Annotated in this window: 52 protein-coding genes, 2 tRNA genes and 2 pseudogenes; 53 read left to right on the forward strand and 3 right to left on the reverse strand. The window is 40.4% G+C overall.

Translation table 11 applies throughout. From position 1 onward, the window contains the following. Positions 1–80: 80 nt before the first annotated feature. Both D8801_RS08890 and D8801_RS08895 read left to right on the forward strand, forming a co-directional pair. Positions 81–154, forward strand: a tRNA-Arg gene (locus D8801_RS08890). Positions 155–170: 16 nt separating this feature from the next. Next, positions 171–244 (forward strand) — tRNA-Pro (locus D8801_RS08895). Between the two features lie 121 nt (positions 245–365). Here the strand turns inward: D8801_RS08895 and D8801_RS08900 are convergent. Both D8801_RS08900 and D8801_RS08910 read right to left on the reverse strand, forming a co-directional pair. Further along, positions 366–842: pseudogene (locus tag D8801_RS08900) on the reverse strand (transposase family protein); the annotation flags it as partial. 310 nt (positions 843–1,152) lie between these two features. Further along, complete coding sequence (locus D8801_RS08910; RefSeq protein WP_125849272.1) at positions 1,153–4,869, reverse strand: pullulanase; 3,717 nt, start codon at positions 4,867–4,869, stop codon at positions 1,153–1,155. Between the two features lie 443 nt (positions 4,870–5,312). On the opposite strand from D8801_RS08910, the gene rpoB reads away from it, so the two are divergent. The 8 genes from rpoB to recA all read left to right on the forward strand — a co-directional run bounded on the left by rpoB (position 5,313) and on the right by recA (position 18,095). Further along, on the forward strand, positions 5,313–8,930 hold the full coding sequence (gene rpoB / locus D8801_RS08915) for a DNA-directed RNA polymerase subunit beta (protein WP_125849274.1): 3,618 nt from the start codon (positions 5,313–5,315) through the stop codon (positions 8,928–8,930). Positions 8,931–8,962: 32 nt separating this feature from the next. After that, positions 8,963–12,628, forward strand: a complete 3,666-nt coding sequence (gene rpoC / locus D8801_RS08920) for a DNA-directed RNA polymerase subunit beta' (RefSeq protein WP_185758517.1) — start codon at positions 8,963–8,965, stop codon at positions 12,626–12,628. 204 nt (positions 12,629–12,832) lie between these two features. After that, positions 12,833–13,456, forward strand: coding sequence for a hypothetical protein (locus D8801_RS08925; protein ID WP_125849276.1), 624 nt, complete (start codon positions 12,833–12,835; stop codon positions 13,454–13,456). A gap of 103 nt (positions 13,457–13,559) precedes the next feature. After that, the gene (gene tsaE, locus D8801_RS08930) at positions 13,560–14,003 is read left to right on the forward strand and encodes a tRNA (adenosine(37)-N6)-threonylcarbamoyltransferase complex ATPase subunit type 1 TsaE (protein WP_125415563.1); all 444 of its coding nucleotides are present in this window, start codon (positions 13,560–13,562) and stop codon (positions 14,001–14,003) included. Beyond that, on the forward strand, positions 13,993–14,514 hold the full coding sequence (locus D8801_RS08935; RefSeq protein ID WP_125849278.1) for a GNAT family N-acetyltransferase: 522 nt from the start codon (positions 13,993–13,995) through the stop codon (positions 14,512–14,514). The genes tsaE and D8801_RS08935 overlap by 11 nt, the downstream gene beginning before the upstream one ends. A gap of 4 nt (positions 14,515–14,518) precedes the next feature. Next, the gene (lytR, locus tag D8801_RS08940) at positions 14,519–15,559 is read left to right on the forward strand and encodes a glycopolymer--peptidoglycan transferase LytR (protein WP_125849280.1); all 1,041 of its coding nucleotides are present in this window, start codon (positions 14,519–14,521) and stop codon (positions 15,557–15,559) included. 73 nt (positions 15,560–15,632) lie between these two features. Further along, positions 15,633–16,889: a competence/damage-inducible protein A gene (locus tag D8801_RS08945; RefSeq protein WP_125849282.1), complete on the forward strand. Its 1,257-nt coding sequence runs from the start codon at positions 15,633–15,635 to the stop codon at positions 16,887–16,889. A gap of 54 nt (positions 16,890–16,943) precedes the next feature. Next, on the forward strand, positions 16,944–18,095 hold the full coding sequence (gene recA / locus D8801_RS08950; protein ID WP_125849284.1) for a recombinase RecA: 1,152 nt from the start codon (positions 16,944–16,946) through the stop codon (positions 18,093–18,095). 56 nt (positions 18,096–18,151) lie between these two features. Here recA and D8801_RS08955 read toward each other — a convergent pair whose 3' ends face one another. After that, on the reverse strand, positions 18,152–18,706 hold the full coding sequence (locus D8801_RS08955) for a GNAT family N-acetyltransferase (protein ID WP_125849286.1): 555 nt from the start codon (positions 18,704–18,706) through the stop codon (positions 18,152–18,154). A 109-nt stretch (positions 18,707–18,815) separates the two neighbouring features. Here D8801_RS08955 and D8801_RS08960 point away from each other — a divergent pair, with 109 nt between their 5' ends. The 43 genes and pseudogenes from D8801_RS08960 to D8801_RS09160 all read left to right on the forward strand — a co-directional run. Next, positions 18,816–20,180, forward strand: coding sequence for an MATE family efflux transporter (locus D8801_RS08960; protein ID WP_125849288.1), 1,365 nt, complete (start codon positions 18,816–18,818; stop codon positions 20,178–20,180). Between the two features lie 102 nt (positions 20,181–20,282). Beyond that, positions 20,283–20,999, forward strand: coding sequence for a YebC/PmpR family DNA-binding transcriptional regulator (locus D8801_RS08965; RefSeq protein ID WP_125849290.1), 717 nt, complete (start codon positions 20,283–20,285; stop codon positions 20,997–20,999). A 159-nt stretch (positions 21,000–21,158) separates the two neighbouring features. Beyond that, complete coding sequence (locus D8801_RS08970; protein WP_125849292.1) at positions 21,159–21,620, forward strand: MarR family winged helix-turn-helix transcriptional regulator; 462 nt, start codon at positions 21,159–21,161, stop codon at positions 21,618–21,620. Further along, positions 21,604–23,373, forward strand: a complete 1,770-nt coding sequence (locus tag D8801_RS08975) for an ABC transporter ATP-binding protein (RefSeq protein WP_125849294.1) — start codon at positions 21,604–21,606, stop codon at positions 23,371–23,373. The genes D8801_RS08970 and D8801_RS08975 overlap by 17 nt, the downstream gene beginning before the upstream one ends. Continuing rightward, positions 23,363–25,123 carry an ABC transporter ATP-binding protein gene (locus tag D8801_RS08980; RefSeq protein ID WP_125849296.1) on the forward strand — a complete coding sequence of 587 codons (1,761 nt, stop codon included), beginning with the start codon at positions 23,363–23,365 and terminating at the stop codon, positions 25,121–25,123. Before D8801_RS08975 ends, D8801_RS08980 begins: the two co-directional genes overlap by 11 nt. 96 nt (positions 25,124–25,219) lie before the next feature. Continuing rightward, a complete protein-coding gene (locus D8801_RS08985; RefSeq protein WP_125849298.1) occupies positions 25,220–25,723 on the forward strand; it encodes a phosphatase PAP2 family protein in 504 nt (167 codons plus the stop codon). 113 nt (positions 25,724–25,836) lie between these two features. Beyond that, entirely contained in the window at positions 25,837–26,283 is a 447-nt protein-coding gene (locus D8801_RS08990; RefSeq protein ID WP_084868249.1) for a LytTR family DNA-binding domain-containing protein, read from the forward strand. A 5-nt stretch (positions 26,284–26,288) separates the two neighbouring features. After that, complete coding sequence (locus D8801_RS08995) at positions 26,289–26,963, forward strand: LiaF transmembrane domain-containing protein (RefSeq protein ID WP_125849300.1); 675 nt, start codon at positions 26,289–26,291, stop codon at positions 26,961–26,963. A gap of 106 nt (positions 26,964–27,069) precedes the next feature. Beyond that, entirely contained in the window at positions 27,070–27,258 is a 189-nt protein-coding gene (gene rpmB / locus D8801_RS09000; protein ID WP_001140948.1) for a 50S ribosomal protein L28, read from the forward strand. A 152-nt stretch (positions 27,259–27,410) separates the two neighbouring features. After that, entirely contained in the window at positions 27,411–27,776 is a 366-nt protein-coding gene (locus D8801_RS09005) for an Asp23/Gls24 family envelope stress response protein (RefSeq protein WP_125849302.1), read from the forward strand. A 2-nt stretch (positions 27,777–27,778) separates the two neighbouring features. Beyond that, positions 27,779–29,446 (forward strand): DAK2 domain-containing protein, encoded by a 1,668-nt coding sequence (locus D8801_RS09010; protein ID WP_125849304.1) that lies wholly within the window; start codon positions 27,779–27,781, stop codon positions 29,444–29,446. Positions 29,447–29,453: 7 nt separating this feature from the next. Then, positions 29,454–30,023: an SP0191 family lipoprotein gene (locus D8801_RS09015; protein ID WP_125849306.1), complete on the forward strand. Its 570-nt coding sequence runs from the start codon at positions 29,454–29,456 to the stop codon at positions 30,021–30,023. Between the two features lie 121 nt (positions 30,024–30,144). After that, the gene (locus D8801_RS09020) at positions 30,145–30,351 is read left to right on the forward strand and encodes a hypothetical protein (RefSeq protein WP_000390701.1); all 207 of its coding nucleotides are present in this window, start codon (positions 30,145–30,147) and stop codon (positions 30,349–30,351) included. After that, the gene (locus D8801_RS09025) at positions 30,348–30,542 is read left to right on the forward strand and encodes a hypothetical protein (RefSeq protein WP_125849308.1); all 195 of its coding nucleotides are present in this window, start codon (positions 30,348–30,350) and stop codon (positions 30,540–30,542) included. Before D8801_RS09020 ends, D8801_RS09025 begins: the two co-directional genes overlap by 4 nt. Next, positions 30,529–31,404, forward strand: a complete 876-nt coding sequence (locus D8801_RS09030) for an ABC transporter ATP-binding protein (RefSeq protein ID WP_125849310.1) — start codon at positions 30,529–30,531, stop codon at positions 31,402–31,404. Before D8801_RS09025 ends, D8801_RS09030 begins: the two co-directional genes overlap by 14 nt. A 12-nt stretch (positions 31,405–31,416) precedes the next feature. Further along, a complete protein-coding gene (locus D8801_RS09035; protein WP_000794222.1) occupies positions 31,417–32,151 on the forward strand; it encodes an ABC transporter permease in 735 nt (244 codons plus the stop codon). A 4-nt stretch (positions 32,152–32,155) separates the two neighbouring features. Next, the gene (locus D8801_RS09040; protein WP_125849312.1) at positions 32,156–33,253 is read left to right on the forward strand and encodes a sensor histidine kinase; all 1,098 of its coding nucleotides are present in this window, start codon (positions 32,156–32,158) and stop codon (positions 33,251–33,253) included. A gap of 1 nt (position 33,254) precedes the next feature. After that, the gene (locus D8801_RS09045) at positions 33,255–33,854 is read left to right on the forward strand and encodes a response regulator transcription factor (RefSeq protein WP_125849314.1); all 600 of its coding nucleotides are present in this window, start codon (positions 33,255–33,257) and stop codon (positions 33,852–33,854) included. Positions 33,855–34,265: 411 nt separating this feature from the next. Then, a complete protein-coding gene (locus tag D8801_RS09050; protein ID WP_125849316.1) occupies positions 34,266–34,766 on the forward strand; it encodes a modification methylase Sau96I in 501 nt (166 codons plus the stop codon). Between the two features lie 5 nt (positions 34,767–34,771). Continuing rightward, positions 34,772–34,930 (forward strand): hypothetical protein, encoded by a 159-nt coding sequence (locus D8801_RS09855; protein ID WP_164497031.1) that lies wholly within the window; start codon positions 34,772–34,774, stop codon positions 34,928–34,930. A 7-nt stretch (positions 34,931–34,937) separates the two neighbouring features. Beyond that, the gene (locus D8801_RS09055) at positions 34,938–36,206 is read left to right on the forward strand and encodes a DNA cytosine methyltransferase (protein ID WP_049510626.1); all 1,269 of its coding nucleotides are present in this window, start codon (positions 34,938–34,940) and stop codon (positions 36,204–36,206) included. 54 nt (positions 36,207–36,260) lie between these two features. Continuing rightward, the gene (locus D8801_RS09060) at positions 36,261–36,698 is read left to right on the forward strand and encodes a hypothetical protein (RefSeq protein WP_049510616.1); all 438 of its coding nucleotides are present in this window, start codon (positions 36,261–36,263) and stop codon (positions 36,696–36,698) included. 69 nt (positions 36,699–36,767) lie between these two features. Further along, positions 36,768–37,010: a synthase gene (locus D8801_RS09065; RefSeq protein WP_070696787.1), complete on the forward strand. Its 243-nt coding sequence runs from the start codon at positions 36,768–36,770 to the stop codon at positions 37,008–37,010. A 350-nt stretch (positions 37,011–37,360) separates the two neighbouring features. Beyond that, complete coding sequence (locus D8801_RS09070) at positions 37,361–37,639, forward strand: hypothetical protein (RefSeq protein WP_125849318.1); 279 nt, start codon at positions 37,361–37,363, stop codon at positions 37,637–37,639. Positions 37,640–37,722: 83 nt separating this feature from the next. Beyond that, positions 37,723–39,225, forward strand: a complete 1,503-nt coding sequence (locus D8801_RS09075; protein ID WP_125849320.1) for a primase C-terminal domain-containing protein — start codon at positions 37,723–37,725, stop codon at positions 39,223–39,225. Positions 39,226–39,313: 88 nt separating this feature from the next. Next, on the forward strand, positions 39,314–39,475 hold the full coding sequence (locus tag D8801_RS09860) for a hypothetical protein (protein ID WP_185758518.1): 162 nt from the start codon (positions 39,314–39,316) through the stop codon (positions 39,473–39,475). 8 nt (positions 39,476–39,483) lie between these two features. Beyond that, positions 39,484–39,687 carry a hypothetical protein gene (locus D8801_RS09880; protein ID WP_000878299.1) on the forward strand — a complete coding sequence of 68 codons (204 nt, stop codon included), beginning with the start codon at positions 39,484–39,486 and terminating at the stop codon, positions 39,685–39,687. A gap of 15 nt (positions 39,688–39,702) precedes the next feature. Beyond that, positions 39,703–40,125 carry a hypothetical protein gene (locus D8801_RS09085; RefSeq protein ID WP_049510612.1) on the forward strand — a complete coding sequence of 141 codons (423 nt, stop codon included), beginning with the start codon at positions 39,703–39,705 and terminating at the stop codon, positions 40,123–40,125. Continuing rightward, positions 40,122–40,568 (forward strand): thioredoxin domain-containing protein, encoded by a 447-nt coding sequence (locus D8801_RS09090; protein WP_125457439.1) that lies wholly within the window; start codon positions 40,122–40,124, stop codon positions 40,566–40,568. Before D8801_RS09085 ends, D8801_RS09090 begins: the two co-directional genes overlap by 4 nt. Before the next feature lie 67 nt (positions 40,569–40,635). Continuing rightward, positions 40,636–40,857 (forward strand): multidrug transporter MATE, encoded by a 222-nt coding sequence (locus D8801_RS09095; RefSeq protein WP_125849322.1) that lies wholly within the window; start codon positions 40,636–40,638, stop codon positions 40,855–40,857. After that, on the forward strand, positions 40,844–41,329 hold the full coding sequence (locus tag D8801_RS09100) for a hypothetical protein (protein WP_125849324.1): 486 nt from the start codon (positions 40,844–40,846) through the stop codon (positions 41,327–41,329). The genes D8801_RS09095 and D8801_RS09100 overlap by 14 nt, the downstream gene beginning before the upstream one ends. A 1-nt stretch (position 41,330) precedes the next feature. After that, positions 41,331–42,341, forward strand: coding sequence for a hypothetical protein (locus D8801_RS09105; protein ID WP_125849326.1), 1,011 nt, complete (start codon positions 41,331–41,333; stop codon positions 42,339–42,341). A 123-nt stretch (positions 42,342–42,464) separates the two neighbouring features. After that, a complete protein-coding gene (locus D8801_RS09110) occupies positions 42,465–42,665 on the forward strand; it encodes a hypothetical protein (protein ID WP_042903112.1) in 201 nt (66 codons plus the stop codon). 169 nt (positions 42,666–42,834) lie between these two features. Then, positions 42,835–43,191 (forward strand): hypothetical protein, encoded by a 357-nt coding sequence (locus D8801_RS09115; protein ID WP_042902910.1) that lies wholly within the window; start codon positions 42,835–42,837, stop codon positions 43,189–43,191. Between the two features lie 32 nt (positions 43,192–43,223). Beyond that, positions 43,224–43,511 (forward strand): hypothetical protein, encoded by a 288-nt coding sequence (locus tag D8801_RS09120; RefSeq protein ID WP_042902909.1) that lies wholly within the window; start codon positions 43,224–43,226, stop codon positions 43,509–43,511. Between the two features lie 404 nt (positions 43,512–43,915). Next, the gene (locus tag D8801_RS09125; protein ID WP_125849328.1) at positions 43,916–44,251 is read left to right on the forward strand and encodes a hypothetical protein; all 336 of its coding nucleotides are present in this window, start codon (positions 43,916–43,918) and stop codon (positions 44,249–44,251) included. Next, the gene (locus D8801_RS09130; protein WP_050223661.1) at positions 44,244–44,591 is read left to right on the forward strand and encodes a hypothetical protein; all 348 of its coding nucleotides are present in this window, start codon (positions 44,244–44,246) and stop codon (positions 44,589–44,591) included. Before D8801_RS09125 ends, D8801_RS09130 begins: the two co-directional genes overlap by 8 nt. A gap of 2 nt (positions 44,592–44,593) precedes the next feature. After that, positions 44,594–45,382: a DNA/RNA non-specific endonuclease gene (locus D8801_RS09135; protein ID WP_125849330.1), complete on the forward strand. Its 789-nt coding sequence runs from the start codon at positions 44,594–44,596 to the stop codon at positions 45,380–45,382. A gap of 10 nt (positions 45,383–45,392) precedes the next feature. Further along, on the forward strand, positions 45,393–45,842 hold the full coding sequence (locus tag D8801_RS09140) for a hypothetical protein (RefSeq protein WP_044021397.1): 450 nt from the start codon (positions 45,393–45,395) through the stop codon (positions 45,840–45,842). A 10-nt stretch (positions 45,843–45,852) separates the two neighbouring features. After that, on the forward strand, positions 45,853–46,413 hold the full coding sequence (locus D8801_RS09145; RefSeq protein WP_125849332.1) for a hypothetical protein: 561 nt from the start codon (positions 45,853–45,855) through the stop codon (positions 46,411–46,413). Between the two features lie 18 nt (positions 46,414–46,431). After that, positions 46,432–48,801, forward strand: coding sequence for a MobP2 family relaxase (gene mobP2, locus D8801_RS09150; RefSeq protein WP_125849334.1), 2,370 nt, complete (start codon positions 46,432–46,434; stop codon positions 48,799–48,801). A gap of 117 nt (positions 48,802–48,918) precedes the next feature. Continuing rightward, the gene (locus tag D8801_RS09155) at positions 48,919–49,179 is read left to right on the forward strand and encodes a hypothetical protein (RefSeq protein ID WP_125849336.1); all 261 of its coding nucleotides are present in this window, start codon (positions 48,919–48,921) and stop codon (positions 49,177–49,179) included. A gap of 11 nt (positions 49,180–49,190) precedes the next feature. After that, positions 49,191–51,395, forward strand: a pseudogene (locus tag D8801_RS09160) (toprim domain-containing protein); the annotation flags it as partial.

A 51,395-nucleotide genomic window follows, 5' to 3' on the forward strand; every position in this document is an offset into this window, starting at 1 on the left:
GGCAGACGCACAGGACTTAAAATCCTGCGATTGGAAACGATCGTACCGGTTCGATCCCGGTCCTCGGCATATAATAATGAGCACCCTTAGCTCAACTGGATAGAGTACCTGACTACGAATCAGGCGGTTAGAGGTTCGAATCCTCTAGGGTGCATTTTTTCTATTTAACTCGGGAAGTAGCTCAGCTTGGTAGAGTACTTGGTTTGGGACCAAGGTGTCGCAGGTTCGAATCCTGTCTTCCCGATTGATTTATTGACCAAGATACTTAAGTGAGTATCTTTTTTTGGCTCTTTGTCAACTGTAGTGAATTACCAAAAAGTCATACTCTGTAGAGGACTAAATCAGTCCTCTCCTTTTTGATATTCAAAGCGATTTTGAATAATCGCTTGCGTTCTGCATTCAAGGACAGTGATGATATTGAGATTCTTAAAGCCTTGTACGGATAAAACTCATTTTAAAGGCGTACTCGTCTCAGGACATCGTCTTATGAAGTCGACTAAAGTCATTGATCTTCCGAATGACGGTTGAAGTTGAAATGGAAAGCTGGTGAGCGATATCGGTCATAGAAGTTTTTTCAACTAGTTTTTGAGTAATGATGGCACTTTAAACGGCGTTTTTAGGAGAATTCTAGTAGGTATGCCAGTCGTTTCAGGGGAAGGAATCTTAGACGGTTTTTGAAAGTCATATTTCTTCATTTGGGTTCCGCAATCAGGACAAGATGGGGCGTCGTAGTCCAGTTTAGCAATAATTTCCTTGTATGTATCTCTATTAACGACATCTAGAATTTGGATATTGGGGTCTTTAATATCGAGTAGTTTTGTGATAAAATGTAATTGTCCCATATGATTCTTTCTAATGATGGTTTGGTCGCTTTTCATTATAGATCTTATGGGACTTTTTTTCTACAACAAAATAGGCTCCATAATATCTATAGGGGATTTACCCACTACAAATATTATAGAGTCTGCAAACAACACCCCATGACTAGAAGATTCTTCTAATCATGGGGTGTTTTCTCTATAGGAGGGCTAGGTTATACTCTTTGAAAATCTCTTCAAACCAGGTCAGCTTCGCCTTATCTACAACCTCAAAGCTGTGCTTTGAGCAGTCTGCGACTAGCTTTCTAGTTTATTCTTTGATTTTCATTGAGTGTTAGTTCTTTTTCTTGTTTTTTATCAACCATCCAAGTCCGAGAAGGGCAAGGATGCTGAATCCAGCAAGGGCAAGAAGAGATTTTCTCTCAGTACCTGTGTTTGGAAGGAGGTTCTGAGAGTGAACCTCTGCAGCAGTTTCTTGAGTTTCAGGATTGGCGGCTAGGTTTTGAGCTTGGCCTTGTTCTGGTTCAACTTCCAAGCTAGAAAGATCAAATTCTGGCTTTTCTTCCACAGCTGGGGCGACAATGGCGCCACCTTGAGACAAGCGGAGAACGACAGCAGTGAGAGCGTTCAATTTCAAGCCTTTTTCGGTCCATTCGAGACCTTGAGGGTTGGCAATTCCGACTGGCCCTGCTTGGTTTTCATCTGCTAAAACTTCAGCATTTCTTAGATGTGCAAAGGCAGTTCCCAAATTAAATTCGCGGGCTTTTTCGTCAGCATTGACAAAGACTGCATAGATGTCTCCATTTGGAGCAGTGATTTGGTAGCCAATCACTACATCCTCTTTTTCTACACCATTTTGACCTGGGACAGTGATGAGTTGGACGCGTTCTTTGATATCTTGTAGACTCTTGAGTCGGAAGGCGTCTGTAGATTGGCGAAGGGCAATCAATCCTTTCATGTAGTCACGGCTCTTGACATTTTCAGGATATGCTTTGCTATCTGTAGCCTTGGTCCAATCAAACTTGTTGACAGCATCACTAGAGTCGTAAGAATCATGGATAAAGTAAGGATAGACAAACGGCTTGCCGTCCTTATCACGCAACAAGTGAGATTTGTTTGGTTGTTTGTCCTCTGCTACTGGAGTCTTGTAGGCTGGATCACGGAATTGTTTGGTACGTCCGTATTCCTGACCAGAGTGGATAAATGGAGTTCCTTGAGCTGTCAAGACCATGAGGTTTCCAAGTCGTAAACGACGATGGATTTCAGCATAGTTCTCAGCTTTGCTTGGGTCTTTTTTGATAGACTGGGCAATGATATCAAAGAGGGTCAAGTTATCATGGGCTGCGATGTATTGGATGACATCTCCAGGGCTGTCTGCTTCAAAGTTGGTTGGTTGAGCAATGAGATTTTTGAAGATAGTGTTGATATCACGCTTGCCACCTGTAATAAAGGCAGGTTGACCTTCGTTTGGATAACCAGACTTGAGGTTGTTACGGATGTCATCTGAGAAGACTGCGACAGTATCGGTATGTTTCATCCAATCTTGGTCAGCAGCTCTAGTAGGCATATTTTCATCACCAGCATAGGTTCTCCAACCTTCACCCAGCATGATGAGGTTTGGATTGAGGGCGCGTGCAGCCTTGTATGCTTCTTCGATTGAAGCCGCATCGTGGTCCCCCATCATATCGAAACGGAAACCATCTACTTTGTAGGTTTCAACCAGATACTTGATAGAGTCTACCAAGACGCGCTTAGACATGTAGTGGGTTGTTCCCAAACGGCCGCCTCCAAAGCTAGTACGAGGAGTTCCGTCTGCGTCCATAAAGTGGTAGTAGTTTGGCTCTAAGTCTTCAAAGATGTCGAGATTGGCAGTATGGTTGTAGACCACATCCAAGATAGCCCCCATGCCACGTTTATGGATCTCGTTGATGAGTTTTTTGAATTCGGCAATACGTTTTTCTGGATCCTTAGGGTCGCTTGAGTACATACCAGTCAAGGAGAAGTAGTTTTGAGGGTCATATCCCCAGTTGTAATTGCTGTTGCTTGAAGCATAGGCAGACAAACGTTCATGGTTCTTCAATTCGTTGACAAAGTAGTAGGACAAGACTGGAAGGAGTTGGATATGAGTCACACCCAAGTCTTTGAGATAGTCTAGTTTTTCGATAAAGGCTTCGAAGGTACCAAATGGCTTGGTCAAGTCTTTTGCGATGGCAGGATCCGAAGTGAAGTCACGCACATGAGCTTCATAGATAACGGCATCTTCACGCGATTTGAAGTTGCGAATCTTCCCATAGGTCAAGTCTTGCGGACCTAACTTCGCTGGATCGACAAAGGCAGCCTTAGCGACCTTATGAGTGGCATCTGTTTTTGCTAGGTCACTGTTCCAAGCCGCTAATGATTTGGCATAAGGGTCAAGAACGAGGACAGTTTTACCTTGGCGCTCAATTTGGTAGTGGTAGTAGTAGCCAGTGTAGTTGCTGATACCGAGACCTGAGTTTGCATCCAGAGTTTGTTTCCAGGTTCCTTTTTCTCCTTTTTCAAGGGCGACAGTTCCAACTACTTTTTCAGGGTCTTTCTTGTCATAGACAACAACGGAAACCTTATCAGCACTTGGAGACCAGAGGGTGAGGTCAACACGCTTGCCATCTTCTTTCAGAGTTGCGCCGAGTGGACCATCGTAACTGTAGGACTCATCCTTGAGGCGCCAGCTTGAACGTGTGGTAAATCGGTCTGAATTGTAGCTGACAGTGTAAGGGTGTTGAGTGTCAGAGAAGTCGCCGATGTAAGTCACTTTTTTACCTGCCTCATCCACTTCTACGTCTGTGATAGCTACTTTATTCCCTTGGTAATCAGTGATGCTGGAGTGTTTGAGGATATCGTCTTTCTTAGCCCCAACGAGGGTAGAAAAACTGCTTTCGATACGAGATTTAGCCACGTGTTGGGCACCAGTCATGCGGATATCGTGCACATAGTAGGGGTTAGTGTAGATGGTTTCGTCATCATCCTTGAGGAAAATCTGACTGTGATTTTTTAGATCAGTGAATTTATAATCTTCTTTTCTGATTTTCACATCATCGCCTTTCTTGCTTTCGTCTAGTAATAAAAATCCAAATTCTCTTGCAGCTTCATTGAGTGGAATGTCAATGTAACGACCATATTTTCCAGTTGCGGTAAAGTCAGTACCGTCAGGCCATTCTCCACTGCTTGGTTTTTTAACATCGCCCCAATACCAAAGAGATTTTTTGTCATAGTTGCCATCGGTGCGATAGTAGTTGACACGAATAGTTCCTGCTGGTTGAGGGCGATAGTTGTATACCTTGTAGTTTTCATCTAGCCAGGCCTCATTCATTTTTGGAGAGAGGCGCTCTACCGAACGGTCCCCTGTCAGGTTATCTCCCTTGGCATTGTTGATAAGGAAGCTGACTTTCTTGGCTTGCTCATTTTTGAGTTTGACATCTAGATAATAGCCGTAGTCATCTTTCTTGGCATCCTTGAAGGACTTGGCTCCATTGGGCCAGTTTTCAGACGGCTTTTCAACATCGTCCCAAGTCCAAAGACCTTGAGAATCTTTGTTTTCTTCAGGGAGTTTTTTTACATGGATGCGGAAGTAGTTGTCTGCGATGGGTTCTTCAGAAGATGTGTCAGCTTGTGTTTTTTGATCTGAAGTTGGCGCCGAAGTGCTGGCATCTACTTTCTCTTCCTTGCTGTTAGGCTGGCTTGTGGTAGTGTCGTCTTGTTTAGGTGTTTCAGCTGCTAGAGGAGCTTCAGTTGCGGGTGCTTCTTTTTTAGCGTCCAGGGAAGCGTTTGCATTCTTTTGTTCAGAAATAGGCGTTTCCGTTTGAGTTTGACTAGTTTCAGTCTCAGTAGGGGCCTTGGTCACAGCGCTGGTATTTTCCTGAGTTTGGGGAAGGTTTTCATTAGCCGAAATAGTTGGCATTGCAGCAGAAAGCAAGACAATGCTGGCACCGATAAGGACAGAGCCTGTTCCATTTTTCAAGGAACGAATACCATAAATCATTTTTTTCTCAGTTTGAGATGGGTTCTTTTTCATCACAATTCTCCTTGTGTAGTTGATCCCTATCAGTATAGCACGAGGTAAACATTAGTGCAAGCGTTTTCCTAGTTTTTGAGAGAAAATATAATGCTTCATTCTCTTGAAATTTTAAAATAATATATAGGAAAAGATTGTTTAAAAAATAGTAAAGAAACCTTGAAAAATCTGGCTAAATAAGGTATAATATAAGTAATCATTTGTCGTAGGTTTTGTCTGAAATATTGTCCAGACAAGACTCACAGCAGTTAAATCTTCTGAAAAAGTCAGATTTAGCTGCTCTTTTTGTGCTTTTTTTCAGGTTTTCGAGTGCTTGTAACAAAGATTTAAAGATTCTGAAAATTCATCAGAAGGACATGGTGATAAGGTTTTTTAAAACCATATGACGATTAGAAAAGCCTGATTGACAAGGCTTGAAACTTTATTTACAAAGGAGAATCATCTTGGCAGGACATGACGTTCAATACGGGAAACATCGTACCCGTCGTAGTTTTTCAAGAATCAAAGAAGTTCTTGACTTACCAAATTTGATTGAAATTCAAACGGATTCATTCAAAGCTTTCCTAGACCATGGTCTTAAGGAAGTGTTTGAAGATGTATTGCCAATTTCAAACTTCACAGACACAATGGAGTTAGAATTTGTTGGCTATGAAATCAAGGAACCGAAATACACACTCGAAGAAGCACGTATCCACGATGCTAGCTATTCAGCGCCCATTTTTGTAACCTTCCGCTTGATCAATAAAGAAACAGGCGAAATCAAGACTCAAGAAGTCTTCTTTGGTGATTTCCCAATCATGACAGAAATGGGCACTTTCATCATCAATGGTGGTGAACGTATTATCGTATCTCAGTTGGTCCGCTCACCAGGTGTTTACTTTAACGATAAAGTTGATAAAAACGGTAAAGTGGGTTACGGTTCAACTGTTATCCCTAACCGTGGAGCTTGGTTGGAACTTGAAAGCGACTCAAAAGACATCGCTTATACTCGTATCGACCGTACTCGTAAGATTCCTTTTACGACCTTGGTTCGTGCGCTTGGTTTCTCAGGTGACGACGAAATCTTTGATATCTTCGGTGACAGCGAATTGGTTCGCAATACCGTCGAAAAAGATATCCATAAGAATCCAATGGACTCTCGTACAGACGAAGCCTTGAAAGAAATCTACGAACGCCTTCGTCCAGGTGAGCCTAAGACTGCTGAAAGCTCACGTAGCTTGCTTGTGGCACGCTTCTTTGACCCACGCCGCTACGATTTGGCAGCCGTTGGTCGTTACAAGATCAATAAAAAACTCAACATCAAAACACGCTTGCTCAACCAAACCATTGCTGAGCCATTGGTAGACCCTGAAACAGGAGAAATCTTGGTAGAAAAAGGAACGGTCTTGACTCGTAGCGTGATTGAAAGTATCGAGCACCACTTGGATGGTGACTTGAACAAGATCGTTTATATTCCAAACGATGCAGCTGTTCTGACAGAACCGGTTGTCCTTCAAAAATTCAAGGTGGTTGCACCAACGGATCCAGATCGCGTTGTAACCATCATCGGGAATGCCAATCCTGATGACAAGGTTCGTGTTGTAACTCCTGCTGATATCCTTGCTGAGATGAGTTACTTCCTCAACTTGGCTGAAGGTATCGGACGTGTGGATGATATCGACCACCTTGGAAACCGTCGTATCCGTGCAGTCGGTGAATTGCTTGCTAACCAAGTTCGTCTTGGACTTTCTCGTATGGAACGTAATGTCCGTGAGCGTATGTCTGTTCAGGACAATGAAGTTTTGACACCGCAACAAATCATTAACATCCGTCCTGTAACAGCTGCAGTCAAAGAATTCTTTGGTTCATCACAGTTGTCACAGTTCATGGACCAACACAACCCGCTTTCTGAGTTGTCTCACAAACGCCGTTTGTCAGCCTTGGGGCCTGGTGGTTTGACTCGTGACCGTGCTGGATATGAAGTACGTGACGTGCATTACACTCACTATGGTCGTATGTGTCCAATCGAGACGCCTGAAGGACCAAACATCGGTTTGATTAATAACTTGTCATCTTACGGACACTTGAACAAATATGGTTTTGTTCAAACACCATACCGTAAGGTTGATCGTGAAACAGGTGTTGTTACCAACGAAATCGTTTGGTTGACAGCCGATGAAGAAGATGAATTTACTGTAGCACAGGCCAACTCACGTCTGAACGAAGATGGAACTTTTGCTGAAAAAGTTGTCATGGGACGTCACCAAGGGGTCAACCAAGAGTATCCAGCTAATGTTGTTGACTATATGGACGTATCACCAAAACAGGTAGTTGCCGTTGCGACTGCATGTATTCCTTTCTTGGAAAACGATGACTCCAACCGTGCCCTCATGGGTGCCAACATGCAACGTCAGGCTGTGCCATTGATCGATCCAAAAGCGCCTTACGTTGGTACTGGTATGGAATACCAAGCAGCTCATGACTCAGGTGCAGCTGTGATTGCTCAGCATGGCGGTAAAGTTACTTACGCAGATGCTGACAAGGTAGAAGTTCGTCGTGAAGATAACTCACTTGATGTTTACCACATCCAAAAATTCCGTCGTTCTAACTCAGGTACTGCCTACAACCAACGTACGCTCGTAAAAGTCGGCGACGTCGTTGAAAAAGGCGACTTTATCGCTGACGGACCTTCTATGGAAAATGGAGAAATGGCGCTTGGACAAAACCCAATCGTTGCCTACATGACATGGGAAGGTTACAACTTCGAGGATGCCGTTATCATGAGTGAACGCTTGGTGAAAGACGATGTCTACACATCTGTCCACCTCGAGGAATATGAATCAGAAACACGCGATACAAAACTTGGGCCTGAAGAAATTACTCGTGAAATTCCAAATGTTGGTGAAGATGCCCTCAAAGACCTTGACGAGATGGGAATTATCCGTATCGGTGCTGAGGTTAAAGAAGGTGATATTCTTGTAGGTAAAGTAACACCTAAGGGTGAGAAAGACCTTTCAGCCGAAGAACGTCTCTTGCACGCTATCTTCGGAGACAAGTCTCGTGAAGTGCGTGATACTTCTCTTCGTGTACCACACGGTGCTGATGGTGTCGTTCGTGATGTCAAAATCTTTACCCGTGCAAATGGTGATGAGTTGCAATCTGGTGTGAATATGCTGGTTCGCGTCTACATCGCTCAAAAACGTAAGATTAAGGTCGGAGATAAAATGGCCGGACGTCACGGAAACAAAGGGGTTGTCTCTCGTATCGTTCCTGTAGAAGACATGCCTTACCTTCCAGATGGAACTCCAGTCGATATCATGCTGAACCCACTTGGGGTGCCATCACGTATGAATATCGGTCAGGTTATGGAGCTCCACCTTGGTATGGCTGCACGTACTCTTGGTATCCACATCGCAACACCAGTCTTTGACGGAGCAAGTTCGGATGACCTTTGGTCAACTGTCAAAGAAGCAGGTATGGATAGCGATGCCAAAACAATCCTTTACGATGGACGTACAGGTGAGCCGTTTGACAACCGTGTATCAGTTGGTGTCATGTACATGATCAAACTCCACCACATGGTTGATGATAAATTGCACGCGCGTTCAGTCGGACCATACTCAACCGTTACCCAACAACCACTCGGAGGTAAAGCTCAGTTTGGTGGACAACGTTTCGGTGAGATGGAGGTTTGGGCTCTTGAAGCCTACGGTGCGTCAAATGTTCTTCAAGAAATCTTGACTTACAAGTCTGACGATATCAACGGACGTTTGAAAGCTTATGAAGCTATTACAAAAGGAAAACCAATTCCAAAACCAGGTGTTCCAGAATCCTTCCGAGTTCTTGTAAAAGAATTGCAATCTCTTGGTCTTGACATGCGTGTCCTTGACGAAGATGACCAAGAAGTGGAACTTCGTGACTTGGATGAAGGAATGGACGAAGATGTCATCCACGTAGATGACCTTGAAAAAGCCCGCGAAAAAGCAGCTCAAGAGGCTAAAGCAGCCTTTGAAGCTGAAGAAGCAACAAAAGCGGAAGCAACAAAAGCGGAAGCAACAGAAGAAGCTGCTGAACAAGAATAAGCAGTTCACTTAAAATAGAAAGGGAAGAAATAGTGGTTGATGTAAATCGTTTTAAAAGTATGCAAATCACCCTAGCTTCTCCAAGCAAAGTCCGTTCATGGTCTTATGGAGAAGTCAAAAAACCTGAAACAATCAATTACCGTACCTTGAAACCAGAACGTGAAGGACTCTTTGACGAAGTCATCTTTGGTCCTACAAAAGACTGGGAATGTGCTTGTGGGAAGTACAAACGCATTCGTTACAGAGGGATTGTTTGTGACCGCTGTGGGGTTGAAGTAACGCGTACGAAAGTTCGTCGTGAGCGTATGGGGCACATCGAGTTGAAAGCACCAGTATCTCACATCTGGTACTTCAAGGGGATTCCAAGCCGTATGGGCTTGACCCTTGATATGAGCCCTCGTGCCCTCGAGGAAGTGATCTACTTTGCGGCTTATGTGGTGATTGATCCTAAGGATACACCACTTGAGCACAAGTCAATCATGACAGAGCGTGAATACCGTGAGCGCTTGCGTGAGTATGGTTATGGGTCATTCGTTGCCAAGATGGGTGCCGAAGCCATCCAAGACCTCTTGAAACAAGTAGATCTTGAAAAAGAAATTGCTGAACTCAAAGAAGAGTTGAAAACAGCTACTGGACAAAAACGTGTCAAAGCCATCCGTCGTTTGGATGTTTTGGATGCCTTTTACAAGTCTGGAAACAAACCTGAATGGATGATTCTCAACATCCTTCCGGTTATTCCACCAGATCTTCGTCCGATGTTGCAGTTGGATGGTGGCCGTTTTGCCTCATCTGACTTGAACGACCTTTACCGCCGTGTTATCAACCGTAACAACCGTTTGGCTCGCTTGCTTGAGTTGAACGCCCCAGGTATCATCGTTCAAAATGAGAAGCGTATGCTTCAAGAAGCAGTTGACGCTTTGATTGATAATGGTCGTCGTGGTCGTCCGATCACAGGACCAGGTAGCCGTCCACTGAAATCATTGAGCCACATGCTCAAAGGTAAACAAGGACGCTTCCGTCAAAACTTGCTCGGTAAACGTGTTGACTTCTCAGGACGTTCCGTTATCGCCGTTGGTCCAACTCTTAAGATGTACCAATGTGGTGTGCCACGTGAAATGGCAATTGAGCTCTTTAAACCATTCGTCATGCGTGAAATCGTTGCCCGTGACATCGTGCAAAACGTCAAAGCTGCTAAACGCTTGGTAGAACGTGGAGACGAACGTATCTGGGATATTCTTGAAGAAGTAATCAAAGAACACCCAGTACTTTTGAACCGCGCACCGACCCTTCACCGTTTGGGTATTCAAGCCTTCGAGCCAGTCTTGATTGATGGTAAGGCCCTTCGCTTGCACCCACTTGTCTGTGAAGCCTACAATGCCGACTTTGACGGGGACCAAATGGCCATCCACGTACCGCTTTCAGAAGAAGCCCAAGCAGAAGCTCGTATCTTGATGTTGGCTGCTGAGCATATCTTGAACCCTAAAGATGGTAAACCAGTTGTTACTCCGTCTCAGGACATGGTTTTGGGTAACTACTACTTGACCATGGAAGAAGCTGGTCGTGAAGGTGAAGGAATGGTCTTCAAAGACCGTGACGAAGCTGTTATGGCTTACCGTAATGGTTATGTTCACCTCCACTCACGTGTTGGTATTGCAACAGATAGTCTCAACAAACCATGGACTGAAGAGCAAAAACACAAGGTCTTGTTGACAACTGTTGGTAAAATCCTCTTCAACGACATCATGCCAGAGGGGCTACCTTATTTGCAAGAACCTACAAATGCCAACTTAACAGAAGGTGTTCCAGCTAAATACTTCTTGCCACTAGGTGGAGATATCAAGGAAGCAATCAGCAATCTTGAACTTAACCCTCCGTTCAAGAAGAAAAACCTTGGAAATATCATCGCTGAAATCTTCAAACGTTTCCGTACGACAGAAACTTCTGCCCTACTTGACCGCATGAAGAACCTCGGTTACCACCACTCAACTCTTGCAGGTTTGACAGTGGGTATTGCCGATATCCCAGTCGTTGATGACAAGGCTGAAATCATTGAAGAATCACACAAACGTGTAGAACAAATCACCAAACAATTCCGTCGTGGTATGATCACAGACGACGAGCGCTACAACGCTGTAACAGCTGAATGGCGTGCTGCCCGTGAAAAATTGGAGAAACGTTTGGTTGCCAACCAAGATCCTAAGAACCCAATCGTTATGATGATGGACTCTGGAGCCCGTGGTAACATCTCAAACTTCTCACAGCTTGCCGGTATGCGTGGTCTGATGGCCGCTCCGAACGGACGTATCATGGAATTGCCAATCCTTTCAAACTTCCGCGAAGGTTTGTCAGTACTCGAAATGTTCTTCTCAACTCACGGTGCCCGTAAAGGTATGACCGATACGGCCCTTAAGACAGCCGACTCAGGTTACTTGACTCGTCGTTTGGTTGACGTTGCCCAAGACGTTATCATCCGTGAGGACGACTGTGGAACAGACCGTGGTCTCTTGATCCGTTCTATCGCAGAAGGAAAAGAGATGATCGAGTCTCTCGAAGAGCGTCTCAATGGTCGTTACACTAAGAAAACTGTTAAACATCCAGAAACTGGTGCAGTGATCATCGGTCCAAATGAGTTGATTACAGAAGACAAGGCGCGTGAAATTGTCAACGCTGGCGTGGAAGAAGTCACTATCCGTTCTGTATTTACATGTAACACTCGTCACGGTGTCTGCCGTCACTGTTACGGTATCAACTTGGCGACTGGTGATGCGGTTGAAGTTGGTGAAGCAGTTGGTACAATCGCTGCCCAATCTATCGGGGAACCTGGTACACAGCTTACAATGCGTACCTTCCACACGGGTGGGGTTGCCTCAAATACCGATATCACTCAGGGTCTTCCTCGTGTCCAAGAAATCTTTGAAGCTCGCAATCCGAAAGGGGAAGCGGTTATCACTGAAGTCAAGGGTGAGGTTACAGCCATCGAAGAAGATGCTTCAACTCGTACCAAGAAAGTCTTTGTTAAGGGAGAAACTGGCGAAGGTGAGTACGTGGTTCCATTTACAGCACGTATGCGTGTCGAAGTTGGAGACCAAGTCTCTCGCGGTGCAGCTCTTACAGAAGGATCTATCCAACCAAAACGTCTCCTTGCTGTTCGCGATGTCTTGTCAGTTGAAACCTACCTCCTCGGTGAAGTACAAAAAGTTTACCGCAGCCAAGGGGTAGAAATCGGTGACAAGCACATCGAGGTAATGGTTCGTCAAATGATCCGTAAAGTTCGTGTCATGGATCCAGGTGACACAGATCTTCTCATGGGTACTCTCATGGATATCAACGACTTTACAGATGCCAACAAAGATGTTCTTATCGCAGGTGGAGTTCCAGCGACTGGTCGTCCAGTCCTTATGGGAATTACCAAAGCCTCACTTGAAACCAACAGTTTCTTGTCAGCGGCTTCCTTCCAGGAAACAACTCGTGTCCTTACAGATGCAGCTATCCGTGGTAAGAAAGACCATCTCCTTGGACTCAAAGAAAATGTTATCATCGGTAAGATCATCCCAGCAGGTACTGGTATGGCTCGCTACCGTAACCTTGAACCACAGGCTATCAATGAAGCAGCATATCTGACTCCAGAACAAGAAGAGACAGAAAATGCTCCAGTAGACGAAACTGTGGAAATCCAAGTTGAAGAAACAGTAGAATAAAAGCAAACGAGAGAACCTTTGGGTTCTCTTTTGTTTTACACTTCTGCCTATTGGGGTTAGGTGAGCACGACGCAATATCTCTCAAATCGCTTCAACTGTTTTTCATTTTTGTCAGTTGAGCGTCAAAATTGGACATTTGAGAAGAGAGGGGAATTTTTATCTTTCTCGCAGAGTATAATCATGTATACGAAGGGAGAACTGAAAATGATAAAATCAATTCGCATCTTATTGTTATTAGCTTTGATCCAGATTAGTCTGAGTAGCTGTTTACTGTGGAAGGGATCCGTCTTAACCCTAAAGCAATCAAGCGCCTATTTTCTAGTGTTTATCGTATTGGCATCAGGTCTGTGCGCGGGGATGAATTTCTTTTATACCCAAGATCAGGATGTCCATAGCATTATAAATAGTCAGAAAAAAGTGAAACTATTTTATAGTACCTTGTTGGTTTTAAACCTAGTAGGTGTCTGTCTGGTGTTGTCGGAGACTATTTTAACACAGACAGCTTTTCAGCAAGAGCTGGTAGATCTTTTCTTGCCCTCCTTCTTTTTCTTGTTTGGCATTGATTTACTTGTCTTTTTACCATTTGAAAAGTACAGTCGAGATTTGAAAACCACTATCGATAAGAAAAAAACAGTTGTCCTGACAGTTTTGACAACCTTGCTGTTCTTGAGAAATCCAATGACAGTTTTATCCATTGTTTTTTATGTTGGTTTAGGCTTCATTTTTGCTCGGTTTTTATTTCCAAAATCTATGAGAAGAGAATTTTCTTTTTACGGGCACGTAATCCGAGATATTTTACTTGTTAGCGCCATGTGTATATTTTTTTAAAAACACTTTTCTATCAATAAAAATCCCTTATTTTACCAAAGTTGTTATAGTAAGTTTGTAAAGAAAATTCACACAAAAGAAAACTTTTTGGTATAATAGTAGTATGTACGCAAAAAATGAAGAAGAGCTGATTAATCTGGGAGAACGCCTAGGAACCTTGCTCCAAAAAAATGATGTTTTGATCTTGTCTGGGGAATTGGGTGCTGGTAAAACAACCTTTACAAAGGGTCTTGCCAAGGGCTTGGGGATTCGTCAGATGATCAAAAGTCCAACCTACACCATCGTGAGAGAGTATGAGGGTCGCCTTCCGCTCTACCACTTGGATGTCTATCGGATTGAGGGGGATGCTGATTCAATTGACTTGGATGAGTTTCTCTTTGGTGGTGGAGTGACCGTTATCGAGTGGGGACATCTTTTGGGTGAGGATTTGCCAGATTCCTACTTGGAGTTGGAACTCTTGAAAGAGGCTGAGGGTCGTCGCCTCTATTTTACCGCTCAGGGTTCTCGTGCTGAGGAATTGATTAAGGAGCTTCAAGATGGAGTATGAACTTTGTATTCGTGAGGCTGAAGCTCATGATGCCGCTGCTTTGGTTGCATTCTTGGATTTAGTTGGACAGGAGACAGATTTCACCAGTCTGGATGAAAATGGTATCTTGATGACAGAATCTGAAATGGCGCTTTTCATTGAAAAGCAAGCGACTTCAGATAGCCAAATCACTCTCCTAGCCCTCCTGAATGATGAAATTGCAGGTGTTTTGAACATCACGGCAGAGCAACGTATACGGATTCGTCACATCGGGGATATCTTTTTGGTCATCCAAAGGAAGTTTTGGAATCATGGCTTAGGAAGCATACTCCTTGAAGAAGGAATTGAGTGGGCTAAAACCAGTGGAGTTCTGCGTCGTTTGCAGCTCAGTGTACAAAAGCGCAACGAGGCAGCTATCCACCTCTATTCAAAATTTGGATTTGTTACAGAAGGCTTACAAGAAAGAGGAGCCTATTTAAAAGAAGGGATATTTTTAGACATTTACCTGATGGGTAGACTGATAGATAAATGATAAGATGGTAAAAAAAATAATCGGAATGCTACTAGCTTTTCTAGCAGTAACGGCTTTAGGTGTGGGTGCGTATGCCTATACTATTTATTATCAAGGAACTGAAACCTTAAGTAAAAAAACTTATAAGAAAATTGGTGAAGAAACCAACGTGATTGAGGCGACAGAGCCTTTGACCATTCTTTTGATGGGGGTAGATACGGGAAATGTAGAACGTACAGACCCTTGGGCGGGGAATAGTGATTCCATGATTCTTCTGACAGTCAATCCGAAAACCAAGAAAACCACTATGATGAGTTTAGAACGGGATATTTTGACCAAGATTGAGACTGGAAATGGCCAAGTTCAGGAAGCAAAACTCAATGCTGCCTATGCCAATGGCGGTGCAGAGTTGGCTATTTCAACCATTCAAAAAATGATGAACATTCATATTGATCGTTATGTGATGGTCAACATGCAAGGACTCCAACAGCTAGTTGATGCAGTTGGGGGCATCACAGTCAACAACACACTCGGTTTTCCAATTTCGATTGCTGATCAGGAAGAATTTAATAAAATCTCGATTGGAGTCGGTGAGCAAACTTTGAATGGTGAGGAAGCTCTGGTCTATTCACGGATGCGTTATCAGGATCCTGAGGGAGACTATGGTCGTCAAAAACGTCAACGTGAAGTCATTCAAAAGATTATGGAAAAGGTCTTGAGCCTCAATAGTATCAGTCATTATCAAGCTATCTTAAAAGCGCTTAGTGATAATATGCAGACAAATGTTGATTTGTCTGCCTCCAGTATCCCACAACTACTTGGTTACCAAGATTCCTTTAAAAACATCGAAACACATCAACTTCGTGGTGAAGATGCTGAGCTACAAGGGATTTCTTATCAGATTGTCACTTCAGAACATATGCTCGAAATGCAAAATCTCTTGCGTAGTTCACTGGGTAAAGAGCCAGTGACAGAATTAGAAACCAATGCGGTACTGTACGAAACAGCCTTTGGTCGGACAGCGCCTTCAACCAGTACTAGTGTTTCAAACGAAGAGGTAGAATAAAACAAAGAATCAAATCGTGGGAAATTTCCTGCGATTTTTTCAAAAAAATTCGAATAGATAAATAGGAGGAAAGATGAAAGCAGAAATTATTGCTGTAGGAACGGAAATTTTGACAGGGCAGATCGTCAACACCAACGCCCAGTTTTTATCTGAAAAGCTAGCAGAAATCGGGGTAGATGTCTACTTCCAAACGGCTGTGGGAGATAATGAAGCGCGTCTTATGTCCTTGCTAGAAATTGCGAGCTCGCGTAGCAGTCTAGTCATTTTGACAGGGGGCTTGGGGCCAACTGAGGATGATTTAACCAAACAAACGCTGGCAAAATTTTTGGGAAAAGCCTTGGTGTTTGATCCTCAAGCTCAGGAAAAACTTGATCACTTTTTTGCTCAAAGGCCAGACTATGCTCGGACACCCAATAATGAGAGGCAAGCACAAATTGTAGAAGGGGCAACTCCACTGCCAAATGAGACAGGCTTAGCAGTCGGAGGGGTGTCGGAAGTGGATGGTGTGACCTACGTAGTCCTTCCAGGACCTCCTAGTGAATTGAAACCCATGGTCTTAAATCAGCTCTTACCCAAGTTAGTGACTGGTGCTAAGCTCTATTCACGAGTGCTCCGTTTCTTTGGGATTGGTGAAAGTCAGTTGGTGACCATTTTGGCGGATTTGATTGACCAGCAGACAGATCCGACCTTGGCTCCTTACGCCAAAACAGGAGAGGTGACCTTGCGCTTGTCCACAAAAGCAGTCAGTCAAGAAAAGGCTGATCAAGCCTTGGATATTTTGGAAAATCAAATCTTAGATCGTCAGACTTTTGAAGGAATTTCTCTGCGAGACATCTGCTATGGATATGGAGAAGAAACCAGCCTAGCAAGTGTCGTTGTAGAAGAGCTTAAGAAGAGACAGAAAAGCATTACTGCAGCAGAGAGCTTGACGGCAGGTCTTTTTCAGGCTACTTTAGCAGACTTTTCAGGAGTTTCTGCCATTTTTAATGGAGGGTTTGTCACCTACAGCATAGAAGAAAAATCCAAGATGCTGGATATTTCCGAGCAAGAGTTGGAAAAACACGGTGTCGTGTCTGAGTTTACAGCTGAGAAAATGGCAGAGCAGGCACGGCTCAAGACTCAGTCTGATTATGGAGTCAGTTTGACGGGTGTGGCAGGACCAGATAGCCTAGAGGGTCATCCAGCTGGTACAGTTTTTATTGGACTGGCACATGCAAAAGGGACAGAGGTTATCAAGGTTAATATCGCAGGACGAAGTCGAGCAGATGTTCGACATATCGCGGTCATGCATGCCTTTAACCTAGTTCGCAAGGCTTTATTAAGTGACTAACTTTTGATATAATAGTAGATAGGTCTTAGGACTATTAGAATACAGGAGAATAGAATGGCGAAAAAACCAACAAAAAAATTAGATGAAATTGGGAAAAAATTTGGGGCTGACCGTGAAAAAGCATTGAACGATGCCCTGAAATTGATTGAGAAAGACTTTGGTAAAGGATCAATCATGCGCTTGGGTGAGCGTGCAGAGCAAAAGGTCCAAGTCATGAGTTCAGGATCACTGGCTCTTGACATTGCTCTTGGTTCAGGTGGTTATCCTAAGGGACGTATCATCGAAATCTACGGACCAGAGTCTTCTGGTAAGACAACCGTTGCTCTTCATGCTGTAGCGCAAGCACAGAAGGAAGGCGGTATTGCAGCCTTTATCGATGCAGAACATGCGCTTGATCCAGCCTATGCTGCAGCCCTTGGTGTGAACATTGACGAGCTGCTCTTGTCACAACCAGACTCAGGTGAGCAAGGTCTTGAAATTGCTGGAAAATTGATTGACTCAGGTGCAGTTGACCTTGTCGTTATCGACTCAGTTGCGGCCCTTGTACCTCGTGCAGAAATTGATGGGGATATTGGAGATAGCCACGTTGGTTTGCAGGCTCGTATGATGAGCCAAGCTATGCGTAAACTTGGTGCTTCTATCAATAAAACCAAAACAATTGCCATCTTTATCAACCAGTTGCGTGAAAAAGTTGGGGTCATGTTTGGAAATCCAGAAACAACACCTGGTGGACGTGCTTTGAAATTCTACGCTTCAGTCCGTTTGGATGTTCGTGGAAGCACGCAAATCAAAGGAACTGGTGATCAAAAAGATACCAATGTCGGTAAGGAAACCAAGATCAAGGTCGTGAAAAACAAGGTGGCTCCACCATTTAAGGAAGCCTTTGTTGAAATCATGTACGGAGAAGGGATTTCTAAGACTGGTGAGCTCTTGAAGATTGCAAGTGATCTCGATATCATCCAAAAAGCAGGAGCTTGGTACTCTTATAAGGATGAAAAGATCGGTCAGGGTTCTGAAAATGCTAAGAAATACTTGGCAGATCACCCAGAAGTCTTTGATGAGATTGACCATCAAGTTCGTGTTCAATATGGCTTGATTGAAGATGAAGAAGGGACAACTCCTACTTCTGTCGCAGAAGATCTAGCACCTAACCAAGAAGTAACGCTTGACCTAGGCGATGGACTTGAAATCGAAATTGAAGAATAACATAAAAAGTAGCAGATAGGAACTGCTACTTTTTATGTTTATTTCAGATGAAAGAACTAATGATCACTAAAACGACGGTATTCGATGTGAAAGTCAAAATAATGTTCATCCTGTAACTTTTGGAAGATGTCGCAATAGGCTTCTTCGTCAAAATGGTCGCCACGATAGAGGATTTCAAAACTCAAACCTTCATACTCTAGAAAAGCATTGGCTGTTTTGAAACCATTTTGGCGATAGAAATCCATGCGGGCCTTTCTCTGCTCCAAGTTATCGCATTCTTCATCCAATCGCTCGACTTCCAGCAACATGGTTCGCTGGTAAAAATCTGTCAGCTTTTCGATGATTTCCTTTCCGTACCCATGGCTTCTCAAGTGAGGCATGATGGCAAAAAAGCTGATATAGAAGGCTTTTTGATTGGAGATGGAGAAGGCAAAGCCGACAAACTCTTCTTCGTTATAAAAGGCAAAAAAGTGCGCGTCATCTCGGTCCTGATAGCGTAAGAACTCTGACAGAGAAACTCGTTCTTCCTCGGGAAAAGCCTCCTTGTTTAGCTTTTCAACCTTATCAAGATCTGGAAATGCATCGGTTATTAATTGACTGGTCAAACTCATAAGTGACCTCCTTTTCTTGATTATAGCAAATTGTCTCTCTGTAAGCAATTGATTGCAAACTTAGTGACAGAGCCTTGTCGCTCCTTTAGAAAGCTGATATAATAGCTTTATGAATAAGAAACGATCCGTGGACTTGATACATGGTCCTATTCTTCCTGCGCTGTTAAGCTTTGCCTTTCCAATCTTGCTGTCAAATATTTTCCAACAGCTTTATAATACAGCTGACGTCTTGATTGTTGGACGATTTCTTGGTCAAGATTCTTTGGCTGCAGTGGGAGCTACAACTGCCATTTTTGACTTGATTATAGGTTTTACGCTTGGTGTTGGAAATGGGATGGGGATTGTCATTGCTCGCTATTATGGGGCTCGTAATTTCACCAAAATCAAAGAAGCAGTTGCTGCAACCTGGATTTTAGGAGGGCTTCTAAGTATTTTGGTCATGCTGATGGGCTTTGTCGGCCTGTATCCACTCTTGCAGTACTTAGATACTCCTGCAGAAATCCTTCCCCAGTCCTATCAATATATTTCCATGATTGTGACCTGTGTTGGCGTCAGCTTCGCTTATAATCTCTTTGCAGGCTTGTTGCGGTCTATTGGTGATAGTCTGGCTGCGCTTGGTTTTCTGATTTTCTCTGCCTTGGTCAATGTGGCTCTGGATCTCTATTTTATTACGCAACTGCAACTGGGAGTTCAATCTGCGGGACTTGCTACTATTATTTCACAAGGATTATCAGCGGTTCTCTGCTTTTATTATATCCGTAAGAGTGTTCCAGAACTCCTCCCTCAACTCAAGCATTTTAAATGGGACAAGGCCTTGTATGCGGATCTTTTGGAGCAAGGTTTGGCTATGGGATTGATGAGTTCGATTGTGTCTATCGGTAGTGTGATTTTACAGTCTTCTGTCAATACCTTTGGAGCCGTGATTATAAGTGCGCAAACAGCGGCTCGACGCATTATGGCTTTTGCTCTCCTTCCTATGACGGCTATTTCTTCTGCCATGACGACCTTTGCTTCTCAGAATCTTGGTGCAAAACGACCCGACCGCATTGTCCTAGGTCTTCGAATTGGGAGTCGTTTGAGTATATCCTGGGCAGTTTTTGTTTGTGTATTCCTCTTTTTTGCCAGTCCTACCTTGATTTCCTTCTTGGCGAGTTCAACGGATAATTACTTGGTAGAAAATGGTAGCCTCTACCTGCAAATCAGTTCAGTCTTTTATCCGATTCTGAGTCTCTTATTGATTTATCGCAATTGTTTGCAGGGTTTGGGGCAAAAAGTCCTTCCTCTGGTTTCTAGTTTTATTGAATTAATCGGTAAAATTGCTTTTGTAGTCTTGATTATCCCTTGGGCAGGGTATAGGGGAGTTATCCTTTGCGAACCCCTTATCTGGGTTGCCATGACCACCCAACTGTACTTCTCCCTTTTCCGTCACCCCTTGATAAAAGAAGGCAAGGCAATCTTGGAAGCTAAAGGATAATCCTAGCTGGATTTGCTGAACAAAATCCATTTCCTCTAGTGAAAATCGAAAAAACTTGTGTTATAATAAGAAAGATTAAAATGTGAAAAAAGGAGATTCCTTATGGGACGTAAATGGGCCAATATCGTAGCCAAGAAAACGGCTAAAGATGGAGCTAACTCTAAAATATATGCAAAATTTGGTGTAGAAATCTATGTAGCAGCTAAAAAAGGAGAGCCAGATCCAGAATTAAACACTGCTTTGAAATTCGTTATCGATCGTGCCAAACAAGCCCAAGTGCCAAAACACGTTATCGATAAAGCGATTGATAAAGCAAAAGGAAACACAGACGAAACCTTTACAGAAGGACGTTACGAAGGCTTTGGACCAAACGGTTCTATGCTGATCGTGGATACTTTGACTTCTAACGTCAACCGTACCGCAGCCAATGTCCGTGCAGCCTTTGGTAAAAATGGCGGAAACATGGGGGCTTCAGGTTCTGTTTCTTACCTCTTTGACAACAAGGGTGTTATTGTATTTGCAGGTGAAGATGCGGATGCAGTCTTTGAACTTTTGCTCGAAGCTGATGTGGATGTGGATGATGTAGAAGCAGAAGATGGAACAATCACGGTTTACACAGCTCCAACAGACCTTCACAAGGCTATTGTTGCCCTTCGTGAGTCAGGTGTCGAAGAATTCCAAGTGACAGAATTGGAAATGATTCCTCAGTCAGAAGTGGAATTGTCAGGCGATGACCTTGAAACCTTTGAAAAACTTTACGGCGTCCTTGAGGACGACGAAGACGTACAAAAGATCTACACAAATGTCGATGGATTCTAATTTGAAGAAGAGAAGATCATCCTAAGCGAGAATAAACTTGCTTGGGATATTTTTTATCAAGAAAATAGTTCTCAAGGAAACTTTTTTCTTGACATATTTTGTGCAAGTGGTAAAATAGTTCTCCAGAGAACTATATAAAATCGTGAGAAGGGAGCAATCATGGATAAACCGATGTTGATTTTTAAACGCTTTGGGCACCAGGTTCACCTGATGGTGCAGAAAGAAGCCAAACGCTGTGGTATTGAATTTATGGGTGGACCGCAAGGGCAGGTCCTGAGATTTTTAGATCGTCGTGAGCAAGACCAGGATCTGGTTTTGATTAAGGATATTGAACAAGAACTCAATGTCACCAAGTCCGTTGCTAGTAATTTAGTCAAGCGTATGGTACAAAATGGTTTGGTCGAGTTAGAGATCAGTCCAAGTGATAAACGAGCAAAATTTGTTCGTTTGACCGACAAATCACGATCTCAGATGAAGCCAATCAAGTCTTTCTTTGATCGAATTGACCGTAGTCTACTTGATGGAATTTCTGAGGAAAAACTAGCTGTTTTTGAAGAAGTCATGGGTCGACTACAGGCTAATGTAGAGAAAATGGGAGGTAAGAATGAAGAAACTCGCTAAACGTATCACAGGAAAAGAGTGGGGAATGATTCTCTTGACTGTCCTCTTTACCTGTTTATCGGTCTATCTAGAGTTAGAAGTACCGACTTACATTTCAGAAATTACAGAATTGATTGGAACTCCAGGTACGGATATGGGTGCACTTTGGTCACCAGCCATTAAGATGATAGGCTTGTCTCTACTTGCTTTTCTGTCATCCGTTACTGTTGGATTTTTTGCCGCTCGCGTTGCAGCGTCTTACACAACTCATTTACGAAGCGATATTTTTCATCGTGTTCTAGATTTCTCGCAGACAGAGATTAAACGTTTTTCAATCCCAAGTCTCTTGACTCGGACGACTAATGATATCACACAGGTTCAGATGCTTTTTACCATGGGACTCCAGGTGGTCACTCGTGGACCAATCATGGCTATCTGGGCCATTGGAAAAATCCTTGGGAAATCGGAATACTGGCTCTGGGCAGTAGTGGTGGCTGTTATTGTCAATGTTCTGATGACCACTGTTCTCATGACTCTGGCCTTTCCAAAACAATCGGTCATCCAAAAATTGACAGATAAACTCAATAGCATCACTCGTGAAAGTTTGACTGGGATTCGAGTTGTTCGTGCATACAATGCGGAAGATTACCAAGATAAGAAATTTGAAGCAGCCAACGATGAGGTAACACGTCTCAATCTCTTTGTCAATCGTTTGATGGCCATTATGAATCCCATTATGATGGCGATTTCTAGTGGCTTGAGTCTAGCCATTTACTGGATTGGTGCCTATATCATCAACGATGCAAGTTTGACAGAACGTCTACCACTCTTTAGTGATATGGTGGTCTTCATGTCCTATGCTATGCAGGTCGTGATGGGCTTCCTTCTCATGGGAGCGCTCTTTATCGTTCTTCCTCGTACCTTGGTTTCGGCAGGACGTATCAATCAAGTATTGGATTTGCATTCTTCTATTGAAAATCCTAGTCATGCACAGACAGCGGATCCTTCAGTTCAAGGACAAGTGGAATTCCGTGATGTGACTTTCCGCTACTCTAAAAACTCAGAAGCAGTCGTGGAACATGTCACTTTCAAAGCAGAAGCGGGTCAAACCGTAGCCTTTATCGGATCGACTGGATCAGGTAAGTCTACGCTTGTCAACCTCTTGCCACGTTTTTACGACGTTTCAGATGGACAAATCCTAGTGGACGGAGTTAATGTGCAAGATTACGACTTGGAAGATTTGCGCAATAAGGTCGGCTATATTCCACAAAAAGCTGTACTCTTTTCTGGAGATGTCAAGGGGAACTTGGACTTTGGTAAGAGCAAAGAAACTCCTCTAAGCGAAGCTGCTATGTGGCAAGCTCTTGAATTGGCCCAGTCTAAAGCATTTATCGAGGACAAGGAAGCAGGTCTTGCATCAGAAGTGGCTCAAGGCGGAACCAACTTCTCAGGAGGTCAAAGACAGCGTTTGGCCATTGCGCGTGCCTTGGCTCGTAAGCCAGAAATCCTCATTTTTGATGACTCTTTCTCAGCCTTGGACTACAAGACAGATCGTGTCCTGCGCCAAGAGCTAGCTGAGAAAACAAAATCCATGACCAAGCTCATCGTAGCGCAGCGGATTTCTACTATTATGGATGCAGACTTGATCTTAGTATTGGATCAAGGAAAAGTCGTGGGACAAGGCACCCACAAGGAACTTCTAGCTACCAACGAAGTCTACCAAGAAATTGCCTACTCACAACTATCGAAGGAGGAATTGGAACATGGAAAATAAAAAAGTGTCGGTCTGGAAACAGTGCAAACCCTATATGGCAGGCCTCCAACTCCCTCTCCTAATAGCAGTTGTGGCTGCAATCATTTCAAGCATCATTACCGTTTATGGGCCAACTAAGATTAAGGAAATTACTAACTTGATTTCGGATGGCTTGATGACAGGAATTGATTTAGAGGCTGTTTCAAGTATTGCTAGCTTTTTAGTGATTCTCTATGTATTTGGCGCCATCCTTAACTATACACAGGCCTATATCTTTTCAACGAGCATTCAGCATTTTTCAAAACGCTTGCGGACAGCAATCGCTGAAAAGATTAATCGTTTACCACTTGGCTATTTTGATCGTCATTCTCAAGGGGACACCCTTTCTCGCGTTACCAATGACGTTGATACGGCGGCTCAGTCACTCAATCAAAGTCTAGGGACAGTTCTTTCAGCTAGCTTCTTGTTGATTGCTGTCTTGGTGACCATGTTTGGGATGAACTGGATTTTGGCATTGGTAACCGTTGTATCAACCCTTGTTGGTTTTGCGGCGGTTTCCGTAATCATGGCCAAGTCACAGGGTTATTTTAAAGCTCAACAAAATAATCTAGCAGCCGTCAATGGTTATGTGGAGGAGATGTACTCTGGCCATAATGTAGTGACCAGCTACAACGCAGTGGACACCTCCAAAGCGAGATTTGCAGGTTTAAACCAAGACTTGCATGATAGTATCTGGAAATCTCAGTTTATCTCTGGTATCATGATGCCAGCCATGTTCTTTGTTGGGAACTTTAGTTATGTCTTAGTCATCATCGTTGGGGCCGCGCTGGCGTTAGAAGGACATATCACTATAGGGATTATTGTAGCCTTTATGGTTTACGTACGGACCTTCTCCCAACCTCTGTCACAGATTGCTCAAGGGATTACGAGCTTGCAACAAGCGAGTGCAGCCATGACTCGTGTATTAGAATTTCTAGCTGAAGCTGAGATGCAGGATGAATCTCATAAGGACAGACAATTGACCCATATGAAAGGGGAAGTGGTCTTTGATCACGTGTCGTTTGGATATACACCAGAGCGCACCATTATCCATGACTTTTCTGCGACAGCTCATGCAGGTCAGAAAGTCGCTATCGTTGGACCGACAGGAGCTGGTAAGACGACCATTGTCAACCTCTTGATGAAGTTCTATGAGATAGATAAGGGAAGTATCTGTATTGATGGTGTGGATACCAAGGACATGAAGCGTTCGGAAGTACACGATGCCTTTTCAATGGTCTTGCAGGACACTTGGCTCTTTGAAGGAACGATTCGAGAGAACCTGATCTATAATCAGACAGACATCAGTGATGAACGAATGATGGAAGCCAGCAAGGCTGTGGGAATCCACCACTTTATCATGACCTTGCCAGATGGCTATGATACTGTTTTGGATGACACCGTAACCTTGTCTGTTGGGCAGAAACAGCTCTTGACCATTGCTCGTGCCCTTCTTAAGGATGCACCGCTCTTGATTTTGGATGAAGCGACATCCTCAGTCGACACACGTACAGAGGAATTGATCCAAAAAGCCATGGACCGTTTGATGGAAGGTAGAACTTCCTTTGTCATTGCCCACCGCTTGTCAACTATCCGTAATGCAGACTTGATCTTGGTCATGAAAGAAGGCAATATCATCGAACAAGGCAATCATGAGGAACTGATGGCACAAGGTGGCTTCTACGCTGACTTGTACAATAGTCAGTTCACAGAAGACGAAGCAGAAGAATAAATCAAAAGAAGGCTTGACGGCCTTCTTTTTCTGCACTATACTAGAAGACAAATGTCTCACCTGTAGGCAAAAACAAGGTAATGAATGAGAAATTTAATGAAAAATTATCAAGAATGGTATCAAAACATCAGCTCCAGACTAATCAGTCATCCCACCCTTTTATTTCTGTTACGCAGTTTTAATCGCTTGATGACAGTCGCCATGCCCATGGTCTATCTGATCTTGCTAGCCACCACTTACCTGAAACTAGGACTTGGTCAGCAAGTTGGGGTTTATGTGCTTATTCCTGCATCAGGCTTTGTGATCTTGTCCCTGTTTCGTAAGAAGATCAACCACCCGCGACCTTACGAAACTTGGGACATCTGTCCCCTGCTTGAAAAAGATAGTTCGGGACAGTCGATGCCCAGTCGCCATGTCTTTTCGGCAACTATCATCTCCATGGCCTGTCTGCATGCTAGTCTACCTGTTGCCTTAGCATGCTTGGTCTTTTCAGCTTTACTGGGACTGGTGAGGGTTTTAGGGGGTGTTCATTATCCCAAGGATGTCTTGGTTGGCTATGCTTGTGGTCTGGTGTGGGGATTCCTTTTCTTCCTATTCTGATATGTAAGTCAAGCTAGTCTTACAACCACTTACTGCTTCAAACTGACCACTTGCTTTTTTGCCCTTGTATTCCTAACTTAGCTTTGATATAGTAGAGTCAGAAAGGAGATGTGATGAAGTTACGAATTGAGATTGACGGCAATTTAGAGGAGACTGAAATTGTCATCAAGACACCCACTTTGACAGATGAAATTGCAGACTTGCAACGGCTCTTGCAAGAGTCAAAGGCTCCGAGGTTGACTTTTTACAAGGGGACAGGTGAATATTATCTAGACCTGTCAGAAATTCTCTTCTTTGAAACAGAAGGGAGTAAGATCTACGCTCATACCCAGAAGGAAGCCTATGAGGTTCGTCTCAAGCTCTATGAGTTGGAGTCCATCCTGCCTCGCTATTTTAGTCGAGTGTCCAAGTCAACTATCACAAACATCCGTCAGATTTACTCAGTGGACAAGTCCTTCTCAGGAACTGGCACCATTTCCTTTTATCAGACCCACAAGGAGGTTCATGTCTCACGGCATTACCAATCCCTCCTAAAAGAAAATCTAAGAAACATGAGGTAAAAGACATGAAAAAGAAAGCATTTGGTATTGTTTTATTGGTTTTAGCAGCTTGGATCCTGCTGCAAGGAAATTTTGGCATTCCTTCTTTGGATGGCAAGATATGGCCCTTGATCGGTATTGTCTTTTTTGCCTACCAGTCAGTTGAAGCTTTGCTTCGTCGTCACCTGACATCGGCAGTTTTTACGGCTCTAGTAGCCCTAATGATTGCAAATCATTTTTATAACATTTTGCCTATCCCAAATCAGTCTTTATTTTGGGCTAGCATCTTAGCAGTGCTAGGTGTCGGCTACCTCACTCACTCAAGTAAGTTTTGGTATGGGAAAAAATGGTGGTATAACGGTGAGCGAACAGTCATCACGGATAAGGAAGTCGCTTTTGGTAGTGGAACCTTTTATAAACAAGATCAAGATCTTGTAGATGACCAAGTGGAAGTCGCTTTTGGTGACGCAAAAATCTACTATGATAACGCAGAGATGTTAGGTGATTTTGCCACTCTGAATATCGAAGTGGCTTTTGGTAATGCAACTGTCTATGTTCCACAACACTGGCGTGTCGATTTGAAAGTAGAAACCTCCTTTGGTGCAGCCAAGGCAGACGCTCCTGTAGCACCAACAAACAAAACCTTAATTATCCGTGGAGAAGTCGCTTTTGGTAAACTTGGTGTTGTTTACGTTAAATAAAAAAAGTCTCCTAATTTCCTTGCCAAAATAGAGAAAGTGTGATAACATAGTACGGTATGTGGTGCTAGCACATCCGCTATATTAGATCTAATAGGAGGAAAACATAATGGCTAAAGTATGTTACTTTACAGGTCGTAAGACTGTATCAGGAAACAACCGTTCACACGCGATGAACCAAACAAAACGTGCCGTAAAACCAAACCTTCAAAAAGTTACTGTTCTTATCGATGGTAAACCTAAAAAAGTTTGGGCTTCAGCTCGTGCTTTGAAATCAGGTAAAGTTGAACGCGTTTAATAAAAATGAAAAGACCTAACTGGTCTTTTTCTTTTGCTCTATAGATAAAACCATTTGAAAAATAGAGTAAATATCCGCCAATACAGCATTCTGCTTTTACACTTGGGATGAAATATGATAAAATAAAGTATCAACTAGTTGAGGTAAAAAAAATGACTATAAAAATTAATACAAAAGATGGTCAAATCGAACTAACAGATGAAGTGATTGCAACCGTTGTAGGCGGTGCAGCAACTGAGATTTTTGGTGTGGTCGGTATGGCTAGCAAAAATACCCTCAAAGATAATTTCCAAGCCCTCCTTGGTAAGGAAAATTATGCAAAAGGTGTTGTCGTAAAAGCAGCCGAAGATGGCAGTATTGCAGTTGATGTTTATACCGTGTTGAGCTACGGAACAAAGATTAGTGAAGTCTCAAAAAACATCCAAGAGCGTGTTCGTTTTAGTTTGGAAAACCAACTAGGAATCACCGCTCAGACTGTGAATGTCTACATTCAAAATATCAAAGTTGTAGGAGAATAATCGTGTCAAAAATTACTACCAGTTTATTCCAAGAGATGGTGCAAGCTGCATCAACTCGTTTGAATAAGCAAGCAGAATATGTCAATTCATTGAACGTCTTTCCAGTTCCAGATGGAGATACTGGGACAAACATGGGAATGACCATTGAAAATGGTGCCAAAGAAGTAGCAGACAAGCCAGCTTCTACAGTCGGAGAAGTGGCTAGCATTCTTGCTAAGGGGCTCTTGATGGGTGCGCGTGGAAACTCAGGAGTTATCACGTCTCAACTTTTCCGTGGATTCTCCCAAGCTATCAAAGATAAAGACGAGTTAACAGGTCAAGACTTGGCTCTTGCTTTCCAATCTGGTGTCGAAGTAGCTTATAAAGCAGTTATGAAACCAGTTGAGGGAACTATTTTGACAGTTTCTCGTGGTGCGGCCATTGGGGCCAAGAAAAAGGCTGAGCAAACAGATGATGCTGTTGAGGTCATGCGAGCAGCCTTGGAAGGTGCTAAGAGAGCTCTGGCTAAGACTCCGGAAATGCTTCCAGTTCTTAAGGAAGTTGGTGTGGTAGACTCAGGCGGTCAAGGTTTGGTCTTCATCTACGAAGGATTCCTTTCAGCTCTTACTGGTGAATACAGTGCTTCAGAAGACTTTGTAGCGACCCCTGCCAACATGAGTGAAATGATCAATGCAGAGCACCACAAGTCTGTAGCAGGTCATGTGGCAACTGAGGATATTACCTTCGGTTACTGTACGGAGATCATGGTAGCTCTCAAACAAGGCCCAACTTATGCCAAAGATTTTGATTATGATGAATTCCGTAACTACTTGAATGAACTTGGGGACTCGCTCCTTGTTGTCAACGATGATGAGATTGTCAAAGTTCACGTCCATACCGAAGATCCAGGTCTTGTCATGCAAGAAGGGCTTAAATATGGTAGCTTGGTCAAGGTTAAAGTGGACAACATGCGCAACCAACACGAAGCACAAGTTGAAAAAGAAGCAGCACAAGTCGGCAAGCCAGCTGAAGAGAAGGAGTATGCCCTTATCGCAGTAGTAGCTGGTCAAGGATTGGCAGATATCTTCCGTGCCCAAGGTGTGGATTATGTCATCGAAGGCGGGCAGACGATGAACCCTTCAACAGAGGACTTTATCAAGGCTGTTGAGCAAGTCAATGCTCGCAACATTATCTTCTTACCAAACAACAAAAATATCTTTATGGCAGCTCAGTCTGCGGCTGAAGTGCTTGAACAACCTGCTGTTGTGGTAGAAGCGCGTACAATTCCTCAAGGGTTGACCAGTCTTCTTGCCTTTGATCCTAGCAAGTCTATCGAGGAAAACCAAGAACGCATGACTGCAGCCCTTGGTGATGTCGTAAGCGGTAGTGTAACGACTGCCGTTCGTGACACAACTATCGATGGCTTGGAAATCCATGAAAATGACAATCTTGGTATGGTGGATGGGAAAATCCTTGTGTCGAATCCTGACATGCACCAAACCTTGACTGAAACTTTGAAACACATGTTGGACGAAGATAGTGAAATCGTGACTTTCTATGTCGGTGAAGACGGAAGCGAAGAACTTGCCAATGAAATTGCCCAAGAAATCGCAGAAGAATTTGAAGATGTTGAAGTAGAAATTCACCAAGGTCAACAACCTGTATATCCATATCTTTTCAGTGTGGAGTAGGAGATTTATGAAGAAAGTTTTAGGATTGATTTTTGTAGCGTTACTTGCTCTTGCTGGCTGTGGTCAAACCAACACCGCAACAACAGAGTCAAGTAGTACAGCAAGTTCGGTTGATTCATCTAGTCAGGCCAGTCAGGTAAAAGAAGAAATCAAGGAAACGACCAAAGTCTTTGTAGGAAAAGTCGCAGATACCAACGCTCGTATAACGGTTGTTTACACAGATGTTGTTAAACAATTTACGATGGAACTGATGGGTGATTTTGGAAATGAAATTCCTGCCGAAGTGAGTGTAGAGGAATTGCAAGCTCTTCTGCGTGGGGAAATGGCTACTAGTCCAGAATATTTAGAAATTAAAGATGAGCCAGGGGTTTCTATGGAGTATTTTGTCACAGAAGATAAAAACTGGAAAGGGATACTTAGTCTTGATTTTGAAAAGGCAAATGTAGATAAGATTGAAAATACTTATTATTTTAAGGATCTCCTGGAGGATGTAGAAGATTTTAAAAAACCTAATATTTTCATCGCTGGATTAAAAGTTGAAGGTTTCACAGAAGAGAGTACAACCTCTGCTGTATAAAAATATCGTTGAAAAAGAAAGTTGATTTTACAGCTTTCTTTTTTTATGACATTTGTCATATTTACTAGTGACAGAATCATCTAGCTCCGCTAACTTCAAAGGACTATAATTGAAGTATGAAATGGAGGAAGAAGAAATGAAAAATAAAATGATTGTCGCAGTGAGTTTAGTAGCAGCAGGAGTTATGACCTATCTCATGTTTTCAGGATTGGACGAGGGTTTCTATCATTTTCCTTGGGAGCTCTTTGCTGGCTTTGGAATGATGTCTTGGCTTGTCAGAGAAGGTTTGAAATTGGTCAGAGATGTGAAAAAGGAGTTTGAGGAATGAAAAAAGCAATCATCTATTTCTTTATCGGCCTGTCACTCCTGGTATGGTTAGTGGAAATGTTTACTGGTTGGTTTGACCAAACCTTGCTTCGCCAATTCATTCGTGGTGCCTGGGGTTTTGGATTTATGGTTTTCGTTGTTTTCCCTATGGGAATGAAGTGGTTGAAAGGAGAATCTCATGACTGTGATTAAAATTGAGAAATTGAGTAAGAAAATAAAAGACAAGGAGATTTTGCGGAACATCTCCTTTGAAATCCACCATGGTGAATGTGTCGCCTTGATTGGGCCTAATGGAGCAGGGAAGACAACCTTGATTGATTGCCTCTTGGGCGACAAGTTCATGAGCTCAGGTCAGATAGCCATTCAAGGATTTGCACCAACAGATCCTCGATTAAAGCAGCTTATTTCTGTCTTGCCCCAAGAAAATGCAGTTGTTCAAAGCTTGAAAGTAAAAGAACTTCTATCATTTTTCAAGTCACTTTATCCCAACAGCCTTTCAGACAAAGAAATTGATGACTTGTTAAGATTCTCAGATAAGCAGAAAAATCAGCTAGCGGGCAAGTTGTCTGGTGGGCAAAAACGTTTGTTCTCTTTCGTGTTGGCTTTAATAGGTCGTCCGAAAATTCTATTTTTAGACGAGCCAACTGCTGCCATGGATACGTCGACACGTCAGCATTTTTGGGAAATTGTCAATCGGTTAAAGAAAAATGGTGTGACCATTGTTTATTCTTCTCACTATATCGAAGAGGTGGAACATACGGCTGACCGCATTTTGGTGCTCCATAAGGGAGAATTGATTCGCGATACGACGCCTTATGCTATGCGTGGTGAAGAACAAGAAAAACATTTTACGGTACCTCTAACTTATCAGGAAATTATCAGCACTTTGGACCAGGTTCAAGAGATTGAAATCAAGCAAAATGCTCTTTCCTTCACAACTAAAGAAGCCAGCCAAGTATGGGAAGCCTTGCAAGAACAGGGCTGCACAATCGAAGAAATTGAAGTTCGGAATCGAACTCTCTTAGACAGTATCTTCGAAACGACTCAAGACTAAAGGAGATTGACGATGAAAAATATGACAAGTCTCATGAAAGTGGAAATCATTTTGATGAAACGGCAAGCTGTCTACTACTTGCTTTCCATCGGACTTCCAAGTGTGTTTTACCTTATTTTCTCTGGTATGATGTCAGGGTCAGACATTCCAGAAATTGCTCTTCAAGCCTATCTTTTTGCCATGACGCTCTTTAGTATCATGTCAAGCGCCTTTTTCAGTATTCCTAGCACACTCGAGTCTGATAAAACAAACAACTGGCAAAAATTGATTCAACATTCTCCCGTATCTATGGTAGAATATTATGTATCAAAACTGTTCAGTACTCTGCTGACTTTCTTGTTATCAATTATAGTTGTCTTTTCGGTTGGTCATTTTGTCCGTGGAGTGACTCTGCCTTGGCTTGATTGGTTGGTGATTGGAGTTATTTTGCTGGTCGGAAGCGTGGTCTTTATCAGCATGGGGGTCTTGGTGAGCTTACTTCCCAGTGCTCAATTGATGACGGTTATTGGAAATATTGCCTATATTGCTTTGGCTGTCCTAGGTGGACTCTGGTTCCCTTTGAGTTCCTTCCCAGAATGGCTCCAATCCATTGGAAAACTGACTCCAACCTATCAACTGATGCAGGTCGTCTCTACTTATATGGAACACCACGAGTTTAACATTCTTGCCACCTTGGTTGTACTAGGTTATACAGTTTTCTTTGGTGTATTGGTAATCCAGCTGAAAAAACGGATCGAGGTAAAATAAATCTATGTTGGAAAAATTAAAAAACACTCATTATATGTTTCATATTTCATTAGTGTTTATCATCTTTCCTATAGCGGGTGTCATCAGTGGAGAGTACCCGCTTTTAACCTTGTTCTGGACATTATTATTTGTCTTAGCCTTTTATTCGATTTTATTAAGTCAAAACCGTACTGTGCAGTGGCTGGCTTGGTGGGTCATGATTGCCTACATTTTTTATACATCGGTTTGGCTGAATTCGGGTTTCACATGGTTTATCTTTTATTTATCTAACCTCCTCATTTATGAGCTGGATGAGATTTCTCTTCACTCTTGGCGTTTTGTCAGTTTTGTTGTCTTGCAACCCTTGATTTTAACCGGGATTTATATGGTCAATCATGTTAGTCCCTGGCAACTGCTCTTTTTCTTGCTGACCTTTGTCTTTTCTGATGCTTTTACCTTTGGTCTCTATCGAATTCGAGTATCAGAGGAAATAAAAGAAGAAAAGAGAAAGCAAAATGCAAAGCTCAATCTCTTCTTGGCTGAAAATGAACGCAGTCGTATCGGCCAGGATCTCCATGACAGTCTAGGCCATACCTTTGCCATGCTGAGTGTGAAGACGGATCTTGCCCTCCAACTTCTTCAAATGCAGGCCTATCCTCAAGTGGAAAAAGAATTAAAAGAAATTCATCAGATCAGTAAAGAATCCATGAATGAAGTCCGTACAATTATCGAAAATCTTAAAACAAGAACCCTTGCTTCTGAATTTGCGACTGTTAAAAAAATGCTGGAAATTGCAGGAATTGAAACGGAAATCAATCACCAACTAGATACAGCTAGCCTAACTCAGGAATTGGAGTCAACGGCCTCCATGATTTTGCTTGAGTTAGTGACCAATATTATCAAACATGCCAAAGCGTCGAAGGCTTACTTAAAATTAGAACGAACAGAGAAAGAACTCATTCTGACAGTGAGAGATGATGGCTGTGGCTTTGCTTCTCTAAAAGGGGATGAACTCCATACCGTTCGAGACCGTGTCCTTCCATTTTCGGGAGAAGTAAAGGTGATCAGTCAGAAGCAGCCGACTGAAGTGCAGGTTCGACTACCTTATAAGGAGAGAAACTAAGATGAAACTACTTGTTGCAGAAGATCAAAGTATGTTGCGAGATGCTATGTGCCAGTTGCTTACCTTTCAACCAGATGTAGATTCTGTCCTACAAGCCAAGGATGGTCAAGAAGCAATCCAACTTTTAGAAAAAGAGTCTGTGGATATCGCCATTCTTGACGTAGAAATGCCTGTTAAGACTGGCCTCGAAGTCTTGGAGTGGATACGAGCAGAAAAGCCAGAAACAAAGGTGGTTGTGGTGACGACCTTCAAGCGCCCCGGATATTTTGAACGTGCGGTCAAGGCTGGAGTGGATGCTTATGTCTTGAAAGAAAGAAGCATTGCAGACCTTATGCAAACCTTGCACACTGTTCTCGAAGGGCGCAAGGAGTATTCGCCTGAATTGATGGAAGTGGTTATGACGCATCCCAATCCGTTAACAGAGCAAGAAATCGCCGTTTTAAAGGGAATCGCCCAGGGCTTGTCTAACCAAGAAATTGCAGATCAGCTTTATCTATCGAACGGAACCGTCCGAAACTATGTCACCAATATTCTTTCGAAACTAGATGCTGGTAATCGAACAGAGGCAGCCAACATCGCAAAAGAATCTGGTTGGCTTTGATAAGAAGGGTTAAAAAATTCCGAAACGATAACTTTAATCGAAGGAAATCCATAGAATTTAGGAGGTCAATAGGCTTCCTTTTCTTTGTTAAAAAAAGTGGTTAGAGCTAGTGTCAAAGAGTTAAAAGATCAGAATAAAAATGAAGTAAGTGGTAAGAGTTTTTAGAAAATCAAATAGTTCAATACTTTTAGGAGAACAGAGAAATCTGTTCTCTTTTTTGTTCGCTTAAAATTCTATTTGAAAGGAGTTCAACGATGTTAGGATTAGAGATTGTAATGAATTTAGACACGTTAGAAATCTTTGACGTTATCGATCATGATAAGAATGGAAACAGCGAACAAGCGCCTACAACCATCCAGTTAAGCTTATTTGACTCAATGACGTGCATTTGACAGAAGGAGATATATTAGGATGGACAGAGAAGCGCTATACAATGAATTAATTCAAAGCGAACCATTAGGTTTCATTGATCCCTTTTCTGACCTTGGCGAATTCGATCCTCTTCAGCTGAAATTTAAACAACCCGTAAAGGATTTAGTGAATCGATATTCAGGGCAACCTTACAGTTTGGCCTGGCAACATAAAATTATGGAAATGCGGAAGTTGTTTATTGATTATCAGATAGCATTAAATGAAGAAGATAAGCAGATTAACTTTCAGCGAAGAACAAGAAGCGAAGAGTCCAAAGAACATGCTACAACTATTGTAACAACCTATTTGAAGCTGGGATTTAGTTTTAAAGAAATTGAGAAGCGTGTTTCTTTATCGTACAAACAACTTCGTCGAGGGTGGAAAAGAAGTGATCACATCATGACAAATAGTCCTGAATTTTATGGCAAAAGGGACTTATCCGAAGGTTACTGTTTACCGAGTAAAAAGCTACCTAAAAGTATGAGAATCAATGAGGAGTAATTATCATGAAAGAAGCAGTATTAAAGAAAGGTATTTGTCAAAAATGCGGATGTACTTGGACTACCCCTTGTGTTGATGAAAAATGGGGTAGTTGTTGGTGGATGGATCGAGATGAGACTATTTGTAGCCACTGTTTTTTGGGGTTTAATGATGAAAGAAATTAAAAATCATATGAAATTTCTAGATCTGTTTGCAGGTATCGGTGGCTTTCGTCTTGGTATGGAGTCCGCTGGTCACGAATGTATAGGATTTTGCGAAATAGACAAATTTGCAAGAGCTAGCTACAAAGCTATACACGATACGAAAGGAGAAATAGAACTACATGACATCACAGCAGTATCAGATGAGTCTATTCGAAGAATCGGACGTGTGGACATTATCTGTGGAGGATTTCCGTGCCAGGCTTTCAGCATTGCAGGAAACAGACGAGGTTTTGAAGATACACGAGGAAGTCTCTTCTTTGAAATTGCAAGGTTCGCATCTATTCTCAGACCTAAATATCTATTGCTTGAGAACGTCAAAGGACTCCTCAACCATGACGGAGGAGCTACATTTGAAACCATCCTCGGAGCCTTGGATGAATTGGGGTACAATGTGGAATGGCAAATCCTTAACAGCAAGGATTTTGGAGTACCCCAAAACAGAGAACGGGTGTTCGTTATCGGACATCTTAGAGGAGAATGTACCAGAAGAGTTTTTCCTCTCTCAAAAAGTTGCCAGCAAGCTAATTCAATCAAAAAGCAGTACAGCAATACCATTACAACCAGATATGGCAACTCACAAGGAGCAGGGGCGTACATTGTTGAAAGTAAATCGCAGAAAGTGAGGTCTATCGGAAACATCCATCCTTCAGGAAATGGGATGAATGGAGAGGTTTATGAATCAGCTGGATTGGCTCCCACACTCACAACCAACAAGGGAGAGGGGCAAAAGATAGCCATACCTGTTTTAACTCCTGATTGCACGGATAAACGACAAAATGGGTGCAGGTGTAAGTCTAACGAAGAACCTATGTTTACTTTGACTACGCAAGATAAGCATGGAATTCTAATCGCAGGGAAATTGCCTGGAAATCATGACCAAAACTCAAGAGTATATGATACAAATGGACTAGCTCCCACTCTATCCACAATGCAAGGTGGTGGGCAAGAACCTAAAATAATCCAACGTGGTCATGGTTATAACCAAGGTGGAGAACATGACATCGCTCCTACTTTAACTAGGAATAGCTATCAGGAAAATAATTATTTATCAGATGGATTTAGGATCAGAAAGTTGACACCTCGTGAGTGTTGGAGATTACAAGGATTTCCAGATTGGGCTTTTGATAAGGCGCAAGAAGTGAATAGCAACAGTCAATTATACAAGCAAGCAGGAAATAGCGTGACTGTGAGTGTCATTGCTGCTATCGCAAAGGAATTGGAAATACTTATAGAATAGTTGCTATCAGAAGAATTGTTGAATAAATGAGGAAGAACATAAGAGGAAAGAAATATGAAAAATACAGACTGGAAAAAAATTACACAAAGACCCCTTACTAGCGAAGAAAAAAAGGAATACGGAGATGAAGTTGAATTCATGTGGGACGGGAAAACCCCTGAATTAGACGAAGAGGTTCTTGTTTACACAAGTGAAAGCGAAGAAGTGTATACAGATATCTGGGTTGATTTTAACGATGGCATTGGTTTTGAAAATACTTGTAGTAATGTTATTTATTGGATGAGTTTCCCAAAACCGCCTGAAATCACTGTTACATATCCACGCTTTGTGGACGTTGACCGAAATGGTGTTTTTCAAAAGGTGTTTGAAACATCTAATGGAAATGAGGAGTGGTGTTCTCCTACTGGACGTGAGTTACAAGAAGGTCCGGATGTTATGGACCACTGGCTCGAATACGAGGACAGTGAAGGTGAACTTCACTACGGTAGATAGTTTCTATCACCATTTTATTTGTTAGTTTATTTATTTTAAAAGCCTAGAAATAAGCAAGGAGGAAATTATATGATTTTTGGTTTTATTGTATTGTTTGTTGTAGGAGTGTACATTTCGTTCGATGGAGTACTTATCATAGCTAAAAATACAGACATTAGACTTGGCTGGAGTGGTGAGAAAGATTTCTTTTTTTCTCTAAGTCCTTGGGAATGGATGTGGAGTATCTTTTTAATTATTGTCGGAGGGATAATGATTTACTTCTCATCTATTGAGTTGTTACCGTATATTATAAGTTCATTTGAATTAAAATAGGAGGCATAGTATGACAGTATTGTATTATTATTTTTTCATAGCAAAGGATAGATTGAAATCCATAAGGGAAAACATTCTTTATTCTAAGAGTTTGCGGAAAGTGCTGGGTAATATAGTTCTTTGCTTTATCTCGCTTATCGCTATTCCTATATCTTATTCTCGGTTTCTAATATATCTCGCCAACTGGATTTTAATGTCGTTAATAAGTTCTGGATTAATTGAGAATAAAATAATGCAGTTCATGTTATTGGGATTGTTTTTTATCTTTCTCATTGAAATAGTCGGTTTACTCATTATCTCAGTGTTGGGATGGATGGCTTTATCTTTTTGGATACTAGTAAGGTAATATTATGAATTTTTTTGGTAAAGAATTACAGAATAAGAAAGAAAAAAGGGTTGCAAATTTACCAGACAGTAAAAAAGAATCCGTAAATTTTTTAAAGTATAGTTTAATGATCTTGTTAGCAATGATACTGGTAGTTGCTCTGCTATATATTTTCAATGCTGAACTACTTTTGAGATTACTAGATTTTATATTTGAAATTTTCCAAAAAATTCTTGATTTATTTTCTGAGGTGACTGATTTTCTATTTAGAGTATGGCCATCTCCACTATCACTGTTTAAATAGATTAGAGCTTTTGGAAAAATATTTTATAAGTGTATTTGATTTCAAACTATAACTAGTGAAGGAATATGAGAGACCTAAAAATCATGAAAAAGATTGATTTATTAAAATGCTTATCCATCATCACAAAAGACGGATTAAGAACACAAAAATTTAAGAATAGCCATTTACAGCTCATCAATTCAACTGAAGAAGGAAGACGAGGATCTGTATTTGCTTATCGTTCAAAAGCAAATATGGTGAAGGCACGTGGTGTTGTTTTAACCTCTGTTGAATCATTGCTGGAGAACCAGGATCAATTTACACACTGGACTCCTAACGTATATTGCTACGGAAGCTATAGTGATGCTGGTCGACGGATTACACGTGGACACTCTGAAGATAATCTTAGACAGATTAACACATTCTACATTGACTTTGATATTACATCTGCAGCTGAAGAAATGACGACAGGAGATATTTTAACTACTTCCTTGGAGCTAGGTTTTATGCCGACGTTGATTCTAAAATCTGATAAAGGATTTCAAGCCTATTTTGTCCTATCAGAATCGGCCTATGTTACAGCTCATTCCCAATTTCGAGTGGTAAAGGTGGCTAAAGCTATCTCTCAAAATTTGAGAAATTATTTTGCTCAAACTTTACCAGTAGATATGACCTGTAACCATTTTGGAATTGCTCGGATTCCTCGAACTGATAATGTTGAATTCTTTGATGCTGACTATACCTATTCCTTCCAGGAGTGGTTAGATTGGTCGATGAAGCAATCAGATCTTCCCTTTCCAAGCAAAAAGCCCAATTTGACGGTTATTTCAGGTTCTGAAGGTGTGAAACAGATTGATGAACCCTGGTATCAATTGCTGATGAGAGAGGGAAATATCAAGGGTGGAAAAGCCCTGATGGGAAGAAACAATGTTCTTTTCACGTTGGCTTTAGCTAACTTCTCTTCAGGAATCGATCAAGGAGAGTGTGAGGAAGTTCTTTCTAACTTTAATGCAAATCTAGATGAACCACTCTCTTCAGCTGAATTTCATAAGATTATCACAAGCGCCTACTCAGGAAAATATGAAGCTGCTAGTCGTGACTATGTGATGACTCTATGTAAAGCATGGATTAACCAGGAACTCAAGGCTTCAGATCTCTTTGTGAAGCAACGTTGGTACAAGTTTAAGAAGAAACGTGCAGATAGAAAGAATAGTCATCTCTATGAATGGAAAACAGATGTCATGGCCTATTTAGAAGGCTTCTATCAATCTGAGGATCCATTTATCCAGACGACGAAAAAAGAGATACGAGAGAAGTTGAACATCCCTGAGCGCTCATTGGATAAAGTATTGAAAGTTCTCAAAGCAGAACAAAAAATCTTCTTCACAGTCAAACACGGGCGTGGAGGAGGCATCAGATTAGCCTCTATCAAATCAATCTTGCTTTCCCTTATCCAGGTGAAGAAAGAACGTCAGGAGGCTTATATGGCCAATATTGCTGCTTTCTTTGAAGAAAGTATAGAGTTTACTCAGAGAGTGATAGAAAGGGTTAAAGATGGCTTTAAACAAACACAACAACTATCTCTATTTGAACTTGATATTGGATAATCAAAAAAACCCGTCAACTGCCTTACATTTATATCTACGATTATTACAAGGATATACATGTACATAAAATAACCTATGGAGGAATGATATGATTTTAGTTATAGTTGGATTATTTAGCCTTATATTTATTGGAGGAGTTTTATTAATTCTCTCACTTATAGGGATTCGTCAACAAGTTCGTTTTGAAAACGGATATGATGATGAGTTAGAGACAGATCAGCTGGCAATGATTGGCCAAAATAGAAAGTGAGAAGAAGAATGAAGTACGTAATTTTCAGTTTTGAATTAGGTGACTATATTTGTAATGGGGAGAATAAAGTTTTAGTTTTTGATACTTTGGGACTAGCTTTTCAGTATCTTCAAAAACATTATCGTAAACCACTTCCTGAACAGAGAAAAAAGAGATTGATTCACTATCCAGATGTGTATCAAGCTCCGTTTAGACTTCTAAAAGTTTGTTAGGAAGGAGGAAAGTCGATGTCAGAGTTATTCAAAATTATTAGAGGATACTACCTAACAGGGGTTGGTCAGGAACCATTGGCTTATTATTTTAAACTTTCATCGGATAACTTAAAATTTGAGTCTGTTTCTGCAGGAGATGTAGCTTTAACTTTTTATCAAAATGAGGAGAGTATTTCTAGTATTCCAGCGATTATTAGAGTAGATAGTGTTATCTCGAATGATAAAATGATTTCAGATTATCTGCAGGAGGAATTGAGAGATCATTATCCAATGTTACCACTTGTCCGTGTATTGGATTCCGAGGAATTTGATCCTTTGCTTTTTCAAGAAGTGATGACAACGTTCACTAACTTGAAATCAGAAATAAAAGAATTGGCCAAGATTGATTATGTTCAAGGATCTATATTTGATTTTATGGATGAGGAGGAAATAGGATGAGAGAGCTTTTTAGATACATCAAGTTAGCTTTAGGGGCTATTCTCGTTATTTTATTTGTAAGTCTCGCAGTTTTAGGAGGATATAGGATGTATAAAGATCATTTTATCTTAGATTATGATCCTCATCTTACTCAGAAAGAATACCAGAATACTGTACTTGATCAAAATGTAAATCTAGTATTTTATAGAAAAGATTGTCCTTACTGTCAGGTTGGAAAAAGTGTAGTTGTAGATGCAGCCAATAAAGGTTCTTATCCTACATTTTACATTGACATTCAGACAGAAGAAGGTCAAAAGTTGGTAGAAAAATACCAGGTTGAAAAAGCTGCAACTATCATCAAAATTCGTAAGGGAAAAATAAAGAAATATCTATATGCTTCGAGGGATTCAGAGGAAAAGATTGTAGCAGATGAGAAAGCAATCCAGGAGGCCCTAAATGACTAAAAGAATAAAGCTGAGTAAGTGGGCCGAGACAGCTTTTCAAAGATTGAAATATGTTTAAGGAGGTAGTATGTATCAATTTTTAAATGCTATTACGCATGGCGTGGTTGGAACTGTCTTGATTGCGATCTGGTTCGTACCGCTCTTCAGGATAACTATATGTGATAACTTTGGAAATGAAATCAAAACGAAAAGGTTGCCATTAGCGTTCTTAATGTTACTAAAAAGTGTTTGGCCGAAAAGTAAGGTTTCATTTATTTGGAAAGGGTATAAGAAACATGAGAAGAACTAAATCATCTAGTCTGAAGCAGAAAAGAGCTAACAAACATTTGAGAGGTATAAAAAATTATACATTATCGAATGAACCAAAAAAATTCGATTGTGTGTCAGCTTCTGATATGTTGTTTGCAACAAATCAGAAGTATCGAGTTTTTGCAATTTTAGGAGGCATATCTTTTTATATTTTGCTAGCTTTAGTGCCAATCAATCTCTTTTTGGGCTTTATTGCATATGTAGCAGTAAATTTAGTTCATATGAATTCAAATTTTTTTCAATTAGTTGGAGTGAAAGACGTTTCTTTTATGACAGTCTTTGAATCGTTTTATTTGGGAAATTTCGAGTTTATGAGAGATATATTTGTAACTATTTGTGTAGCTAGTATAGTTTTTTCCTTATCTTTGTATGGAATGTGGGGTACTGAAAAAAAGACGGATATAACTTCTTTAACAAATCAGTATTATGGAAAAATTAGGAAGGAGAAATAAAATGTCTACTTTAATTGAAATATCCAAGCGCTGGATTGAAAAGATAAAATCCAGCCCAATTTTGAAGCCATTTATTAAGACTAAAGTTTGGTTTCAAGAGAATATTATTAAGAGAAAACTAGTCATTTTCTCAATGTTATTTTTGACCTGGTTAAGCCTTTTGATGGGAGCGATTTTCTCACCACAAAGACAAACATATACCTCAGAACAACTCAAAACAAAGCAGATTTTTGCGAATGGCAGTGGTGAGATGAAACTTGTTAGCCAGGAATATTCACCAGATACTGGAATTATTGTTTTACAATTTGAGACGAAAGATGCTACGACTTCGATAGATCGGGGCATCGATGCCAAACGATTGAAATGGAAACTCTATGCGCAACATAAAGACTCAAAAATAGAGATGGATGTTGTGCCAATCATTGATAATAAAGTATCAGTTATTATTAAAGGAGTTCCGAAAAATTTTGGTGCATTTGCGATCGATGTGACGAATCAGACAGTCTCTTCTAGCTCAATTGATGTGAATATTTCATCGCCATCTAGTGATTCTAAAAAGGTTTCTCAGAAGAAATCTGGAGAAGAGGACACTGTACAATTCTTTGTAACTCCTCAAAATCCTCAGCTTGAAATCAAAGCTATTGAAGTTGTCTCCAGAGAAGAATTTACTCTTCAGGAAATCGAAAAAGAGATCAATTTCCAGAATGAACAGTCTCAAAAATTGACAACATCAATTTCTCAATTGAAGGAATCTATTGAAGATGATAACTCACGAAAAGCGAGTCTTCAAGCAGAAGCAAAATATCTAACAGGTGATGATCTCGAAGCCAATCAAAAGAATATTGCTACGCTGGATACAAACATTGAAACGAAGAATAGAACCATCGAAACAGCTTATAAAAACATTGAAAAGTTGAAGGCTAAATTAGAATCTTTGGACAAGAAAAAACAGGCAGTCAAAGATGGAACATTTGAATTTTCAAACCCTATTGAAACTGTAGAAATGAATTAAAGTGAGGTAAAAAAATTTAATTAAAATGGTAAAAGAAACTGATAAATTGGGATAAAAGTTATCTACGATTTGGGGATTGAATTATGATGTTGTAATGCAGGAGTGGTAAAAATGCGATTTAAAATGGATAAAGAAGATGTTGAATTGTTTAATTTAGCCTTTATTGGTTTAGGAATATTAGGGATGATAGTTATCGCTTTGATAACTTTACAGCCCGATGGTTATCAAAGGTTATTAAAATTTGTAGAAATAACTTCAGAAGACTTTAAAAAGTTTTCCAATATCATGAACGAATTTCTTTCGTTCATAATCAATTATAAGTAAAAAGAGTGCATTTTTTATGAAAGCCGAGTTTGTGTTTACGAACAAGTAGCAGTCAAAAATCTCCTTAATTTTTGAATTAAGGGGATTTATTTTTTATGATTGTCCCTTTAAAAAATTTTTTTCAGTTATCTCTTATACTAGAATCAATCAAAAAAAGAAAGGCAGAAAAATGAAAGAACAACTTAAATTAGCGCCAAAGGAAAATCAACCAGTTAGAAAGCATCGTACTGTTTTCACAAGTACAAAAGGTTTGATTAGAAAACAGAAGTGGGTTGTGCTTGATATTGATGAATATGGAATAACCTATCATAGTAATCCAGGGTATAAAGGAGAAATGTTTTCTTCAATGTACCTCGTTCTACAGGAAATTAAAATTGATGAACGTTCTTTTACACTAACTATCAAGAACAATGATCATGAAGTTTATGTGATTGATTTGAAAAAATTAGATGGCGATTTGTGGAGCAACTTCCAAATTATAAAAGAAAAAATTGCCAGCTTTGCAGGAAATAAATTAAGGAATTAAGAAATACGAAATTAGAAAAAGGAGAAGTAATCATGGCCAAAAATGATTTAACAAAAATTGATAATCAACTAGAAGAAGCAAGGAAAAAAGTTGTCCTTTTAGAAAAGGAACGTAAAGAAGCGGAAGAGAATCTTCAAAAACAAATTGGTAAAATTTATGTTCAAATTAAATTGAAGAAAAATAAAAATCAGTCGTATGAATCAATTCTTGAAGAGTTAAAAATGGAATTAAACCTCATCAAAGAAGATGAAAAAGAACAACGTTTAGCAGCGAAGAAAAATCGTGAAGAAGGAAACTTTCCAGCTGAAAATCAGTCTTAATTTTTGAGTTTTGCACTTCCGAATGAAGTCAAAAATGGTGTAAGTAAAAGTATGTAAAGAAGAAAAACAGTGTAAGTATAACACCTATAAAGTGTGTAAAGGTAAGTATAGCATGTGTGTGTAAGTAGGTGAAACCGAGAAAATTACCGGTACCGGAAACGTTGATACTATCAACTCCACACGCTTCGTGGGGACAGTTTCCCTTATGCTCTTTTCTAACACAACACACCTAAAAAGGACCTTAGTCCCTCTGTGTGTGTTAGTGTGTTGAAAAACCGCAAAAATAGAACCGACACGGTTCGTGATGTTGCGAGGTTGAAGTTTTCTTTTTTGCTTCTTTTTGCTTTTGCTTCGACAAAAGAAAAAAGAAGGGCGCTGTTTTTTAGAAAGGAAAATTTGAAATAATGGCAAATATAAAACAAAATCGAATTGAGATTAGAGGGCTTACTGATGATGAAATTAATTATCTAAAAGCACTCGCAGAAAAAAATAAAGCTAAGTCATTTAATGATTTTCTGCTCTCAATCTGTCGTGAAAAAATTGAGTACGGAAAATTTAATCGTGCTCAAGATTTGTATGTTGCTCATTTGGAAAATATGAAATTAGCTTCTGACCATGTTCTGGAACAAATGAAAAAACAGACCAGGATACTCTCTGAATTTGAAGAAAAAATGGATCGTTATGGCGGTCATATTTCACGTTGGTTAGAGTATGAAGGAGAGGTGGAAAGTGATGACTAAGGAAATCAAAATCAGAAATATACCTGATGATATGTTTGAACAACTTCGAGATATTTCAAAAAAATATAACTATCCAAGTTTCAATGAGTTTATGTTATCGCAAGTTCAAAATATCGTAATGAATGACGGATTGAATTTGTACAATAATCAATTTGCGGAAACATTATCCGATATCAAAAAACAACAAAGTCAGATTTTAGAATTGATGTTGAAGAATGAAATTTCTCTTTCAGCTTTAAATGTTAAACAAGATATTGTAAATGAACTAACCACAAATTGGTTACATTTTATGGATGATGTATCTGCACTTGAAGCTGAAAGACGGTCAGGTGGTGTTTGAAAATGAAGAAGAATAAATCTCTGTTCATCATTCTCATTTTTCTTGCAATCTTTGTCGTACAACCTAACAATTTTAATGCTATCAAATCTGGCTTGACACAAAATGATATCCCGACTCAATTGAACATAGCCGATTCAGCTGAAGAAAAAAATTCTGACTCAAATTTGAATTCTACTCTGAAAAATGATGATTTGAAATCGAAGGAGTATGATGGAAAAAATCAGGTGATTGTCGTCAATGAAAAATCACAATTTACAAAAAGCGAATTGAGTTTAGAAAATGGCAGCTGGGAAAAATATTCTGATCTAGATTTTTTAAATCGTGTAGGAATTGCTGAAGCGATGTTGGGAAAAGAATTGATGCCAACAGAAGACAGAGAATCTATTTCGTCTGTCACACCGACAGGGTGGAAAAATAAAAAAATAATTTTCAACGGGAAAGAAGATTATTTATATAATCGTTCTCACTTAATCGGTTTTCAATTAAGTGGAGAAAATGCGAATGCTAAAAATTTATTTACAGGCACACGTGCTTTAAATGCAAATTTTGAAGATGAACAATCATCAATGGTCTACTATGAAAATAAAATTGCTAACTACATAAAAAATACGAACCACCATGTTCGATATCGAGTAACTCCCATCTTTAGAAATGTGGAATTAGTTGCTAGAGGAGTTCGTATGGAAGCACAGAGTATTGAAGATGATGAGATCTCATTTGATGTGTATATCTTTAATATTCAACCAGGATATAAAATCAATTATTTGACAGGATCATCTCAGAAAATTTGAGGAGGGAAAAATGAATCCAAGACTTAGCTTATATTTTAGCGAAGAAACACATGAAAAATTTAAGGAAATAAAATCCTACTTGAAAGAATCGTCTGCTTTGCAGAAACAGTATCGAAATAATTCAGCAACGCTTGTCACTTTGATTGAAGTTTTTTATAAACTTTTTATTGAATTAGGAGAAGGAAAAAATTTCTATGAGCGACTGACCCAGCTGGAAAAAAATTTGGGGGATGCCTTTGATTCTGGAAATGATAACAAGGCAATTCATCGTCAACTTGATCAAATTCTCTATCTAACGCTAACCAACTTTCATGCTATTACGAAAGATGATTTTGATGTTCAAGAATTGGAATCTATTCATTCACGATTGGATCCTACACAGCATGAATTGATGGCAAGAATCAACGATGTCATTCAAGAAGATATTGCACGTGGTCAAACTATCAAACATTCTCATTGAGGTACAGTAAATGGTAGATATTGTTGAAATCTATTTAGAAACAGGAGATTTTCATGAAGCGGTGAAACAGTCAGGGCTGCCTACTCATATAGCTCATTTGAAATTAATAAAGAGTGGCTGCCTTAAAATTCAAGATAAAATTCAGTATGGTTCTAGGACAGCTAAGCTCGGGGGAATGGCCGAGGAGCTTTTTCAAAAGTATGTTCCAGATGCAACGGATGCGAATAAGTATTTCAAGAAAAATAATCCAGTATATGATTTTTGGCTAGATGGTCTAACGATTGATGTAAAATACAGCTCATTGTATAAAAGGAAAAACGGGAACTCCCATCACTGGCAATTGAGGACAAAAGGAAATCAAGATTTTATTGTCGCCTTTTTAGAACGAGAAAGTGGTTCAGAGTTAGAAAAACCAAATATTTTGTTGATTCCCATGCAATTTGTTGAAGGGCAAAAAGAATTACATATTTCTCAATCAGGACGGTGGATCAATGATTTTCAAGTTGAACCTGAAGAATTACAACCGTTATTAAAAGACTATGCTCTTTTAAGAAAAAATGGACTATTTTAATTCAAAGAGAGGAAAATAATGAACGTATCTTCTAGTCCAAGTATTACCTTCATGCTGCAATATACAGAAGCAAATAGTGGGTTTGTAGACTACACCAATAGAGATGAAGCTGTCGAGGTTGATAATGAATTAAATTTAGAGACACACAGACAAAATATTGAGTCTCTAACTGAAGATGAAATACAAAAAATCCAAGCTGAAGTCCCAGAAACAAAACTTAATTTCCAGGAGTACATCGATTATATGAATCGTTCTTATGCTACTGAAAATCAAAATGAAGAGATGACAGCGATTTTTACAAAAGAAGCCAATTACTTGCAGCGTAGCAAAGTAACTGAATTGAAAAGTAAGTTAGAACAGGCTTATCAAAATGGCTCTCTTCTATGGCAGGGTGTTATCTCTTTTGATAATGATTTTTTGGCAAAAGAGGGATTATATGACCTGGAAACTGGGAAAGTCGATCAGCAAGCTATCAAGTCGGTCATACGTGAAGCATTGCCGAGGTTGATTGAAAAAGAAGGCTTATCTGATTCATCATTTTGGTGGGCTAACATTCACTTGAATACGGATAATATTCATGTGCATTTTGGTTTATCAGAAGTCGAGTCTGCAAGAGAAAAAATTTTCTATCGACCTCGTGGACGAATGGAATTTAGAGGAAACTTTTCCCAGAAAACTATTGAGCGTTTTAAAAGCGATGTTTTTCATGGGCTGTTGAATGAACAGACTAGAGGAATGATTGTTCGACGAGAACAAATCTTGGCCAATATCAGAAGTGAGTTGATCAATTCTGTATTTAGAGATCAGAAGGTTCGTTCTTCAGCTGAAAAAAATTTTTTGGAGCAGGCTTATAATCATTTGCCTATGGATAAAAAATGGCGCTATGGATCAAATGCAAGAGATTTTGCAGTCAGTAAATTCTTCCTTGACCGCTATCTGGACTCCTATTTAGAAAATGATGGGAAAGAGCTCTATCAAGAATTTCTGAAAGAAACGAAGGACTTCCTAGAAACCTATAGAGGAGCTTATTCAGCTGAAAAAAAATCAACCTACGAAAAGATTCGGAAAGTTGATGGTCGTTTTGAGAAAACACAACAGGAAGCTGCAGGCTATCATCTGCAGCAATTAATAGTGAATCGAGAGAAGGAGTTGAGAGAACGACTAGCAAATAAAATCTTGCACCTATTTCGTGAGAATGCTCCTGAAATAGCTGACGTTCGTCTGGAAAAAAATTTGACCAATTTCTCAGAAAACAATCAAAAATTAATTTTAGCTCAGGATCCTAACGCAAGTGTTGTCAAATCGTTGCAAGCGTGGAAAAGATTGGGTTATGAGTTGAGAGATGGAGCAAAACCCCTTAAAATTGTGAAACCAACCTACTCTGCTTATGATAAGCAGGGGAGAGGGATAGGGGTTCCTGACTTTGTTAGTGACCTAGTTTATGATGTCAGCCAGATGAAAGAGAATTTACTAGCAAAACAGCTAACACTAAAGGATTTATCCTTATTTTCTTCAGATGAATTGAGAGCTCTTGTGGATGCAGCCAAGAATAAATCTGATCGTACTTTAAAAGAACGCCAAGAGTTAGGAACATTTCGCTATGCTTTAAAATTGAGTTTATTGGAGGAAAAACAGAGTAGTTTATTAGTTCGTAAAACTCTTTTTGATCAAATTCAACCACTTGAAACCGATAAGCCATTTGTTGAATTGAAAAAGAAAGAAATTCAACAAAGACTGAAGCTGACTGAATTGCAACTGACTCCAAATTATAAACTAGGTGAAGCAGACCAATCTCTAAAACAATCTCTTGCTAACCAGTTTGAAGATAGTGTTTCATTTTCAGTAGAAAAGGCTGATTCATTAACAATTCAAGCACCAATTAAACGTTTGAAGGGAGAATTAGCGGCAGTTCAACCTCTTCAAGATGAAGGAGTGCTGACTATTCTAAAGGGCTATCCTGTTACGAAAGATAGCTACATAGAAGAGTTACAGACACATATCTCCATTTTCCAGCTGAAGCATCAGATTTACAGTCGAAACAAGGAAATTTCACAAACGACTGATCAAACTACTATTCAAAAATTAAAACAGGAGAATGCGAAAGGATTTTCTGAGCTCAAATCACTCTATCAGAAATTGTTGCCAGAGGAGGAAAGTAATCATAAAAGTCAGTTAGCTCAAGCTGTTTCACAGAAAATGCAAGAAAGAAAGGTCCTGCAAAGAAAAAATATCCAACAATCCCAAGGTAAAGCAATCATCAATACAGATTTCATGAGAAATCTGACTAACTCTCTTCAGAGGGCACAACGTGCAAATAAAAAAGCCCTCATGGAACGTGAGAGAAGTGATGAGAGACAAGAACTTGAAGAAAAAGGACAAAGTATATAAGAGTCATTGTAAAAGCAATGACTTTTTTGTTGAAAAATGGAATTATATTGTCCCTTTAACTGTGATTTCTTTATTATTGCATAGAATAGAAAGATAAAAAGAGAAAGGAGAAGAAAAATGAAGCTATTATTTCCAGATGTTACAGTTGAAGACTTTGATTTCTCAGCCGAATGGTTAATTACGGCAATGAATGCTGATAGCAAGCAAGTGCATTTTGAGGGTCAAGGAAGAAATTCTGATTTAGAAATGGTTCTAGATTTTAAGGAAAATTCTGAGCTATTTGAATCTTTTTCAGTAGGGGAATTGGTTCACTTAGATCCAGAAACGTTTCTACAAGCAGAGAAAGAGCCGTATAAACCACAGTATGAAGGATTTTAAGGAGATTTTATATGACAGAACAAGAATCAAGACGTGGGAAAACTCGTAGAGAACGTGTTGAATTTGCACGTTCTAGAGATATTTTGGATGTTGCAAACGAGCTCCAGATGGAGCTGGTTCGATCTGGACGAGACTATCGATGGAAAGAACATGATAGCCTAGTTATATCGCCTGATAAGAATTTATGGAAATGGTTCTCCAGAAATACAGGAGGAGATGCGATTTCTTTAGTTGAAACGATAAAGGAAGTGGATTTTAACCAATCTGTAGATTTTTTAAATGATGGAAATTTTAAAGAGTTTCAAATGGTTGAAAGAGCTCAAGAAGATTTTAAATACTATCTTGAGAAATACGAGCAGCCGTTATCAGCTGGACGAGACTACTTACGAAATCAACGTGGTCTATCAGATGAAACGATTGATTATTTTTTGGAACAGGGTGTTTTAGCCCAAGCTAACGCCAAACTTGACTACTTTGCGGAAGGCAATGGTGGAGTTACAACAAATGCGATTGAGCCAGTTATTGTCTTCAAGTCCCTTTCTTCTTCAGGTGAAGTTGTTGGAGCCTCTTTACAAGGAATACAGGAGAATTGGGAGAAGTGGCCAAAACATGGATATGCTAAAGTGATTATGAAAAACTCCGATCCTATGACAGGTATTCATGTTGATATTGGTAGTCCAAAACGATTGATTTTTACTGAGAGCCCAATAGATTTAATGTCCTACTATGAATTGCATAAGGATAGCTTGCAGGATGTCAGATTAGTTTCTATGGATGGTTTGAAAGAATCGACTATAGGCCGTCATCTATCTCAAATTCAAGCTGAAATCTCAGGAAAACCACTAAGATGGACAACTGAACAATTAGCGGACGGACTTCAAGTAGCTATTGATCATCACTTTTTTGAAGATGGGAAAAATGCGGATTTGATTACTCTAGCTTTAGATAATGATAAAGCAGGTAGAACATTCATTCAAGAATTGGAGGCAAAAGGAGCTGTCATCAATTCAGATCTACCAGAACTAAAACCAGGACAAGATAAAACGGACTGGAATGATGTTCTAAAGAATCAACAGGAAGAAAAGCCTGATAACAGTCGTCTTGCCCAGGCACGTCGAAAATTGGAAAGACTAAGGGGTGAACAAGACGAGGCTATTTCAAGAGCTTATTCCCACCAAGCACTAACAAATGGGCAACCCGTGAATGATAAGCGAGGCGGTGCTAGCTTTATGCGTAAGCAAGAACAAATAGAAGGTCAAGTCTTCTCAAAGATGGATGAGATTAGGCAACAGGAAGAGCGAGTAGAGCGCCTGGAGCACCAACAACATTTGAAAGAAATGGGGTTGAATCGTCAGGGAAGTGGTCTGGAGATGAGTGTTCAAAATATACCTAGAATCCGTGAAGAGTTAGAAAAAGCTAAGCGTGGGGAGTCGTTCTTTACCAAAGCTACTCTCAAACGCTATCAAGAAGAGTTGACTAGACTTGAGGCTATATCTGAACAAATGGGTAAAACGAGCATTCAACCAGCAGCACAGGCCTTAATTGATGAGGGGCTAGTGAACCAGTGGCAAAAACAACCAAATACGTATTTTGTAAAAGGGTTACGAAGAGTTGCCCTGGAGTTGACTGAAGAAGGAGAGTTTCAATTATCTTCACAAATCAAGTATCATCCGAAAACAGATGAGGAAAGACTGAAGGTGGATGAATTACTTGCCAAACAAAGGCAAGAAAATGTAGGATTAACGCCCTCGAATCAGGAAAAATCAATCTCACCACAACCAGAGCCTATTGAAAAAAATCAAGACGAAGCAGGGTGGTTAGAAAAAAATTGGGACAATCTCACATTTTCGATAGAAAATAAAAAAACAGTCGTCATTGATCCGACTAGTATAGATAAGACGGTTGAAGAAAAACAAACTCCAGATAATCAAGAATCTATAGAGCTAGTTTGGGAATTACATGGAAAATGGAAAGATGAATTAGCAGAAAAAATTCGGGAAGATTTAGGCATTAACTATGAACTACAGGCATGGCAATTTGAAAAAGAAATGTCACGATTTATAACGACTGATTTAGACAAGTTATTCGCAAAACGTACTAGATTGGAAAGGGATGCTTATTTTGCGGATAGTACGACGTCTATCAGAAAAGAAATTGATCGTTTAGATGCACAAATACTGGAGTACATAGAAAAAGCCCCTGAACAAAGTCAGGAG

It is taken from the genome of Streptococcus oralis (assembly GCF_003943415.1).
Lineage (GTDB): Bacteria > Bacillota > Bacilli > Lactobacillales > Streptococcaceae > Streptococcus > Streptococcus oralis_BJ.

Excerpts from the sequence above, each read along its gene's own strand:
- D8801_RS08910 (WP_125849272.1), bottom strand. The coding sequence starts at position 4,869 with ATGAAAAAGAACCCATCTCAAACTGAGAAAAAAATGATTTATGGTATT.
- D8801_RS08925 (WP_125849276.1), top strand. The coding sequence starts at position 12,833 with ATGATAAAATCAATTCGCATCTTATTGTTATTAGCTTTGATCCAGATT.
- tsaE (WP_125415563.1), top strand. The coding sequence starts at position 13,560 with ATGTACGCAAAAAATGAAGAAGAGCTGATTAATCTGGGAGAACGCCTA.
- D8801_RS08935 (WP_125849278.1), top strand. The coding sequence starts at position 13,993 with ATGGAGTATGAACTTTGTATTCGTGAGGCTGAAGCTCATGATGCCGCT.
- lytR (WP_125849280.1), top strand. The coding sequence starts at position 14,519 with ATGGTAAAAAAAATAATCGGAATGCTACTAGCTTTTCTAGCAGTAACG.
- D8801_RS08945 (WP_125849282.1), top strand. The coding sequence starts at position 15,633 with ATGAAAGCAGAAATTATTGCTGTAGGAACGGAAATTTTGACAGGGCAG.
- recA (WP_125849284.1), top strand. The coding sequence starts at position 16,944 with ATGGCGAAAAAACCAACAAAAAAATTAGATGAAATTGGGAAAAAATTT.
- D8801_RS08955 (WP_125849286.1), bottom strand. The coding sequence starts at position 18,706 with ATGAGTTTGACCAGTCAATTAATAACCGATGCATTTCCAGATCTTGAT.
- D8801_RS08960 (WP_125849288.1), top strand. The coding sequence starts at position 18,816 with ATGAATAAGAAACGATCCGTGGACTTGATACATGGTCCTATTCTTCCT.
- D8801_RS08965 (WP_125849290.1), top strand. The coding sequence starts at position 20,283 with ATGGGACGTAAATGGGCCAATATCGTAGCCAAGAAAACGGCTAAAGAT.
- D8801_RS08970 (WP_125849292.1), top strand. The coding sequence starts at position 21,159 with ATGGATAAACCGATGTTGATTTTTAAACGCTTTGGGCACCAGGTTCAC.
- D8801_RS08975 (WP_125849294.1), top strand. The coding sequence starts at position 21,604 with ATGAAGAAACTCGCTAAACGTATCACAGGAAAAGAGTGGGGAATGATT.
- D8801_RS08980 (WP_125849296.1), top strand. The coding sequence starts at position 23,363 with ATGGAAAATAAAAAAGTGTCGGTCTGGAAACAGTGCAAACCCTATATG.
- D8801_RS08985 (WP_125849298.1), top strand. The coding sequence starts at position 25,220 with ATGAAAAATTATCAAGAATGGTATCAAAACATCAGCTCCAGACTAATC.
- D8801_RS08990 (WP_084868249.1), top strand. The coding sequence starts at position 25,837 with ATGAAGTTACGAATTGAGATTGACGGCAATTTAGAGGAGACTGAAATT.
- D8801_RS08995 (WP_125849300.1), top strand. The coding sequence starts at position 26,289 with ATGAAAAAGAAAGCATTTGGTATTGTTTTATTGGTTTTAGCAGCTTGG.
- rpmB (WP_001140948.1), top strand. The coding sequence starts at position 27,070 with ATGGCTAAAGTATGTTACTTTACAGGTCGTAAGACTGTATCAGGAAAC.
- D8801_RS09005 (WP_125849302.1), top strand. The coding sequence starts at position 27,411 with ATGACTATAAAAATTAATACAAAAGATGGTCAAATCGAACTAACAGAT.
- D8801_RS09015 (WP_125849306.1), top strand. The coding sequence starts at position 29,454 with ATGAAGAAAGTTTTAGGATTGATTTTTGTAGCGTTACTTGCTCTTGCT.
- D8801_RS09020 (WP_000390701.1), top strand. The coding sequence starts at position 30,145 with ATGGAGGAAGAAGAAATGAAAAATAAAATGATTGTCGCAGTGAGTTTA.
- D8801_RS09025 (WP_125849308.1), top strand. The coding sequence starts at position 30,348 with ATGAAAAAAGCAATCATCTATTTCTTTATCGGCCTGTCACTCCTGGTA.
- D8801_RS09030 (WP_125849310.1), top strand. The coding sequence starts at position 30,529 with ATGACTGTGATTAAAATTGAGAAATTGAGTAAGAAAATAAAAGACAAG.
- D8801_RS09035 (WP_000794222.1), top strand. The coding sequence starts at position 31,417 with ATGAAAAATATGACAAGTCTCATGAAAGTGGAAATCATTTTGATGAAA.
- D8801_RS09040 (WP_125849312.1), top strand. The coding sequence starts at position 32,156 with ATGTTGGAAAAATTAAAAAACACTCATTATATGTTTCATATTTCATTA.
- D8801_RS09045 (WP_125849314.1), top strand. The coding sequence starts at position 33,255 with ATGAAACTACTTGTTGCAGAAGATCAAAGTATGTTGCGAGATGCTATG.
- D8801_RS09050 (WP_125849316.1), top strand. The coding sequence starts at position 34,266 with ATGGACAGAGAAGCGCTATACAATGAATTAATTCAAAGCGAACCATTA.
- D8801_RS09855 (WP_164497031.1), top strand. The coding sequence starts at position 34,772 with ATGAAAGAAGCAGTATTAAAGAAAGGTATTTGTCAAAAATGCGGATGT.
- D8801_RS09055 (WP_049510626.1), top strand. The coding sequence starts at position 34,938 with ATGAAATTTCTAGATCTGTTTGCAGGTATCGGTGGCTTTCGTCTTGGT.
- D8801_RS09060 (WP_049510616.1), top strand. The coding sequence starts at position 36,261 with ATGAAAAATACAGACTGGAAAAAAATTACACAAAGACCCCTTACTAGC.
- D8801_RS09065 (WP_070696787.1), top strand. The coding sequence starts at position 36,768 with ATGATTTTTGGTTTTATTGTATTGTTTGTTGTAGGAGTGTACATTTCG.
- D8801_RS09070 (WP_125849318.1), top strand. The coding sequence starts at position 37,361 with ATGAATTTTTTTGGTAAAGAATTACAGAATAAGAAAGAAAAAAGGGTT.
- D8801_RS09075 (WP_125849320.1), top strand. The coding sequence starts at position 37,723 with ATGAAAAAGATTGATTTATTAAAATGCTTATCCATCATCACAAAAGAC.
- D8801_RS09860 (WP_185758518.1), top strand. The coding sequence starts at position 39,314 with ATGATTTTAGTTATAGTTGGATTATTTAGCCTTATATTTATTGGAGGA.
- D8801_RS09880 (WP_000878299.1), top strand. The coding sequence starts at position 39,484 with ATGAAGTACGTAATTTTCAGTTTTGAATTAGGTGACTATATTTGTAAT.
- D8801_RS09085 (WP_049510612.1), top strand. The coding sequence starts at position 39,703 with ATGTCAGAGTTATTCAAAATTATTAGAGGATACTACCTAACAGGGGTT.
- D8801_RS09090 (WP_125457439.1), top strand. The coding sequence starts at position 40,122 with ATGAGAGAGCTTTTTAGATACATCAAGTTAGCTTTAGGGGCTATTCTC.
- D8801_RS09095 (WP_125849322.1), top strand. The coding sequence starts at position 40,636 with ATGTATCAATTTTTAAATGCTATTACGCATGGCGTGGTTGGAACTGTC.
- D8801_RS09100 (WP_125849324.1), top strand. The coding sequence starts at position 40,844 with ATGAGAAGAACTAAATCATCTAGTCTGAAGCAGAAAAGAGCTAACAAA.
- D8801_RS09105 (WP_125849326.1), top strand. The coding sequence starts at position 41,331 with ATGTCTACTTTAATTGAAATATCCAAGCGCTGGATTGAAAAGATAAAA.
- D8801_RS09110 (WP_042903112.1), top strand. The coding sequence starts at position 42,465 with ATGGATAAAGAAGATGTTGAATTGTTTAATTTAGCCTTTATTGGTTTA.
- D8801_RS09115 (WP_042902910.1), top strand. The coding sequence starts at position 42,835 with ATGAAAGAACAACTTAAATTAGCGCCAAAGGAAAATCAACCAGTTAGA.
- D8801_RS09120 (WP_042902909.1), top strand. The coding sequence starts at position 43,224 with ATGGCCAAAAATGATTTAACAAAAATTGATAATCAACTAGAAGAAGCA.
- D8801_RS09125 (WP_125849328.1), top strand. The coding sequence starts at position 43,916 with ATGGCAAATATAAAACAAAATCGAATTGAGATTAGAGGGCTTACTGAT.
- D8801_RS09130 (WP_050223661.1), top strand. The coding sequence starts at position 44,244 with ATGACTAAGGAAATCAAAATCAGAAATATACCTGATGATATGTTTGAA.
- D8801_RS09135 (WP_125849330.1), top strand. The coding sequence starts at position 44,594 with ATGAAGAAGAATAAATCTCTGTTCATCATTCTCATTTTTCTTGCAATC.
- D8801_RS09140 (WP_044021397.1), top strand. The coding sequence starts at position 45,393 with ATGAATCCAAGACTTAGCTTATATTTTAGCGAAGAAACACATGAAAAA.
- D8801_RS09145 (WP_125849332.1), top strand. The coding sequence starts at position 45,853 with ATGGTAGATATTGTTGAAATCTATTTAGAAACAGGAGATTTTCATGAA.
- mobP2 (WP_125849334.1), top strand. The coding sequence starts at position 46,432 with ATGAACGTATCTTCTAGTCCAAGTATTACCTTCATGCTGCAATATACA.
- D8801_RS09155 (WP_125849336.1), top strand. The coding sequence starts at position 48,919 with ATGAAGCTATTATTTCCAGATGTTACAGTTGAAGACTTTGATTTCTCA.